At 70.6% G+C, this 55158-nt stretch carries 57 protein-coding genes and 4 tRNA genes (2 of these 61 running past the window's edge); 42 read left to right on the top strand and 19 right to left on the bottom strand.

The features are described from left to right. On the bottom strand, positions 1-566 hold the 5' portion of the coding sequence (locus ACWH95_RS14300) for a DUF3000 domain-containing protein (protein WP_136033060.1). 16 nt of this gene lie to the left of the window's left edge; only the first 566 of its 582 coding nucleotides appear in the window; the start codon lies at positions 564-566; its stop codon lies beyond the left edge, outside the window. 25 nt (positions 567-591) lie between these two features. Between ACWH95_RS14300 and ACWH95_RS14295 the strand changes: the two genes are divergently transcribed. After that, positions 592-1746 (top strand): alpha/beta hydrolase family protein, encoded by a 1155-nt coding sequence (locus tag ACWH95_RS14295; RefSeq protein ID WP_136033062.1) that lies wholly within the window; start codon positions 592-594, stop codon positions 1744-1746. Here ACWH95_RS14295 and ACWH95_RS14290 read toward each other — a convergent pair. Continuing rightward, positions 1730-2161 carry a SufE family protein gene (locus ACWH95_RS14290; RefSeq protein ID WP_136033064.1) on the bottom strand — a complete coding sequence of 144 codons (432 nt, stop codon included), beginning with the start codon at positions 2159-2161 and terminating at the stop codon, positions 1730-1732. The genes ACWH95_RS14295 and ACWH95_RS14290 overlap by 17 nt on opposite strands. Before the next feature lie 19 nt (positions 2162-2180). Continuing rightward, positions 2181-3074, bottom strand: coding sequence for a sulfurtransferase (locus ACWH95_RS14285; RefSeq protein WP_206253368.1), 894 nt, complete (start codon positions 3072-3074; stop codon positions 2181-2183). Positions 3075-3220: 146 nt separating this feature from the next. On the opposite strand from ACWH95_RS14285, the gene zapE reads away from it, so the two are divergent. From zapE to ACWH95_RS14265, 4 genes are all read left to right on the top strand, one after another. Further along, positions 3221-4252 (top strand): cell division protein ZapE, encoded by a 1032-nt coding sequence (gene zapE / locus ACWH95_RS14280; RefSeq protein WP_136036109.1) that lies wholly within the window; start codon positions 3221-3223, stop codon positions 4250-4252. 135 nt (positions 4253-4387) lie between these two features. Further along, positions 4388-5626 carry an ammonium transporter gene (locus ACWH95_RS14275; RefSeq protein ID WP_136033071.1) on the top strand — a complete coding sequence of 413 codons (1239 nt, stop codon included), beginning with the start codon at positions 4388-4390 and terminating at the stop codon, positions 5624-5626. A gap of 19 nt (positions 5627-5645) precedes the next feature. Further along, complete coding sequence (locus ACWH95_RS14270) at positions 5646-6245, top strand: type II toxin-antitoxin system PemK/MazF family toxin (RefSeq protein ID WP_136033073.1); 600 nt, start codon at positions 5646-5648, stop codon at positions 6243-6245. A gap of 94 nt (positions 6246-6339) precedes the next feature. Beyond that, on the top strand, positions 6340-6726 hold the full coding sequence (locus tag ACWH95_RS14265; protein WP_136033075.1) for an SPW repeat domain-containing protein: 387 nt from the start codon (positions 6340-6342) through the stop codon (positions 6724-6726). 74 nt (positions 6727-6800) lie between these two features. Here ACWH95_RS14265 and ACWH95_RS14260 read toward each other — a convergent pair whose 3' ends face one another. The 3 genes from ACWH95_RS14260 to ACWH95_RS14250 all read right to left on the bottom strand — a co-directional run bounded on the left by ACWH95_RS14260 (position 6801) and on the right by ACWH95_RS14250 (position 8079). Beyond that, complete coding sequence (locus ACWH95_RS14260; protein WP_454120850.1) at positions 6801-7358, bottom strand: dihydrofolate reductase family protein; 558 nt, start codon at positions 7356-7358, stop codon at positions 6801-6803. Positions 7359-7375: 17 nt separating this feature from the next. Continuing rightward, positions 7376-7543, bottom strand: coding sequence for a hypothetical protein (locus tag ACWH95_RS14255; RefSeq protein WP_454120849.1), 168 nt, complete (start codon positions 7541-7543; stop codon positions 7376-7378). 110 nt (positions 7544-7653) lie between these two features. Next, a complete protein-coding gene (locus tag ACWH95_RS14250) occupies positions 7654-8079 on the bottom strand; it encodes a GIY-YIG nuclease family protein (RefSeq protein ID WP_136033078.1) in 426 nt (141 codons plus the stop codon). Between the two features lie 141 nt (positions 8080-8220). On the opposite strand from ACWH95_RS14250, the gene ACWH95_RS14245 reads away from it, so the two are divergent. Beyond that, complete coding sequence (locus ACWH95_RS14245) at positions 8221-9186, top strand: TIGR03885 family FMN-dependent LLM class oxidoreductase (protein WP_454120848.1); 966 nt, start codon at positions 8221-8223, stop codon at positions 9184-9186. Further along, on the top strand, positions 9183-10847 hold the full coding sequence (locus ACWH95_RS14240; RefSeq protein ID WP_136036112.1) for an alpha-amylase family protein: 1665 nt from the start codon (positions 9183-9185) through the stop codon (positions 10845-10847). The genes ACWH95_RS14245 and ACWH95_RS14240 overlap by 4 nt, the downstream gene beginning before the upstream one ends. 27 nt (positions 10848-10874) lie before the next feature. On the opposite strand, the gene ACWH95_RS14235 is transcribed toward ACWH95_RS14240, so the two are convergent. After that, positions 10875-10950 (bottom strand) — tRNA-Val (locus ACWH95_RS14235). Between the two features lie 151 nt (positions 10951-11101). Here ACWH95_RS14235 and ACWH95_RS14230 point away from each other — a divergent pair. The 3 genes from ACWH95_RS14230 to ACWH95_RS14220 all read left to right on the top strand — a co-directional run bounded on the left by ACWH95_RS14230 (position 11102) and on the right by ACWH95_RS14220 (position 11398). Beyond that, positions 11102-11174: transfer RNA gene (locus tag ACWH95_RS14230), tRNA-Gly, on the top strand. A 52-nt stretch (positions 11175-11226) separates the two neighbouring features. Further along, a tRNA-Cys gene (locus ACWH95_RS14225) sits at positions 11227-11297 on the top strand. A gap of 26 nt (positions 11298-11323) precedes the next feature. After that, positions 11324-11398, top strand: a tRNA-Val gene (locus ACWH95_RS14220). 60 nt (positions 11399-11458) lie between these two features. Here ACWH95_RS14220 and ACWH95_RS14215 read toward each other — a convergent pair. Genes ACWH95_RS14215 through ACWH95_RS14205 form a run of 3 tightly spaced genes read right to left on the bottom strand, consistent with a single transcriptional unit; the run spans position 11459 to position 13675 of the window. Continuing rightward, on the bottom strand, positions 11459-12025 hold the full coding sequence (locus ACWH95_RS14215; RefSeq protein WP_136036113.1) for a hypothetical protein: 567 nt from the start codon (positions 12023-12025) through the stop codon (positions 11459-11461). A 3-nt stretch (positions 12026-12028) separates the two neighbouring features. After that, positions 12029-13177, bottom strand: a complete 1149-nt coding sequence (locus tag ACWH95_RS14210) for a zinc-dependent alcohol dehydrogenase (RefSeq protein ID WP_247638814.1) — start codon at positions 13175-13177, stop codon at positions 12029-12031. A gap of 24 nt (positions 13178-13201) precedes the next feature. Beyond that, on the bottom strand, positions 13202-13675 hold the full coding sequence (locus ACWH95_RS14205) for a DUF4383 domain-containing protein (RefSeq protein WP_136033603.1): 474 nt from the start codon (positions 13673-13675) through the stop codon (positions 13202-13204). Between the two features lie 175 nt (positions 13676-13850). Here ACWH95_RS14205 and ACWH95_RS14200 point away from each other — a divergent pair, with 175 nt between their 5' ends. Both ACWH95_RS14200 and ACWH95_RS14195 read left to right on the top strand, forming a co-directional pair. After that, the gene (locus ACWH95_RS14200; RefSeq protein WP_206251209.1) at positions 13851-14351 is read left to right on the top strand and encodes a DUF6098 family protein; all 501 of its coding nucleotides are present in this window, start codon (positions 13851-13853) and stop codon (positions 14349-14351) included. After that, on the top strand, positions 14348-15100 hold the full coding sequence (locus tag ACWH95_RS14195) for an MBL fold metallo-hydrolase (protein ID WP_454120847.1): 753 nt from the start codon (positions 14348-14350) through the stop codon (positions 15098-15100). Before ACWH95_RS14200 ends, ACWH95_RS14195 begins: the two co-directional genes overlap by 4 nt. Positions 15101-15217: 117 nt before the next feature. On the opposite strand, the gene ACWH95_RS14190 is transcribed toward ACWH95_RS14195, so the two are convergent. Both ACWH95_RS14190 and ACWH95_RS14185 read right to left on the bottom strand, forming a co-directional pair. Beyond that, positions 15218-16570, bottom strand: a complete 1353-nt coding sequence (locus ACWH95_RS14190) for a cryptochrome/photolyase family protein (RefSeq protein WP_136036289.1) — start codon at positions 16568-16570, stop codon at positions 15218-15220. Continuing rightward, positions 16567-16944 carry a DoxX family protein gene (locus ACWH95_RS14185; RefSeq protein WP_136033611.1) on the bottom strand — a complete coding sequence of 126 codons (378 nt, stop codon included), beginning with the start codon at positions 16942-16944 and terminating at the stop codon, positions 16567-16569. The genes ACWH95_RS14190 and ACWH95_RS14185 overlap by 4 nt, the downstream gene beginning before the upstream one ends. Positions 16945-17028: 84 nt before the next feature. Between ACWH95_RS14185 and ACWH95_RS14180 the strand changes: the two genes are divergently transcribed. From ACWH95_RS14180 to ACWH95_RS14170, 3 genes are all read left to right on the top strand, one after another. Further along, on the top strand, positions 17029-17388 hold the full coding sequence (locus ACWH95_RS14180; RefSeq protein ID WP_247638811.1) for a YnfA family protein: 360 nt from the start codon (positions 17029-17031) through the stop codon (positions 17386-17388). 121 nt (positions 17389-17509) lie between these two features. Further along, complete coding sequence (gene thrS, locus ACWH95_RS14175) at positions 17510-19435, top strand: threonine--tRNA ligase (RefSeq protein WP_240744640.1); 1926 nt, start codon at positions 17510-17512, stop codon at positions 19433-19435. Further along, on the top strand, positions 19432-19977 hold the full coding sequence (locus ACWH95_RS14170) for an HIT family protein (RefSeq protein WP_136033617.1): 546 nt from the start codon (positions 19432-19434) through the stop codon (positions 19975-19977). The genes thrS and ACWH95_RS14170 overlap by 4 nt, the downstream gene beginning before the upstream one ends. A gap of 3 nt (positions 19978-19980) precedes the next feature. Here ACWH95_RS14170 and pdxY read toward each other — a convergent pair whose 3' ends face one another. Next, positions 19981-20832, bottom strand: coding sequence for a pyridoxal kinase PdxY (gene pdxY / locus ACWH95_RS14165; protein WP_454120846.1), 852 nt, complete (start codon positions 20830-20832; stop codon positions 19981-19983). Between the two features lie 45 nt (positions 20833-20877). Next, complete coding sequence (locus ACWH95_RS14160) at positions 20878-22185, bottom strand: aminotransferase class I/II-fold pyridoxal phosphate-dependent enzyme (protein ID WP_454120845.1); 1308 nt, start codon at positions 22183-22185, stop codon at positions 20878-20880. Between the two features lie 90 nt (positions 22186-22275). Between ACWH95_RS14160 and pdxS the strand changes: the two genes are divergently transcribed. Further along, positions 22276-23169, top strand: a complete 894-nt coding sequence (gene pdxS, locus ACWH95_RS14155; RefSeq protein ID WP_136033624.1) for a pyridoxal 5'-phosphate synthase lyase subunit PdxS — start codon at positions 22276-22278, stop codon at positions 23167-23169. Next, positions 23159-23770 carry a pyridoxal 5'-phosphate synthase glutaminase subunit PdxT gene (gene pdxT / locus ACWH95_RS14150; protein WP_136033626.1) on the top strand — a complete coding sequence of 204 codons (612 nt, stop codon included), beginning with the start codon at positions 23159-23161 and terminating at the stop codon, positions 23768-23770. Before pdxS ends, pdxT begins: the two co-directional genes overlap by 11 nt. Before the next feature lie 15 nt (positions 23771-23785). On the opposite strand, the gene ACWH95_RS14145 is transcribed toward pdxT, so the two are convergent. Together ACWH95_RS14145 and ACWH95_RS14140 are read right to left on the bottom strand one after the other, a co-directional pair. Beyond that, on the bottom strand, positions 23786-24709 hold the full coding sequence (locus tag ACWH95_RS14145) for a phosphotransferase (RefSeq protein WP_247981703.1): 924 nt from the start codon (positions 24707-24709) through the stop codon (positions 23786-23788). Between the two features lie 61 nt (positions 24710-24770). Continuing rightward, positions 24771-26132, bottom strand: coding sequence for a pyridoxal phosphate-dependent decarboxylase family protein (locus ACWH95_RS14140; protein WP_454120844.1), 1362 nt, complete (start codon positions 26130-26132; stop codon positions 24771-24773). 125 nt (positions 26133-26257) lie between these two features. Between ACWH95_RS14140 and ACWH95_RS14135 the strand changes: the two genes are divergently transcribed. The 8 genes from ACWH95_RS14135 to ACWH95_RS14100 all read left to right on the top strand — a co-directional run bounded on the left by ACWH95_RS14135 (position 26258) and on the right by ACWH95_RS14100 (position 34866). Then, positions 26258-27019: a YebC/PmpR family DNA-binding transcriptional regulator gene (locus ACWH95_RS14135; RefSeq protein WP_136033632.1), complete on the top strand. Its 762-nt coding sequence runs from the start codon at positions 26258-26260 to the stop codon at positions 27017-27019. 45 nt (positions 27020-27064) lie between these two features. Beyond that, the gene (gene ruvC / locus ACWH95_RS14130) at positions 27065-27649 is read left to right on the top strand and encodes a crossover junction endodeoxyribonuclease RuvC (RefSeq protein WP_136033634.1); all 585 of its coding nucleotides are present in this window, start codon (positions 27065-27067) and stop codon (positions 27647-27649) included. Between the two features lie 9 nt (positions 27650-27658). Next, positions 27659-28279: a Holliday junction branch migration protein RuvA gene (ruvA, locus tag ACWH95_RS14125; RefSeq protein WP_136033636.1), complete on the top strand. Its 621-nt coding sequence runs from the start codon at positions 27659-27661 to the stop codon at positions 28277-28279. Continuing rightward, positions 28272-29297 (top strand): Holliday junction branch migration DNA helicase RuvB, encoded by a 1026-nt coding sequence (gene ruvB / locus ACWH95_RS14120; protein WP_136033639.1) that lies wholly within the window; start codon positions 28272-28274, stop codon positions 29295-29297. Before ruvA ends, ruvB begins: the two co-directional genes overlap by 8 nt. Positions 29298-29375: 78 nt before the next feature. Continuing rightward, positions 29376-29771 (top strand): preprotein translocase subunit YajC, encoded by a 396-nt coding sequence (locus ACWH95_RS14115; RefSeq protein ID WP_136035854.1) that lies wholly within the window; start codon positions 29376-29378, stop codon positions 29769-29771. A 55-nt stretch (positions 29772-29826) separates the two neighbouring features. Further along, positions 29827-31557, top strand: a complete 1731-nt coding sequence (gene secD, locus ACWH95_RS14110) for a protein translocase subunit SecD (RefSeq protein ID WP_136033641.1) — start codon at positions 29827-29829, stop codon at positions 31555-31557. Beyond that, the gene (gene secF / locus ACWH95_RS14105; protein ID WP_136033643.1) at positions 31557-32546 is read left to right on the top strand and encodes a protein translocase subunit SecF; all 990 of its coding nucleotides are present in this window, start codon (positions 31557-31559) and stop codon (positions 32544-32546) included. The genes secD and secF overlap by 1 nt, the downstream gene beginning before the upstream one ends. A gap of 67 nt (positions 32547-32613) precedes the next feature. Then, positions 32614-34866 carry a RelA/SpoT family protein gene (locus tag ACWH95_RS14100; protein ID WP_136033645.1) on the top strand — a complete coding sequence of 751 codons (2253 nt, stop codon included), beginning with the start codon at positions 32614-32616 and terminating at the stop codon, positions 34864-34866. Here the strand turns inward: ACWH95_RS14100 and ACWH95_RS14095 are convergent. Beyond that, the gene (locus tag ACWH95_RS14095; RefSeq protein ID WP_136033647.1) at positions 34853-35404 is read right to left on the bottom strand and encodes a type IV toxin-antitoxin system AbiEi family antitoxin; all 552 of its coding nucleotides are present in this window, start codon (positions 35402-35404) and stop codon (positions 34853-34855) included. The two genes, ACWH95_RS14100 and ACWH95_RS14095, sit on opposite strands and share 14 nt — an antisense overlap. Positions 35405-35465: 61 nt before the next feature. Continuing rightward, positions 35466-36821, bottom strand: a complete 1356-nt coding sequence (locus ACWH95_RS14090) for a DUF349 domain-containing protein (protein WP_366626707.1) — start codon at positions 36819-36821, stop codon at positions 35466-35468. 204 nt (positions 36822-37025) lie between these two features. On the opposite strand from ACWH95_RS14090, the gene ACWH95_RS14085 reads away from it, so the two are divergent. Continuing rightward, entirely contained in the window at positions 37026-38768 is a 1743-nt protein-coding gene (locus ACWH95_RS14085) for an NAD(P)/FAD-dependent oxidoreductase (RefSeq protein WP_454120843.1), read from the top strand. Further along, positions 38765-39526 (top strand): winged helix-turn-helix domain-containing protein, encoded by a 762-nt coding sequence (locus ACWH95_RS14080; protein ID WP_454120842.1) that lies wholly within the window; start codon positions 38765-38767, stop codon positions 39524-39526. The genes ACWH95_RS14085 and ACWH95_RS14080 overlap by 4 nt, the downstream gene beginning before the upstream one ends. Positions 39527-39541: 15 nt before the next feature. Here the strand turns inward: ACWH95_RS14080 and ACWH95_RS14075 are convergent, their stop codons facing one another. Then, positions 39542-39862 carry a hypothetical protein gene (locus tag ACWH95_RS14075; protein ID WP_454120841.1) on the bottom strand — a complete coding sequence of 107 codons (321 nt, stop codon included), beginning with the start codon at positions 39860-39862 and terminating at the stop codon, positions 39542-39544. A 110-nt stretch (positions 39863-39972) separates the two neighbouring features. On the opposite strand from ACWH95_RS14075, the gene ACWH95_RS14070 reads away from it, so the two are divergent. The 15 genes from ACWH95_RS14070 to ACWH95_RS14000 form a co-directional block, all read left to right on the top strand. Then, the gene (locus ACWH95_RS14070; RefSeq protein WP_247981697.1) at positions 39973-41331 is read left to right on the top strand and encodes a replication-associated recombination protein A; all 1359 of its coding nucleotides are present in this window, start codon (positions 39973-39975) and stop codon (positions 41329-41331) included. A gap of 181 nt (positions 41332-41512) precedes the next feature. Beyond that, positions 41513-42142 carry a 30S ribosomal protein S4 gene (gene rpsD / locus ACWH95_RS14065; RefSeq protein ID WP_136033656.1) on the top strand — a complete coding sequence of 210 codons (630 nt, stop codon included), beginning with the start codon at positions 41513-41515 and terminating at the stop codon, positions 42140-42142. A 111-nt stretch (positions 42143-42253) separates the two neighbouring features. Beyond that, positions 42254-42442 (top strand): hypothetical protein, encoded by a 189-nt coding sequence (locus ACWH95_RS14060; RefSeq protein WP_136033658.1) that lies wholly within the window; start codon positions 42254-42256, stop codon positions 42440-42442. A 53-nt stretch (positions 42443-42495) separates the two neighbouring features. After that, positions 42496-45156 (top strand): alanine--tRNA ligase, encoded by a 2661-nt coding sequence (alaS, locus tag ACWH95_RS14055; protein WP_136033659.1) that lies wholly within the window; start codon positions 42496-42498, stop codon positions 45154-45156. Then, positions 45153-45626, top strand: coding sequence for a Holliday junction resolvase RuvX (gene ruvX / locus ACWH95_RS14050; RefSeq protein WP_136033661.1), 474 nt, complete (start codon positions 45153-45155; stop codon positions 45624-45626). The genes alaS and ruvX overlap by 4 nt, the downstream gene beginning before the upstream one ends. A 2-nt stretch (positions 45627-45628) precedes the next feature. Further along, positions 45629-47248, top strand: a complete 1620-nt coding sequence (gene mltG, locus ACWH95_RS14045) for an endolytic transglycosylase MltG (RefSeq protein ID WP_454120840.1) — start codon at positions 45629-45631, stop codon at positions 47246-47248. 4 nt (positions 47249-47252) lie between these two features. Continuing rightward, positions 47253-48080, top strand: a complete 828-nt coding sequence (locus ACWH95_RS14040) for a shikimate dehydrogenase family protein (protein ID WP_247638801.1) — start codon at positions 47253-47255, stop codon at positions 48078-48080. Between the two features lie 52 nt (positions 48081-48132). Then, the gene (gene aroC, locus ACWH95_RS14035; protein ID WP_454120839.1) at positions 48133-49362 is read left to right on the top strand and encodes a chorismate synthase; all 1230 of its coding nucleotides are present in this window, start codon (positions 48133-48135) and stop codon (positions 49360-49362) included. After that, entirely contained in the window at positions 49346-49864 is a 519-nt protein-coding gene (locus ACWH95_RS14030) for a shikimate kinase (RefSeq protein ID WP_136033669.1), read from the top strand. The genes aroC and ACWH95_RS14030 overlap by 17 nt, the downstream gene beginning before the upstream one ends. Next, positions 49861-50949, top strand: coding sequence for a 3-dehydroquinate synthase (aroB, locus tag ACWH95_RS14025; RefSeq protein WP_136033671.1), 1089 nt, complete (start codon positions 49861-49863; stop codon positions 50947-50949). The genes ACWH95_RS14030 and aroB overlap by 4 nt, the downstream gene beginning before the upstream one ends. Next, positions 50946-51470: a GNAT family N-acetyltransferase gene (locus ACWH95_RS14020; RefSeq protein WP_136044807.1), complete on the top strand. Its 525-nt coding sequence runs from the start codon at positions 50946-50948 to the stop codon at positions 51468-51470. Before aroB ends, ACWH95_RS14020 begins: the two co-directional genes overlap by 4 nt. Next, positions 51467-51907 (top strand): type II 3-dehydroquinate dehydratase, encoded by a 441-nt coding sequence (locus ACWH95_RS14015; protein ID WP_136033675.1) that lies wholly within the window; start codon positions 51467-51469, stop codon positions 51905-51907. Before ACWH95_RS14020 ends, ACWH95_RS14015 begins: the two co-directional genes overlap by 4 nt. Positions 51908-52011: 104 nt before the next feature. Then, on the top strand, positions 52012-52572 hold the full coding sequence (gene efp, locus ACWH95_RS14010; RefSeq protein WP_136033676.1) for an elongation factor P: 561 nt from the start codon (positions 52012-52014) through the stop codon (positions 52570-52572). A gap of 3 nt (positions 52573-52575) precedes the next feature. Next, a complete protein-coding gene (gene nusB, locus ACWH95_RS14005; protein WP_136033679.1) occupies positions 52576-52986 on the top strand; it encodes a transcription antitermination factor NusB in 411 nt (136 codons plus the stop codon). 43 nt (positions 52987-53029) lie between these two features. Then, positions 53030-55158, top strand: partial view of a DEAD/DEAH box helicase gene (locus ACWH95_RS14000; RefSeq protein ID WP_454120838.1) — the 5' portion only. 832 nt of this gene lie beyond the right edge of the window; only the first 2129 of its 2961 coding nucleotides appear in the window; the start codon lies at positions 53030-53032; its stop codon lies off the right edge, out of view.

Raw genomic sequence — 55158 nt, 5'->3', positions numbered from 1 at the left:
TTTCGCGCGCCGATCACGGCGATGCCCTCGGAGCCCGGCGGAAGTCCCGCCAGCATGCCGACCAGCTCGGCCCACGCTTCGACGTGCGGTCGGAAGGGGCCATCCGGTGTCCAGGACGCCCGCAATTCTATCTGTGCCCCGTCGCCCTCGTCGGCCAGGCCGCCGAAACCCTTGGACAGCGTCTTGGTCGAGGTGCCCGACGGCGCGCGATAGACCGCGCCGCGCGAGTCGAGCGCGTCCACCAGCCACGACCACGTCACGTCGGCCAGCAGCGGGTCGGTGCCGATCTCCGTCTCCAGCGGCGCCTGCGCGAAGATCACGATGCGCCAGGCGCCGCCCCAGGCATCCGGCTCGTCGGGATCGTGGAGCAGGATGAACCGGCCGGTGCCGTACACGGAGTCGCCGTCCTCGCCGGGCCGCACATCGGCGGAGAGCGCGATCGCGAACGGGGCGAGGCCCTGCGGCGTCGGGATCTCGCGCACCGTGATGTCATCGCGGAACGCGGTCTCACGCAGTTCGGCGACGGCGCTGTCGAAGGGCGTCCCGGCCTCGGGATGTGCGGTCACGGCAACAGGCTAGAGTCGGAAGGCGATGAAGAGTCTCAGGCACGCCGCCCAGTTCATTGTCCCCGCACTCCTCGCGCTGGGAGCCGCCGCCGGATTCCTGGTGCTCGCCGTCGCGCGACGCGTGGTCACCCCGATGCGCAAGGTGCCAGACACGGAGATCCTCGCGATCGACACCGGTGCGCAGACCATCGAGCTCGGTCGCACTCTCGACACCGAGCTGCCGGGGCGCTACGGGCTCTTCACCACGGGGACCTACGGCTACGTGAAGCTGGGGGCCGTGCTGAGCGCGGACAGCACGACGGTGCGTCGCAAGCTGCTCACCAAGATCGAGCCGGGCGCCAGCGTCGACCGCGGCGCCTCCTTCAGCGGTTCCTACTACACCTCTCCCAGCGAGCTGCACCTGCGGTGGGAGAACGTGCTGATCGGCTCGCCCGCCGGGCCGTGCCCCGCCTGGTTCTTCCCGGCGTCGTCCTCCACCTGGGTGATCCAGGTGCACGGCCGCGGCACGACCAGGTCGGAGTGCCTCCGCGCGGTGCCCGTGCTGCACGCCGCCGGGCTGCCGAACCTCGTGGTGTCGTACCGCAACGACGGCGAGGCACCGCGCACGCGGGCCGGCGCCTACGCCCTCGGGGCGTCCGAGTGGCGCGACGTCGACGCCGCCATCGCCTACGCGCTGCGCCACGGCGCCGAGCGTGTCGTGCTGATGGGCTGGTCCATGGGCGGCGCGGTGTCGCTGCAGGCCTCCGTGAGCTCGGGCAACCGGCACCGGATCGCCGGCGTCATCCTCGAGTCCCCGGTGGTCGACTGGCGCACGGTGCTGCGCTTCCAGGCGAAGCTCCTCCGCGTCCGGCCCCCGCTGCCCGACCTGGCGATGAGCGCCCTGCAACTGCCGCTCACGGCGCGGTTGAGCGGCGCCGACGAGCCGATCCTGTTCGACCGGCTCGACATGGTCGCGCGCGCCGACGAGCTCGCCGCACCGATCCTGATCCTGCACAGCGACGACGACGGCTTCGTGCCCGTCGACGCGTCACGGGCGTTGCAGGAGGCGCGACCCGATCTGGTCACCATGCCGCGGTTCACCGTCGCCCGCCACACGAAGCTGTGGAACTACGACGAGCGGGGCTGGGCCACCGCGATCACGTCGTGGCTGGCGGACCAGGGTCTCAGCGCTTCTGCCTGACCTGGTTCTTGGCGCGCATGAGCATTCCCGTCATCCCGCCGATGCGCAGCGGCGACACCGCTCTCGTGAGCCCGATCGACTGCGGGTAGTCCTCGGGGATCGCCAGCACCTGGTCGGACGTGAGGCCCGTGATGCCCTGCACGAGGATGCTCGCGAAGCCGCGCGTGGTCGGCGCCTCCTCCGGTGCGGTCGCGTGCATCGTCACGATGTCGTCGTTCACCTCGACGTAGATGTACACGGGCGACTGGCACTCGGCGACGCGCTCGCACATCTCGGGGTGGTTCGCGACCTCCTCAGACACCGGAGGCAGCTCGTCGGCGAACTCGAGGAGGAGCAGGAGGCGGTCGGCCTCGGGAGTCTCCAGGAACCCGTCGCGGATCTCGGCGAGGGTGTCGGGCAGGTCGGTGGCGCTCATCCCCGCCATTGTCCCACGGTCAGACCGTGCCGGGCTCGGCTCCGGTGACGATCGGAACGCGCACCGCGCTGCCCCACTCGGTCCAGGAACCGTCGTAGTTGCGCACGTTCTCGAAGCCGAGGAGGTGCTTCAGCACGAACCAGGTGTGGCTCGACCGCTCTCCGATCCGGCAGTAGGCCACCACGTCGTCGCCGTCCTTCAGCCCGGCGCCGTCGCGGTAGATCGCCTCGAGCTCGGCGCGGCTCTTGAAGCCGCCGTCCTCCGCGACCGCCTTGGCCCACGGCACGCTCTGCGCGGTCGGGATGTGACCGGCGCGCAGCGTGCCCTCCTCCGGGTAGGCCGGGGCGGTGGTCCGCTCGCCGCTGTACTCCTCGGGGGAGCGGACGTCGATGAGCGGGTTGCCGAGGTGGGCGAGAACGTCCTCCTTGTAGGCGCGGATCACGGAGTCGTCGCGCTCCACCACCGGGTACTCGGTGGTCGGGCGCTCGGTGACCTCGCGGGTCAGCTCGCGACCCTCCGCGATCCAGCGGTCACGGCCTCCGTCGAGCAGTCGCACGTCCTCGTGCCCGAAGAGCGAGAACACCCACAGCGCGTACGCCGCCCACCAGTTGTTCTTGTCGCCGTAGATCACGACCGTGTCGTCGCGGGCGATGCCCTTGCGGCTCAGCAGCGCCGCGAAGCCCTCGCCGTCGACGTAGTCCCTGACCACGGGGTCGTTCAGCTCCGTGTGCCAGTCGACCTTCACGGCACCGGGGATGTGGCCGGTCTCGTAGAGCAGCACATCCTCGTCCGACTCCACCACGACGAGCCCGGGAGTGCCGAGCCGCTCCGCCAGCCACTGCGTCGTCACGAGCCGTCCGGGCTCGGCATACTCGGCGAACTTGGAGGAGGAGGAGTCGAACTCGATGGCCATGGGGTCTCCGTAGCGGGTGAGCGGGCGAGCGGTCGGGTAAGACGGCGTAGTGTTGATCCGTCTCTTTCGACGATAGATGCTCCCCGTGCCCCCGGCACCGGATCCGTAAGACTTCGACACAGGCCGCCGCCTGATTCAGGACCGTGATGACCGACCCGACCACCCGCACCGGCACCGTGCACCTCACCGACCGCACGCCCACCGTCACCGGGCCCGAGATGCTCGCGAGCCTGGTGCCGCCGCCCCAGTTCGACGAGGCCACGTTCGACAGCTACCGCGCCGACCCCGCGTATCCCTCGCAGGAGGAGGCGAAGCAGACGCTGCTGCGCTTTTCGGGCCGCGGCGCCCCGGTCAAGCGCGGGGGACTGTTCAGCAGGGCGAAGAAGGAGCCGGAGCTCAAGCCGGGCGTCTACCTCGACGGTGGCTTCGGTGTCGGCAAGACGCACCTGCTCGCGTCGATCTACCACGCGATGCCCGCCCGCCGGAAGTACTTCGGGTCGTTCATCGAGTACACGGCGCTCGTCGGGGCCCTCGGCTACAAGAACACGGTCGACCTGCTCAAGGGCGCCGATCTGCTGTGCATCGACGAGTTCGAGCTCGACGACCCGGGCGACACCATGGTCATGACGCGGCTGCTGGGCGAGCTGGTGCCCACCGGGACCAAGCTCGCCGCGACGTCGAACACGCCGCCGAACGCGCTGGGGGAGGGGCGCTTCGCCGCGCAGGACTTCCTGCGCGAGATCCACGCGATGTCCGACAGCTTCCAGACGCTGCGCATCGACGGCGTGGACTTCCGTCAGCGGGCGATCGACGGCCACGCGGTCGTCCGGGATGATGCGGCCTACGCGGCAGCGATCGACGGGGCCGTGGGGCCCGCGTCCGACGACGCGTTCGACGACCTGATCCGGCACCTCGCCCAGGTGCACCCCTCGCGGTACATCCGCCTCATCGACGGCCTCGCGCTGGTGGGCCTCCGCGGCGTGCGCCAGCTGACGGATCAGTCCGAGGCGCTGCGCTTCGTGGCGTTCGTCGACCGGGTGTACGACGCGCAGCTCCCCATCGTCGCGACCGGCCTGGGTCTGGACGCGGTGTTCTCCGACGAGATGCTCGCCGGCGGATATCGCAAGAAGTACCTGCGCGCCATCTCCCGCCTCAACGCCCTCACGCATTCTGCGTAAGCCCGAAGGGCCGCGTAACGCGATGTTCACACCGGAGCGCACGCTGTAACAGCGGGGAAACAAACCTCACGCATGGGCGAAACCGTGCGTGGTCACACTGAAGCTCTCAATTACTTCGGATGTGAGGTTTTCCTTATGGATGCTCCCGGCAACATCTCGTGGGCGATCACCGCGACGGCGCTCGTTCTGCTCATGACGCCCGGCGTCGCCTTCTTCTACGGCGGTCTCGTCAAGGCGAAGAGCGTCGTCAGCATGATGATGATGAGCTTCGGCTCCATCGGACTCGTCGCCGTGCTGTGGATTCTCTTCGGCTTCTCGATGAGCGCCGTCGACAGCCCGACCGCGTTCGCGGGCAACCCGTTCGCCGACTTCGGCCTGTCCAACCTGGCATCGGGCGAGGGATCGAACGTCGCGCTCCTGGGCGTCGCCTACGGTGCCACGTTCGCGATCATCACGGTCGCGCTGATCTCCGGCGCCATCGCCGACCGCGCCAAGTTCGGCAGCTGGCTGATCTTCGCGGGCGTGTTCGCCACGGTCGGCTACTTCCCGGTGGCGGCCTGGGTCTGGGGTGGCGGTTGGATCATGAACCTCGGCACGACGCTGTTCGGGGAGGACAGCGGCATCGGCGTCATCGACTACGCCGGTGGGACCGCGGTGCACATCAACGCGGGTGCGGCGGCTCTCGCCCTGGCGCTCGTGCTCGGCAAGCGCATCGGCTTCCAGAAGGGCATCCTCAAGCCGCACAACGTGCCGCTTACGCTGCTGGGCGCCGCGCTGCTGTGGTTCGGCTGGTTCGGATTCAACGCCGGCGCTGAGTGGCTCGCGGAGGACATGGGCGGCGTCGGGCTCATCGGCCTGAACACGCTCGGTGCGACGGCGGCGGCGATCCTCGGCTGGATCCTGATCGAGCGCATCAAGGACGGCAAGGCGACCTCGGTCGGCGCCGCCTCGGGTGCCGTGGCCGGTCTGGTCGCGATCACCCCGGCCTGCGCCAACCTCACGCCCGGCTGGTCGCTGCTGCTGGGCGCGGTCGCCGGTGTGGTGTGCGCGCTGGCCGTCGAGCTGAAGTTCCGCCTGGGCTTCGACGACTCGCTCGACGTCGTGGGCATCCACCTCGTCGGCGGCCTCATCGGCACCGTGTACCTCGGCTTCTTCGCCACCGGCACCGGCCTGTTCGTGGGCGGCGACGCCCGTCAGCTCGCGGTCCAGGTGATCGCCGCGCTCGGCGTGCTGATCTACTCCTTCGTGGTGGCCTTCGTGATCGGCTTCGCGATCCAGAAGACGATCGGCTTCCGTATCACGAGCGAGGACGAGATCGCCGGCGTCGACCAGGTCGTCCACGGCGAGGAGGGCTACGCGCTCGCGGACGCGTGATCGCGGTTAGGGTGACCGTGTGGGCAAGACCAACGGCATCCTGACGACACTCGCGGAGATCCTGCTCAAGGCGGTGAACTCCGGTCGGGCGTCTCGGACCACCTCCGGTCCGAGGCGCCCGACCGCGCGTCTGCGCACACCTGAGGAGCAGGCCGCCCGCCACGGCTCACCGCGACAGGCGGACACGCTCGATGCCGGGCGGACCGCCGGGACCGAGACGATCAGGATCGACCCCGCGCGGATCCGCGCGCTCCGCGTCGCCTACGCCCCGGCACGGGACGGGGCCCCCGACGCCGGCGAGGTCGTGTGGACGTGGGTGCCGTACGAGGAGGGGGACGGGCGGGGGAAGGACCGGCCGGTGCTCGTGATCGGGCGGCAGTCCGACGACCGTGTGTACGCCGTGCGGATGACCAGCCGTCCGCATGACGGCGACCGCGACTACCTCTCGATCGGCTCCGGCGCCTGGGACGCCCAGGGTCGCGAGTCGTGGGTGGACATCGAGCAGTTGTACAGCGTGCACGAGCGCGGGTTGCGGAGGGAGGCGGCTGCGCTCGACCGCCAGCGCTACGCCAGGGTCGCCTCGGCCCTGGCCGCCCGCTACGGGTGGGCGCGGGCCTGACGCGCGCGCGCCGATCCGCGACATCCAATCCGATCGGGTGATGGCTGCGAACCCTTGGTGAGTCGCGCACAGCGGCGCCACACAAGGAGGAATCATGCGTTTCATCCCCACCAAGGTCCACGGAATCCTCGACTACGTCGTCGGGATCGCCCTGATCGCCGCGCCCTGGCTGTTCGGCTTCGCGAGTGTCGGCGGTGCCGCCGTCGTCATCCCGATCGTCCTCGGCGTCGGGCTCATCGTCTACAGCCTGTTCACGAAGTACGAATGGGGTCCGTTCGGGCTCATCCCGATGCCCGTGCACCTGGTGTTCGACATCGTCGCGAGCCTGTTCCTGGCGCTCTCGCCGTGGCTGTTCGGTTTCGCCGACCAGCCCCTGAACGTCTGGCTTCCGCACGTGGTCGTGGGCGCGGCCGTGATCGTGGTCGTGCTGTTCTCGCAGCCGCAGCCGCAGACCACCCGGGGGCGCGCGGCGACCGCGTGACATCCCCGCGGAACGGCGGCGGGTGGTCAGCCAGACAGCGGCCGCCCGCCGTCTCCGTGCGCGCGGGACGCCGGTCAGCTCGCCGGCCGGTACCGGGTGACGACGGCGCCCGAGCGCAGCTCCCGGCGGTCCACGAGCTCGAGGCGCAGCTGCCCCGTGAGCCCGCCGAGCAGCGGGGGCCCGTGTCCGGCGACGACCGGGTGCACCAGGAACTCGTACTCGTCGATGAGGCCGTGCTGGGCGAGGGCGACGGGGAGGGTCACGCCGCCGACCGACAGTCGGGCGTGCTCCGTCTTGAGCCGTGCGACCTGTTCGGCGAGGTCACCGCGGAGGAGTTCGGCGTTCCAGTCGACCGCGTCGAGGCCGCTCGACACCACGTACTTGCGCGCCCGGTCGATGGCCCGGGCGAACGGCACCTCCCACGGCCGCATCCACTCCGGCCACGTGCCGGAGGCGGGGCGGCGCCACGCGGACTCCATGAGCTCGTACGTCACCCGGCCGAACAGCATGGCGTCGGCCTCACGCACCTGCGCGGTCCAGTAGCGCATCGACTCCTCGTCGGGCGGCAGCCCGGCCTCGTGGTGGCACGAGCCGTCGAGCGTCACGTTGATCGAGTAGCGCAGCGTCCCCATGGCTCCTCCGTCCGCGGTCAGGCGTCGTCGTCCGCGGCGTGCTCGGCGACCTGCTCGGTGTCGACCTGCGCGGGCGGCAGATCCTGCAGGAACTCCCGGTCGGTGTTCGGGTCGCCGCTGCCGTCGCCCGCGAGGGGGTCCTGAGCGCTCAGGTCGTCGGCGGGGGTGTTCTCTCGTCCGGTCATGTCGGCTCCTCTCGTGCACGGGTCGCCGGTCGCGCCCCGTTCTGGCATGCTCTCGCGATCGCCGCCCGGCGACCAGGCCCTGGTGCGGGAGCCGAGGCGGTGGTACGGGATCAGGCGCGGAGCGCCGTGCTCAGCCAGCGTGCGTAGAGCAGCCACGGCTCGCCCGCGTCGCGCAGCCCGGCGATGTGTGCGCGCACGCGAGGGGTGAGCGTGAACCACTCTCCGCCCTCGCGTTCCGCGGCGAACTCGCGGTGGCGCTGCTGCTCGAGGGCACGCCCGCCCTGCTCGAAGGCCAGCAGCTCGTGGTGCCGGATGCTCGCCAGGCGCTGCCGTGGCCGGCGGCTGGTGCCGATCTTGACCCGCTCGTCGAAGCGGAGGTAGTAGACGACGTCGATGCGGGGGAACGGGAGGTCGGGGTCAGGCGCATCACCGTAGCGCCATCCGCAGGCCGCGCAGTGCAGGGCCCCGTCGATGCGGACTCCCGTGGGGTGACCGCAGAGGCCGCACGGGGAGGGGAGGGGACCGGGGGTGGGCACAGCGGCATCCTACGGAGGGTGGCCGACACGCGGTCCGCGGTCGCCCTCGGGCGCACCGACCGAGAACGGACTCTCCTGCCATCACCGAGCGTTCATGTCAAGCACGGCGCCCGGCGCGGTCGGAGTTGCCACACTCGCGATATGGCCTTCATCGGATTCCACGCGTCACACGAGCAGATCCCCCCGAGCGCGCTTCTCGACGCCGTCGTCGCCGCGGAAGCCGCAGGGTTCGACGGCGCGATGTGCTCCGACCATCTCGCGCCGTGGCTGCCGGAGCAGGGCGAGTCGGGATTCGCGCTGAGCTGGATCGCGGCGGCGCTGGCGCGCACGAGCTTCTCGATCGGGATGGTGAACGCGCCGGGACAGCGGTATCACCCGGTGGTGATGGCGCAGGCGTTCGCGACGCTGGAGGAGATGTTCCCCTGGCGGTTCTGGGCGGCGCTGGGCAGCGGGGAGGCGATGAACGAGCACGTCACGGGCGACCCGTGGCCGAGCAAGGAGGTCCGCAACCGGCGGCTGCGGGAGAGCGTCGACGTGATCCGCCGGCTTCTGGACGGCGAGGAGGTCACGCACGACGGGCTCGTGCGCGTGCATCGGGCGCGGGTGTGGAGCCGTCCCACGCAGCCGCCGCCCCTGCTCGCAACCGCGGTGAGCGCGGAGACGGCGCGGTGGGCGGCATCGTGGGCTCAGGGCCTGGCGACCGTGGCGCAGGAGCCCGCGGCGCTCGCCCGCGTGGTGGACGCGTACCGGTCGGCGGGCGGAGAGGGGCCGTACGTCCTGCAGGTGCACGTCAGCTGGGCCGATACCGACGCCGAGGCGCTCGACCTCGCCCGCACGCAGTGGCGACAGGGCGTGCTGACGCCGCCGCTCGCGTGGAACATCGAGCAGCCGGAGGACTTCGACGCCGCGGTGGGCGCGGTCGACGAGAAGGCGCTGCGGTCGGCGGTACTGGTCGAGCACGATCCCGTGGCGCTCGCGGAGCGGGTCGCCGCACTCGCCCGGATCGGCTTCGACCGCGTGTACCTCCACCACGTCGGACAGGAGCAGTCCGGCTTTCTGGCAGTCGCGGCCGATGCGGTGCTGCCCCGGATGAAGGAGCTGCTGTGAAGATCACCGACACGAGCGACCTCTGGTGGAAGACCGCCGTCGTCTACTGCCTCGACGTGGAGACGTTCCTGGACACGAGCGGCGACGGGGTGGGCGACCTCCGGGGCCTCGCGCAGCGCATCGACTACCTCGCGCAGTTGGGGGTGACGTGCCTGTGGCTCATGCCGTTCTATCCCACCCCCGACCGCGATGACGGCTACGACGTGAGCGACTTCTACGGCGTCGATCCGCGCCTGGGCACCCACGGCGACCTCGTGGAGGTGATCCGCACGGCGCGCGACCGCGGCATGCGCGTGATCGTCGACCTGGTCATCAACCACACCTCCGATCGGCATCCGTGGTTTCGCGCCGCGATCCGCAGTGTGGACTCGCCGTACCGCGACTACTACGTGTGGCGAGACGACGCACCGCCGAAGGGCCAGAAGAACGCGGTGTTCCCCGGACAGGCCGACGGGATCTGGACGAAGGACGAGAAGTCGGGGCAGTGGTACCAGCACAGCTTCTACGAGCATCAGCCGGATCTGAACGTGGCCAATCCCCGCGTGCGCGACGAGATCGCGAAGGTGATCGGCTTCTGGTTGCAGCTCGGCATCTCCGGGTTCCGGGTCGACGCGGTGCCCTTCTTCCTGGAGATCCCGGCCGGAGCCGACATCCCCGACCCGCACGAACTCCTGCGCGATATGCGCCGCTTCCTCCAGCGACGCTCGAGCGAGGCGATCCTGCTCGGCGAGGTGAACCTGCCGTATGACCAGCAGGTCGAGTACTTCGGCGGCACGGACGGCGACGAACTCACGATGCAGTTCGACTTCGTGGCGATGCAGGCGCTGTACCTGTCGTTGGCGCGGCGCGATCCGGCGCCGCTCATCGAGGCGCTCTCCTCGCGGCCGGCGTTGGGTCCCGAGGTGCAGTGGGCGAACTTCCTGCGCAACCACGACGAGCTCACGCTCGACAAGCTGAGCGACGCCGAGCGCCAGGAGGTGTTCGAGGCGTTCGCCCCGGACGAGCGGCAGCGGGTGTTCGGGCGTGGCATCACCCGCCGTCTGCCCCCGATGCTCGAGGGCGATCCCCGCCGGATCCGCATGGCGTACAGCCTGCTGTTCACGCTCCCCGGGACCCCCGTGCTGTTCTACGGGGAGGAGATCGGGATGGGGGAGAACATCGACATCGCCGGGCGGGAGTCCGTGCGCACCCCCATGCAGTGGTCGGCGGACCGGAACGGCGGGTTCTCGGACGCCGCCCCGTCCCGACTGGTGTCGAAGCCACCCGCAGACGGCTACGCGCCCGAGCACGTGAACGTCGCCGCGCAGCTGGAGGACCGCGGGTCGCTGCTGCACTTCCTCCGCGAGCTCACGTCGCGGTACCGGGTGTCACCGGAGCTGGGCTGGGGCGAGTTCGCGGTGGTCGAGCAGACGGTGGACGCGCTCCTCGTGCACTCGCTGCGGGCCGCCCTCGGCCGGATGATCGCGGTGCACAACTTCGCCGAGCGTCCAGCCACGACGCGGTTCCGCCTCGCGGATGAACCCGCGGGGACGGCGCTGGTCGACCTGTTGGAGGCGCAGCGCATCACGCTCGACGACGATGGAGCCGTGGAGCTCGAGGTGCCGGCTTACGGCTACCGCTGGCTGCGCGTATCGCGACCGGGAGACGGACGAATCCTCTGAGGGGCAGTGAGCCTGCGAAGGAGAATGTGGTGGGCGATACCGGACTCGAACCGATGACCTCTTCCGTGTGAAGGAAGCGCGCTACCAACTGCGCCAATCGCCCATACCCGCGGGGTACGTCAACCGATACTACCGGACGCTCGGAGCCTCCGATGACCACTCCGCGAGACACGCGCGAGATTCGGTCCGGGTTTGGCAGGCGGGGATTCATCGGCTAATGTTTCATGAGTGCCCGGGACAACCGGGAACGAAATGCGGATGTAGCGCAGTTGGTAGCGCACAACCTTGCCAAGGTTGGGGTCGCGAGTTCGAGTCTCGTCATCCGCTCGAGTGCAGTAGGTCTTTTCGAAGATCGGCAGCACGTGGGGTCAATCCACACGGTGGCGTGGCCGAGCGGCTAGGCACCGGCCTGCAAAGCCGTTTACACGGGTTCGAATCCCGTCGCCACCTCACCTGAAACTGAATAGCCCCAACGGGCGCGATTGGCGCAGCGGTAGCGCGCTTCCCTGACACGGAAGAGGTCACTGGTTCGATCCCAGTATCGCGCACCACCAAAAACCCCCGGGATCCCGGGGGTTTTTCGCGTTTCAGGGAAGCGCTCGACCGTCTGGTCAACCGCGGCGGAACACCGTGCGTACGAGGGAGACCGTCATCACGACGGCGACGACCCAGGGCCCTGCCACGATGATCGGGTCGAGCCAGGTGTGCCGGACGTCGACCCGTCCCCGCCCGAACCGCGAGGTGAGCGGACGGTGCCGCGGCTCCGCGAGGATCCCGGTCTGCGTGATCGGGTTGTCGGGCCGCGGCGTTGCCAGGGATCGCACGTGCGCCCCGACGGCCTCGATGCGGTCGCCGATCACGAGCAGCAGCCAGCGCGTGTTCTTCGTCTCGCTGAAGTGGTCGTAGGCGAAGCGACGCACACTTCCGGAGATGCCGTGCAGCGGTTGCGCCGTACCGAACACCGGAGGCACCATCGCGTGCTCGATGGAGTGTTCCCGTCCCTCCCTGCCGGGCTGCGGATCCGGGCGCGTCCAGTGCGCACCCGTGTCGCCGTAGTCCTCGAGCTGCTGCCACGTGCGGCGGTGCTCGGGGGGAAGGTCGGTGCCCCAGCCCGGGATGCGGTCGCGGAGCTCGTCCGCTGTCGGTGCCAGCGTCGGCTTGTGCGCTTCGTACGGCATGGCTCAGTCCTCTCCGATCGTGATGACGGGTTTGATGCAGTCGTCCAGCTTGCTGGAGAACACGTGGTAGGCCTCGGCGATGTGCTCGAGCGGGAAGCGGTGCGTCAGGAGCTCGCTCGGCCGCACGTGACCAGCCTGGATGTGCTCGAGCAGTCGCGGCCACTGCCGCAGGACCGGTGCCTGATTGCCGCGGATCGTGAGGCCCTTGTTCATCGCGTCGCCGAGGCGCACGGCGGACACCAGCGGACCGTACGCGCCGATCAGCGACACCGTTCCGCCCTTGCGCACGGAGTCGATCGCCCAGTTCACGGCGACGGGGGAGCCGCCCTGGAGCTTGAGCTTGGCCGCCGTCACGTGCTGGATGAGGTTGCCGTCGGCCTCCGCACCCACCGCGTCGATCGCCACGTCGGCGCCCAGGTATCCGGTCGCCTTCTTCATGGCGAGCACGGGGTCGCCGACCTCGCCGATGTGCATCGTCTCGGCGAACGCGAAGTCCCTGGCCTTGTCGAGCCGGTAATCCAGGTGGTCGAGGACGATCACCCGGCCTGCGCCGAGGAACCAGGCCGAGCGGGCGGCGGCCAGACCCACGGGTCCGGCACCGAAGACCGCGACGGTGTCGCCCTCCGCGATGTCGCCGAGCTGCGCGCCGAAGTATCCGGTGGAGAACGCGTCGGTGAGCAGTAGCGCATCCTCCGACGAGAGCCAGTCCGGCACGACGGAGGGTCCCACGTCGGCGAAGGGCACGCGCACGAACTCCGCCTGCCCGCCGTCATAGCCACCCGTCGTGTGGGAGTAGCCGTAGATGCCGCCCACGGCCGTGGCATTGGGGTTCACGTTGTGGCAGTTCGAGAAGAGGCCGCGGGTGCAGAAGTAGCAGGACCCGCACGCGATGTTGAACGGCACCATCACCCGGTCTCCGACCGAGAGGCTCTGCACTGAGGATCCGACCTCGTGCACGACGCCCACGATCTCGTGGCCGAACGTGTGCCCGATCCGGGTGTCCGGCATCATGCCGTGGTACAGGTGCAGATCCGACCCGCAGATCGCGGCGTGCGTCACCCGAACGATCGCGTCGTTGGGGTGCTCGATCCGCGGTTCCGGTTTCTCAGCGACCTGGACCTTGTACGGTCCGCGGTACGTCATGGCGCGCATTGTTCTCTCCTCAGCAGTGCTCGGTCAGGCGCGGGCGGTGGGTCGGTCGTCGTGCCGCACACGCGGCTCGCGACTCACGAAGATCCCGAGCAGAACCATGCCGACAGCGAGGCCGAGGTGCAGCCAGTTGTCCGCGTTGTTGACGGGCAGGAAGTTGAGCTGGTCGTTGCCGACCGCGATGAGGCCGTACAGCCAGACGACGAGGTAGGCGAGGCCGCCGATGATCAGGTACATGCGGGAGCCGCGTGCGGACGCGGCGAAGGCGATGCCGGCGACGGCGAAGGCCAGATGCACGAGGTTGTGCAGCACGGAGACCTGGAAGATTCCCAGCAGGAGTGCCTCGGATGCTGCTCCGGCGCCATGCAGATGCTCGGCGGAGTGGGTGACCCCGGGGAGGAAGCCGGCGATCCCCACGAGGAGGAATACGATCCCGACGATGAGAGCCGTCTTCTGAACAGGTGTGCCGGCGTAGCGGGTGGTGCGGGTCGTGTCAGTCATGTTCCCCTCCGAGGTGCGGTGCGGTGGCCCGAAGGTAAGACCGCCGGGTGCGCAACGAGAGCCCGTTGACGGCGAGAGCCAGCCGGAGTAGCTTCACGCGTCCGGGCACGGCAGCCTTTCTCCGAGTGTTGTCAATCCCCGTGCTCCGCCGGTACCTGCTCCGTAACGTCGAGCCATGTCCGAAACGACGTCGGCGCAGACGTGCACTCCCGCGATCGAGGCCGAGCGTGACCCCGCCACCGGCCTTCGCCGCATCACCCGTCTCGCCCAACTCGCCGCGGTGGTGCGCGCCTACCGCGGCCTGCACGTACGGTACTCCGACGGGCCGGAGGACGACCGGCGCCGTTCCAGCCTCGACTCGGAGAGCGGACTGGAGCTCCCGGGCCTGTCCGTGAACCCCCTCGACGCGGAGCGCTGGTGGACCAGGCCGCTGGAGGACTGGCTTGCGCGGCAGCTGTGCCAGTATCAGCACCTCGCGGAGAAAGACCCGACACGCATCGCCTGGATCCTGCGCGGGGAGATCTGCGGGCGCGGTCCGGATTGCGAACCGCTGCTGCGCGACGTCGAGCCGATCGCGGTCCTTGACGCGTCCGTGCTGGTCGAGGCGCGGGATCGGTACGAGCGGAACTTCGACGCGGGGCGCGGCCCCGCGGACGACGCGGGCGGCGATTCATGAGCGAGCGGAGCGGCTGGTCAGAGGTCGCGCCCGGGTTCTTCCGCCTATCCGTGGCCGACGTGAACTGCTATCTGATGCAGTCCGCCGACGGCATCACGCTCTTCGATGCCGGGTTGCCGCGCACCGGGAAGGTGCTGTCGGAACTGCTCGGGCATCTCGGGGCCCGGCGGAGCGACATCGACGCGGTCGTGCTCACCCACGGCCACTTCGACCACGTCGGCACTGCTCGGGCCCTGCAGGGCGACGGCGTGACGGTGGTGGTGCACCCGGGCGACGCGGCACTCGCCCGGCACCCGTACCGCTATCGGCCCGCGACACCACGTCTCCTCTACGTGCTCGGGCACCCCCGGGGCATCCCCGTGATCACTCGCATGGCGGCCGCCGGCGCGCTGACCGTGCGCGGCGTCGACGCGCAGCCGCGGGTGACGCATGGGCACCCTATCGACGTGCCCGGTGCTCCGGTCGCGCTGTGGACGCCGGGTCACACCGACGGGCACTGCGCCTACCTGTTCGAGTCGCAGGGCGTGCTGATCGCCGGCGACGCCCTGGTGACCCTCGATCCCTACACGGGGGAGGAGGGCCCGCAGATCGTCGCGAACGCGGCCACCGCCGATCCTGAGGCAGCCATCGACTCCCTCGAGACGCTGGCGGCGACCGGAGCCAGGGTGGTGCTGACCGGCCACGGAGCGCCGGTGCTCGACGGAGTCGGATCCGCGGCGGCTGCGGCTCGTCGCCGCGGGCCACACTGACCGCCGGCCTCGACCTCGCAGCCTCGCCGGAGGTCGGCGCCCTCCCCGCAGCCGTGCGGGGGTGAACGCGGTGGGCGGCTACCGGCTCGCGCGCGGTCTACCCGCCGGTGTCGGTGGTCAGCGCCGCGCGGAGCCCGCGGCGCGCTTGACCTCGTCGTACGCCGCGAGTGCCGCCTTGCGCGTCTCGGCCAGGTCGACGATCGGCGCGGTCGGGGCATCGGGGGCCCACCGAGCGACGTACTCTCCGTCCCCGTCGAACTTCTTCGCCTGCAGCTCCGGGTTGAAGACGCGGAAGTACGGGGCCGCATCCGCACCCGATCCCGCGACCCACTGCCAGTTGAACGCGTTGTTGGCGCCGTCTGCATCGACCAGCGTGTCCCAGAACCACTCCTCGCCGAGCCGCCAGTCGATCAGCAGGTTCTTGATGAGGAAGGACGCGGTCACCATCCGCACCCGGTTGTGCATGTATCCGGTGTGCCACAGCTCGCGCATCCCCGCGTCGACGAGGGGGATCCCGGTCTCGCCGTGCTGCCAGGCATCCAGCTGCCGCGGGTCGAGTCCCGGCCAGGGGAACGCATCGAACTCGGGCCGGAGGTTCTTCGTCGCCAGATCGGGGAAGTGGTAGAGCGTGTGCCAGGCGAACTCGCGCCAGCCGAGCTCGGACAGGAACCGTGCCGAGCCCTCGACCCGGGTCGCCTCGGCCCACACGGTGAACGGGCTCAGCTCGCCCCAGCGCAGCCGGGGGGAGAGCAGGGAGGTCGCACCGGCGGCCGGCGCGTCCCTGGCCGCGTCGTACGCCGGGAGATCGTGGTCGAGGAAGTGTCGCAGCCGCCGTCGTGCTGCCGGCTCGCCCGGCTCCCAGGTGTCACGGAGCCCGCCCGCCCAATCCGGTGTCGTGGGCAGCAGCTCCCAGTCACCCGGGGCATCGGAGCGCGGCGGTCGCGCCACCCCGTCGAGTTCGCGCGGCTCCGGCAGGGGAGCACGGGGCGCGGGCAGTGCGCGGCAGGCGCGCCAGAACGGGGTGAAGACGGAGTAGTGCGTGCCGCTGCCCGTGGTGACGGTCCACGGCTCGTGCAGCAGGGAGCCCGCGAACGACTCCACCGTCAGGCCCTGATCGCGCAGCGAGCTCTTCAGCGCCGCGTCGATCTCCCGCTCCGGTCGCCCGTATCGACGGTTCCAGTAGACGGCGCCCGCCCCGCTCTCCGCGACGACCTCGCGCACCACGCGCTCGGCCGGGCCGCGCCGCAGCACGAGCCGGGCGCCCTTCTCGCGCAGCCGCTCGTCGAGGGAGACCAGCGAGTGATGCAGCCACCACTTCGCCGCACCTCCGAGCGGGCGGATCCCCGGCGACTCCTCGTCGAGCACGAACAGCGCGATCACGGGCGCGTCCCGATCCATCGCGGCACGCAGCGCCGGGTGGTCGGCGAGGCGGAGGTCGTCGCGGAACCAGACGATCGAGGGGGAGGTCATCGCGTCGCCCACAGCGCCCAGGCGATCAGGGCCGGTTGCAGGAAGAGACGGCCGAACCGACGCGCGTCCGTGTCGAGCCCCGGAGTGGAGCGTCCGGTGCGCCACTGATGCCAGTTGCCGGGGAAGACCGCGGCGAAGAACCCCGCCGTCGCCCAGCCGATCCGGCGGCGCTCCCGCGGCAGCGCGATGAGTCCCGCGGCGAGCGCGACCTCGACGGCGCCCGACGCGATCACGATGGCATCCTTGTCCATCCGCGTCGCCTCGGTCGCCCAGTCGGGCACCACCACCCGGAAGCCGCGCGTCTGCGTGAAGTGCAGCACGCCGACGGCGCCGAGGGCGAGAGCGAGGATCCAGCGGGCGATCGTCCGGGTCATGGGGCCACGCTACCGTCCGGTCCGGCGGTTGCGGCGCCCCGTCGTTCGCGAAGCCGTCCTCGTGTGTCCTGACACACTGAGGTGGTGACCGTCTTCCGCATCGTCGTGCTGTTCGTCCTCGCCGCCGTCGCCGAGATCGGCGGTGCCTGGCTCATCTGGCAGGCCATCAAGGAGGACCGCGGTTGGCTCTTCGCGGTCCTGGGGGTCATGGCGCTGGGGGCGTACGGCTTCGTCGCGGCGCTCCAGCCCGACGCGAACTTCGGCAGGGTGCTCGCCGCGTACGGCGGGATCTTCATCGCCGGATCCCTCGCCTGGGGCATCATCGTCGACGGTTTCCGTCCCACGGTCTGGGACTGGGTCGGGTCGGCGGTCGCGCTCGTGGGCGCGGCGATCATCATCCTCGCCCCGGCGGCCGCGCCCTCCTCGGCCGAGCCGGTGGCCTGACGGTCGGCGGCCCCCGGCCATACGAGTAGCCTAGATCCAGACCCAGATGGAGTGATCAGTGCCTGAAAACGCCCAGCCGACCGACGGCTTCGCCCTGTTCTCTGACCGAAACGTCGTCGCGATGCGCGTCAACGGCGAGCTCAAGGACCTCGCCACGACCCTGACCGGCACCGAGCAGGTCGAGCCGGTCACGATCGACAGCCCCGACGGCCTGAACATCCTGCGCCACTCGGCCGCGCACGTGCTCGCGCAGGCCGTGCAGCGCATCAACCCGCAGGCGAACCTCGGCATCGGCCCGCCCATCACCGACGGGTTCTACTACGACTTCGGCGTCGACACCCCGTTCACGCCGGAGGACATCAAGGCCATCACGAAGGAGATGCAGCGCATCGTCCGCGAGGGCCAGCGCTTCGTGCGTCGTGTCGTGACCGATGACGAGGCGCGCGCGGAGCTCGCCGACGAGCCGTTCAAGCTCGAGCTGATCGGGCTCAAGGGCGGCAAGGAGGCGGCCGAGGGCGCGTCGGTCGAGGTGGGCGAGGGCGAGCTCACGATCTACGACAACACGACCCGCGACGGCGAGGTCGTCTGGAAGGACCTCTGCCGCGGGCCGCATCTGCCCAACACGCGCATGATCGGCAACGGCTGGGACCTCACGCGCATCGCCGCCGCGTACTGGCGCGGCAGCGAGAAGAACCCGCAGCTGCAGCGCATCTACGGCACCGCCTGGCCCACGAAGGACGAGCTGCGCGCGTACCAGCACCGGCTGGAGGAGGCCGCCAAGCGCGACCACCGGCGACTCGGCAAGGAGCTCGACCTGTTCTCCTTCCCCGAGGAGATCGGGTCGGGCCTGAGCGTCTGGCATCCGCGCGGCGGCGTGGTGCGCGGCGAGATGGAGCAGCACGCGCGCAAGCGGCACATCGAGGGCGGCTACACCTACGTGTACACGCCGCACATCTCCAAGGAAGACCTCTTCCTCACCTCGAACCACCTCGTCACCTACAAGGACGGCATGTTCCCGCCCATCGTCATGGACGAGGAGCGCGACGAGAACGGCGAGATCACCAAGCAGGGCCAGGACTACTACCTGAAGCCCATGAACTGCCCGATGCACATCCTCATCTACAAGGAGCGCGCGCGCAGCTATCGCGACCTCCCGCTGCGGTTCGCGGAGAACGGCACGGTCTACCGCAACGAACTCTCCGGGGCCCTGCACGGCCTCACGCGGGTGCGCGGCTTCACGCAGGACGACTCGCACCTGTTCGTCACACCCGAGCAGCTGGAGGAGGAGGTCGGCAAGGTCCTCGAGTTCATCCTCTCGATGCTCCGCGACTTCGGCCTCACCGACTTCGAGCTCGAGCTGTCGATGAAGGACGACGAGAAGTCGAAGTGGATCGGTTCGGACGAGTTCTGGGAGTCGTCCACCGACGCCCTGCGCCGCGTGGCCGTGGCCTCCGGTCTCAAGCTCACCGAGGTGCCGGGCGAGGCGGCGTTCTACGGGCCCAAGATCGACCTGAAGACGCGCGATGCGATCGGCCGTACGTGGCAGCTGTCCACGGTGCAGGTCGACCCCAACCTGCCCGAGCGCTTCGACCTCGAGTTCATGGACAAGGACGGCCAGAAGAAGCGTCCGATCATGATCCACCGGGCGCTGTTCGGCTCGATCGAGCGGTTCTTCGCGATCCTCCTCGAGCACTATGCGGGCGACTTCCCGGTGTGGCTCTCGCCGGTACAGGTCGTGGGGATCCCGGTCGCGGACGACTTCGCCGACTATCTGGGTGAGGTGATCGACACGCTCCGCTCCCGCGGTGTGCGTGCCGAGCTCGACACCTCCGACGACCGCATGCAGAAGAAGATCCGCACGCACACGACCGGCAAGGTCCCGCTGCTGCTGATCGCCGGGGAGCAGGACCGGGCCGCCGGCACCGTCTCCTTCCGCTACCGCGACGGCTCGCAGGAGAACGGCGTGCCGATCGCGCAGGCGGTCGACCGCATCCGCGCTGCCATCGACAGCCACGCCCTGGTGCAGACGGCCGGGGACCTGGCATGACCGAGGGGGAGCAGTCGCTGGAGGATGCAGGTCGCCTCGCCGGCGTGCCCGACGAGTTCCAGCGGCTGTGGACCCCCCACCGGATGGCCTACATCCAGGCGGGACCGGAGCCCCTGCGCGAGGAGTGCCCGTTCTGCGAGGCGCCGAAGTACCCCGACGCCGAGCGGCTCATCGTGGCACGGGGCACGACCGCGTACGTGCTGCTGAACCTGTTCCCGTACAACTCGGGGCACCTGCTGGTGTGCCCGTACCGTCACATCGCGACGTACGACCAGGCGAGTCCGGAAGAGGTGGCCGAGATCGGCGCGCTCACCCAGACGGCCATGCGGGTGCTGCGCGAGGTCTCCGGATGCGACGGCTTCAACCTGGGCATGAACCAGGGGGCGGTGGCGGGAGCCGGCGTGGACGCGCATCTGCATCAGCACGTGGTGCCGCGGTGGCGCTCCGACGCGAACTTCTTCCCGATCATCGCGAAGACGAAGGCGCTCCCGCAGCTCCTCGGCGAAGTGCGGGAGGCCGTCGCCCACGCGTGGCCGGAGTGACCGTCAGCGCACCTGCCGTGCGGTGAACTGCATGCGCGGGTGCGCGTAGAACTCCTGCGCCTCGATGAGCTGCAGCTCGCGCTCGCCCGAGTCGAGCGTCGCCTGCAGCAGGTCGTACACGCTGGAGGCGGTGCGCTCGAGCGCGGTCTTGGCGCTGCCGGTCTCGACGTAGTGCGCCGTGAACAGGGCGGCGGTCACGTCACCGGAGCCGTTCGCCTTCATGGGGAGGTGCGGCGTCTGGACGAGCCAGGCACCGTCGCCGTCGACCGCGAGCATCTCGATGGTCCCCTCCTCGCGGTCGGGCCGCTCGACGCTCGTCACGAGCACCGTGCGGGGGCCCATGGCGCGGGCGAGGTCGACCGAGGCGAGCGTGGACTCGAGCGTGTCGGGTTCGGTCTCGGTGAGGAACCCGAGCTCGAACTGGTTGGGGGTGATGATGTCCGCCACCGGGACGACGCGCTCGCGCAGCAGGATCGGGATCGCGGGGGCGACGAAGCAGCCCGACTTCGCGTTGCCCATGACCGGGTCGCACGCGTAGACCGCGTCGGGGTTGGCGGCCCTGACGCGCGCGACCGCATCGATGATCACGTCACCGATGCCCTCGCCTCCCTGGTAGCCGCTCAGGACGGCGTCGATCTGCCCGAACACTCCGCGGTCCTCGATGCCGGTGATGACCTCGCGCACGTCGGCGGGGTCGATCAGCGGTCCGCGCCACGCGCCGTAGCCGGTGTGGTTGGAGAAGTTCACGGTGTAGACGGGCAGCACCTCGACGCCGATGCGCTGCAGCGGGAACACCGCGGCAGAGTTGCCCACGTGCCCGTATGCCACGGCGGACTGGATGGAGAGAATCTTCATGAGCGAGCGCTTTCGGTCAGGGCGGGCAGGTGCCCGCGACGGTGGTCATCGCGCGGCCGCGACGAGGTCGGCGACGAGCGTGTCGGCTTCCGCGTCGGTGAGGTCGTGGACGGTGAGACGGAGGTGGTGGGACGGATCGGCGCGGTCGTCGAGGGAGAACTCGTCACCCGTGCGCGCGAGCCACCCCCGCCGCATCAGGTGCTCGGCGACCTCGCGCGCGGGCCGGGGGAGTCGCACCCAGAGGCTCAGCCCGTCTGGCGCGGCGGCGGCGATGCCGTGCGCGCGCAGGCGCGCCGCGAACGCGGCGTTGCGCTCCGCGTAGTGCGCACCGGCGGTCGCGACGGTGGTCATCGCATCCTCGTCGGTCAGCTGTGCCAGGGCGAGGCGCTGCAGCAGGTGGCTCACCCAGGTGGTGCCCGGGCTGAGTCGCATCGCGAGACGTTCCGCGGTGTCGGGGTCGGTCGCCGCGATCGCGAGGCACATGTCGGGTCCGAGGAACTTCGACACCGAGCGCACGAGGGCGAAGCGCCGATGGTCCTCGCTGATCAAGGACTCGTACGGGCGCTGCGACAGCAGCGAGAAGTGGTCGTCCTCGATGATCAGGACGTACGGGTGATCGGCGAGGACACCGCGCAGCTCGGCGGCGCGCTGGGCCGTGAGACCCACGCCGGTGGGGTTCTGCGCCCGCGGTGTGCAGATCACGGCCCGCACGCCGGCGTCGAGAGCCGCCCGTAGTCCGTCGACCGTCATGCCCTGGTCGTCGACGGGGACCGGGACGGCCCGATAGCCGCCGAGCCGCACCGTGTGGATGCTGGCGAGGAAGCACGGATCCTCGAGCGCCACGGCGTCGTCGCGCATGAGCGCTTGGGCGAGCAGGCGCTCCACCGCATCGACCGCTCCGCTCGTCACGGTGATCCGGAAGTCCGCGTCCGGGAGGTCGGCCGCCATCCACCGGCGCGCCCACTCCTCCAGCCCCGGGTCGATCACGGGTTCGCCGTAGAGCACGGGACGGCTCGCGATCGTCATCAGCGCGGCCGACGGGTCGGGGATGCGTGCGGGGTCGGGGTTGCCGGTGCCGATGTCGCGGAGCACGGTGTCGGCCGCGTAGCCCTCCTGTGCCACGGCCTCGATCCCCGCGACCGTGGTGCCGGCGCGTCCGCGCGACAGGACGAGTCCCGCCTGGGCGAGCTGGCGGTACGCGGCGACGGCGGTGTTGCGGTTGACGCCCAGGGTGGCGGCGAGCTCGCGCACCGGCGGGAGGAGGGCTCCGGGAAGCAGGATCCCGCGGTCGCGCAGGGCGCGCACGCTGTCGGCGATCTCCGCCGCGGTGCTGCCTGTGATCCGGTCGCTCATGATCCTCCTCCGCGATTCTAGGTGGGATCGGACAGTGCTACGTTTGATCTAGATCAAACCCGATTACGGATCATCCGACAGGAGCTCCCCATGTCCGAGCAGAACACCACCGGATCGTCGCGCGTCAAGCGCGGTCTCGCCGAGATGCTCAAGGGCGGCGTCATCATGGACGTCGTGACCGCCGAGCAGGCGAAGATCGCCGAGGACGCGGGCGCCGTCGCCGTCATGGCGCTCGAGCGCGTGCCGGCCGACATCCGCGCGCAGGGCGGCGTCTCGCGCATGAGCGACCCGGACATGATCGACAGCATCATCGATGCCGTGTCGATCCCGGTGATGGCGAAGGCGCGCATCGGTCACTTCGTCGAGGCGCAGGTGCTGCAGGAGCTCGGTGTCGACTACATCGACGAGTCCGAGGTGCTCTCGCCGGCCGACTACGTGAACCACATCGACAAGTTCGGCTTCACGGTGCCCTTCGTGTGCGGCGCCACGAACCTCGGCGAAGCGCTGCGACGCATCAACGAGGGGGCGGCGATGATCCGCTCGAAGGGCGAGGCCGGAACGGGCGACGTGTCCGAGGCGATGAAGCACATCCGCAAGATCCGCGGGGAGATCGCTGCGCTCACGGCTCTCCCGAAGGACGAGCTGTTCGTCGCCGCGAAGGAGCTGCAGGCGCCGTACGAGCTGGTCGCCGAGATCGCCGAGACGGGCACGCTCCCCGTCGTGCTGTTCGTGGCCGGCGGCGTCGCGACCCCCGCGGACGCCGCGATGATGATGCAGCTCGGGGCGGACGGCGTGTTCGTCGGCTCCGGCATCTTCAAGTCGGGCAACCCCGCCGAGCGCGCGAAGGCGATCGTGAAGGCCACGACGTTCTTCGACGACCCGAAGGTGATCGCCGAGGTGTCCCGCGGGCTCGGCGAGGCGATGGTCGGCATCAACGTCAGCGACCTGCCGGCGCCGCACCGGCTCGCCGAGCGTGGCTGGTAGCCCGCGGGTCGGCGTGCTCGCGCTGCAGGGCGATGTGCGCGAGCACGCCGCCCTGCTCACCCGTCTCGGCGCCCAGGTGGAGCTCGTCCGGCGCCCGGAGGAGCTGGCCGCCGTGAACGGCCTGGTGATCCCGGGTGGCGAGTCCACCGTGATCGACAAGCTGTCGCGCACGTTCGGGATGCAGGAGCCGATCCGCGACGCGATCGCCGCCGGGCTCCCGGTGCTCGGCACGTGCGCGGGGCTGATCATGCTGGCCGACACGGTCGTCGACGCGATCGAGGGCCAGCAGTCGTTCGGAGGGCTCGACGCGGTGGTCAGGCGGAACGCGTTCGGCCGTCAGGTGGAGTCGTTCGAGGCGCAGCTCGACGTGGCGGCCTTCGGTGCACCGCCGGTGTCGGCGGCGTTCATCCGCGGACCGGTCGTCGAGTCGATCGGTCCTCGTGCGACCCCGCTCGCGGCGCTACCGGACGGCCGCGTGGTGGCGGTGGAGCAGGGAGCGCTGCTGGGCCTGAGCTTCCACCCGGAGATCTCCGGCGAGACCCGCTTCCACGAGCGCTTCCTCGCCCGCGTCGAAGGCGGCCACTCCGTCGCCGCCGCCTGACCGCCGGAGGCGTCGTCACACCAGGGCGGCCAGCCACCGCAGCGCGGGACCGGCTTGCGCCCGCTGGAAGGCGCGCAAGCCGGGGAGCTGCGGAATCTCCGGCCTGCTCTGTTCGGCCCAGAGGTACGAGGCGAAGCCCGCGATGACCGGCAGCAGGTCCCTCGGAGGGGGAGCGCCGTGCTCCTCGAACACCGGGTAGGCCTGCGTGCAGGTCGGTCCGCCGCTCGCCTCGATGCTCGGCAGCACGCAGGGGAGGTCGACCCATGCGGCCCCGCGGCGCGCATGCGGCCAGTCGAGCAGGTGGGCGCGACCGTCGGCGATGAGGATGTTGTCGGCCCGGACGTCGTCGTGGACGAGGACATCTCCGCGCACGGCCCCCGCGAACTCCGCCTCCAGTTCACGCAGTCGGGGCAGCGAATCCCGGACCGACGGGGGCAGAGCGCCGCGGAGGTCGGGGGTGGCGGCGATCTCCTGCCAGCGCGTGAAACCCGGGACCATGCTCTCATCCGCGGCCGTCAGGGTTCTCGGTGCCGGCGTGGTGCCGACGACGGCGAGGGCGTCCGCCACCGCGTGCAGGTCATCCGCTGTCCACGGGCGCCCCGGATGGCGGCCGTCGATCGCCTCGACGACCAGCACGGCACCGATGTCGTCCTGCACCGTCCCCAGCACTCGGGGCGCGACGCCGGAGGGGAGGGTCGACAGGGTGACGATCTCCTGGCGGAGCAGGCGCACCGAGTCGGCGTGCCAGTCCGCGCCCGCGGCCTTCACGAAAGCCCGACCGCCGGTCGTGACCACGGTGCCCGCGTACGTGGCGCTGAAGCCGCCGTGCGCGGGGGCGTCGGAGATGTACTCTCCGCCGATCACGTCCAGCGCCGCGGCGCGGAGGCTCTCGGGCAGGGAGGTCCACGCGGGGCGGAGGCGGTCGGCTCCTGCGGTCACACCCTGCTCCTCTCGCGCGCGATCAACGGCGGCCTCGACCGTAGCAGGCGGGCGAGTCGGGTCAGGGGAGAAGGGCACGGATGGCGTGCACCGTGCGGTCGATGTCGTCCGCGGTCGTCGCCCACGACGACATCGAGCAGCGCAGCGCGGCTCGCCCCCGCCATTCCGCTCCGGTGACGACGGCCGTGCCGTCGACCAGGATCGCGGCACCGAGCTCGCGGGTCGCCTCGTCCGTGCCGAGCCGGAACATCACCTGGGTGTAGTCGACGTCGTTGATCACCTCGATCGCGTCGAGCCCGCGCAGGCCGGAGGCCATGCGTACGGCGTTGTCGTGGAGGCGGTCGACGAGATCGGCGACCCCGGAACGCCCGAGGCTGCGCAGCGCCGCGTACGCCGGCACCCCGCGGGCGCGGCGCGACAGCTCCGGCGTCACATCCCACGGGTCGAGGCCGGAGTAGACGAGGTAGTCGCCGCCGGTGCGGAACGCCGCGATCGAATCGGCGGGATCGCGGACGATCGCCATGCCGCAGTCGTACGGCACGTTCAGCGTCTTGTGTGCGTCGGTCGCCCAGGAGTCCGCGTCCTCCATGCCGGCGGTCAGATGTCGCAGCGCGGGGGAGGCGGCCGCCCACAGACCGAAGGCGCCGTCCACGTGCACCCAGGCGCCGTGTCGGCGTGCGATCGCGATCAGCGCGCGGAAATCGTCGAACGCTCCGGTATGGACCTCTCCCGCCTGCAGGCACACGATGAGCGGGCCGGATCCGCCGTCGAGGACGCACTCGAGCTCGGCGGGGTGCATCCTGCCCTGCGCGTCGGCATCCACCACGTCGACCTCGGCGCGGCCGATCCCGAGGAACCGTGCCGCGCGGTCGATCGATCCATGACGATCGGCACCCACCACGAACCGCACCGGCGGCGCGGAGCGCAGCCCCCGTTCGGCGAGGTCCCACCCCGCCCGCGCGAGCACGGCGTTCCGTGCGGACGCGAGGCACGTGAAGTTCGCGAGCTGACCGCCCGTGACGAAGCCGACGCTGCTCGCGGACGGGAGGCCGAGCAGCTCGAGCAGCCACTGTCCTGCCACCCGCTCCATCGCGACGGTCGCCGGGGTGAGCAGGGAGGAGCCGGAGTTCTGATCCCACGCGGACACGAGCCAGTCCGCGGCGAGAGCGGCCGGATGAGTGCCGCCGATCACGAATCCGAAGAACCGTCCCCCGGGGATGGCCACGAGTCCGGGCTCGGCCTTCGCCGCGATGTCCTCGACAACGGCCGCGGGGTCCTCCGCCCGTTCCGGGAGAGGCGTGCCGAACACCTGCAGCATCTCGTCGAGGCTCGCGCGCGGCCACACCGGTCGATCGTCGAGGGTGCCCAGGAACGCCTCGGCTCGACGGTGAGCGGCGTCGAGAGCACGCTCCCGGTCGCCCATGCGGTCAGTCTCCCACCGCCGCAGCGCCCCGACAAGGCACTGTGCCGCCGGGTGTTCCGCGGTGTTCCTTTAGAATGGACGACGCCCTGGACACGCGCCGGGGCCCTGACGACGAGCGGAGACTTATGTCCGGGCATTCCAAGTGGGCCACGACCAAGCACAAGAAGGCCGTCATCGACGCGCGCCGTGCCAAGTCCTGGGCCAAGCTCATCAAGAACATCGAGGTCGCGGCCAAGCTCGGCGGCGCCGACCTGCAGGGCAACCCGACCCTGTTCGACGCGGTCCTCAAGGCCAAGAAGACGTCCGTCCCGAAGGACAACATCGACCGGGCCATCAAGCGCGGTGCGGGCATCGGCGGCGAGGCCGTCGAATACACCTCGATCATGTACGAGGGCTACGGCCCCAACGGTGTGGCGCTCATGATCGAGTGTCTGACCGACAACAAGAACCGTGCCGCCGCCGAGGTGCGCACCGCGCTGAGCCGCAACGGGGGCACGCTCGCCGACCCTGGCAGCGTCGCGTACAACTTCAGTCGCAAGGGCGTCATCGTGGTCGGGTCGGAGGGCACGACCGAGGACGACGTGATGATGGCCGCGCTCGAGGCGGGGGCCGAGGAGATCGAGCCGCACGCCGAGGGCTTCGAGGTCATCACCGAGGCGAGCGACCTGGTCGCCGTGCGCAGTGCGCTGCAGGAGGCGGGCATCGAGTACGAGTCGGCCGACGTCGAGTTCGTGCCGAACCTCAAGGTCGAGATCGACGCCGACACGGCCCGCAAGGTGTTCCGACTGATCGACGCGCTGGAGGACAGCGAGGACGTGCAGAACGTCTTCAGCAACTTCGACCTGTCGGCCGAGGTCCAGGCGGAGCTCGAGAACGACGACGCGTAGGCGCGGCTGACCTCGATCGGCACGTTCCGCGCCTAGCCTGGGACGGTGACGTCGACCATCCGCGTGCTGGGCATCGACCCGGGACTCACCCGCTGCGGTGTCGGGATCGTCGACGTCGATCGGGCCCGCCGGGGCACCCTCGTGCACGTCGGTGTGATCCGCTCGGCGATCGATGCGCCGATCGGTGAGCGACTCGCGGTCGTCGCCGCCGGGATCCGCGAGGCGATCGCCCAGCACCGCCCTGACGCGGTCGCGGTCGAGCGCGTCTTCGCGCAACAGAACAGCCACACGGTGATGGGCACGGCGCAGGCGAGCGGGGTCGCGCTCCTCATCGCCGCCGAGTCAGGGCTTCCCGCGGCGACCCACACGCCGAGCGAGGTCAAGGCGGCCGTCACGGGCTACGGCTCCGCCGACAAGAGGCAGGTGCAGGCGATGATCGCCCGCATCCTGCGTCTGGATGCGCCGCCGCAGCCGGCGGACGCCGCGGACGCTCTCGCGATCGCCCTGTGTCACGCCTGGCGCCGGGGGGCGCCCCGGGCCGGCGGTGCGGCGGGCGGACTGACCCCCGCGCAGCGGGCCTGGGCGGACGCGGAGCGTGTCGCTCGAACATATGTGCGAGCGACCTCCTAGGCTGGGAGGATGATCTCCTCTCTGCACGGCACCGTGCTGCACACGACGCCGGACCAGGTCGTCATCGACGTGGGTGGCGTGGGCTTCGCGGTCGCCGTCCCCGCCGATGTCGCGCACACGGCGACGGTGGGGGAGAAGCTGCGCCTGCACACGAGCCTGATCGTGCGCGAGGACGCCCTCTCGCTCTTCGGCTTCGCCGATCGGGCGGAGCTGGAGATCTTCACGCTGCTGCTCAGCGTGACGGGCGTGGGGCCGAAGTCGGCGCTGGGCGTGCTGTCGCACCTGACGACGGACCAGATCGCCGAGGCCGTCACCGCCGAGGACGACGCCCCGTTCCGGCGTGTGTCCGGCATCGGGCCCAAGACGGCCAAGCTCATCGTGGTGCAGCTCGCGGGGAAGGTGCACGCCGTTGCCGCCCCGGCCGCGACGCAGGCCTCGGGGGGGAGTGACATCGTGTCGCAGGTCGCCGCCGCGCTCGTGGGTCTCGGGTGGTCGGAGAAGGTGGCCGCCGAGGCGGCGACCGAGACCGCTGCCGCGGCGACCGAAGCCGAGCGGGCGTCGGTCGCGTCGCTGCTGCGGCGCACGCTCGCCCTGCTCGGCCCGGCGCAGGGAGGATCGGCACGTGTCTGACCCGCTCGACCCGACCGAGCCCACCGACGAGTCGGAGCTCGCGATCGAGGGCGCGCTGCGCCCCTCCAGCCTCGGCGACTTCGTGGGCCAGCAGAAGGTGCGCGGCCAACTCCAGTTGCTGCTCGAGGCCGCGCGCCTGCAGTCCCGACCCGCCGATCACATCCTGCTCGCGGGTCCTCCGGGACTCGGCAAGACCACGCTCGCGATGATCGTCGCCCACGAGAGCGAGCGTCCGCTCCGTATGTCCAGCGGCCCCGCGATCCAGCACGCGGGAGATCTCGCGGCTCTGCTGTCGAGCCTGATGCCGGGCGAGGTGCTGTTCATCGACGAGATCCATCGCATGGCCCGCTCCGCGGAGGAGATGCTCTACCTCGCGATGGAGGACTACCGAATCGACATCATGGTGGGCAAGGGTGCGGGCGCCACGAGCATCCCCCTGGAGCTGTCGCCGTTCACCCTGGTCGGGGCAACGACGCGCTCGGGCCTGCTGCCCAACCCGCTCCGCGACCGCTTCGGGTTCACCGGCCACCTCGAGTTCTACGAGGAGGGCGAGCTCGAGCAGGTCATCGCGCGTTCCGCGTCGGTGCTGGGGGTCGGGCTCCCGACCGACGCCCTCTCCGAGATCGCGCGCCGATCTCGAGGGACACCCCGAATCGCCAACCGCCTGCTGCGCCGCGTGCGCGACTACGCGCTGGTGCACGGCGACGGTGCGGCGACGCTGCACGACGTGCGGGCGGCGCTGGAGCTCTATGACGTCGACGCGATCGGTCTCGACCGGCTGGACCGCGCGGTGCTCGACGCGCTCGTCCGGCGTTTCCGCGGGGGACCGGTGGGTCTCAGCACCCTCGCGGTCGCGGTGGGCGAGGAGGCCGAGACCGTGGAGAGCGTGGTCGAGCCGTACCTCGTCCGCATCGGATTCCTGGGGCGCACGCCGCGCGGACGGGTCGCGACACCCGAGGCGTATGCGCACCTCGGGGTGGCGCACCCCGACGGGATGCTCACGCTGGATGACCTATAATCGCTGAAGGCTTCCCCCGATACCTCTGTGCGCCCAATGGCTGGTGCGTGCACCTGAGAAAGGCGCTTCCCCATGCCCATGGAATTCGTGCTCTTCGGCCTTCTGGCCGTGCTCCTGATCTTCATGATCTTCAACACGCGCAAGCGGACGAGGCAGATGAAGGCCGAGCAGGAGGAGAAGGCCACCAAGACGGTTCCCGGCGCGAAGGTCCTCCTGCAGGGCGGCATCTACGGCACCATCGTGGCGTTCGACCCGGACGACCTGGACGCGCCGGCCCTCGTGGAGATCGCTCCGGGCACCGTCATCGAGGTGCACAGCCAGGCGATCCTGCGCATCGTCGAGCCGAAGGACGCTATCGTGGAGGCGCCCGTCGACGGCGTGGATGACCACATCGTCGACGAGCCCGCCGCCCCCACGGCGGAGACGCCGGAGGAGACCCGCGCCCGTCTCGAGCGGGACGCCGACGACAAGTAAGACAGCGGCCCTCGTGGTCGCTCGGATCATCGTCCTCCCAGAAAGCTGAACACACGTGGCTTCATCTTCACCTGTCCGTCATGCCTGGCGGGTCCTCCTCGGCCTGCTCCTCGTGACGGGCGTGCTCTTCGGCATCAACGCGCTGGGTGTGTACGTCTTCAAGCAGAGTTCGTGGGCGCCGGAACTGGCGCTCGACCTGCAGGGCGGCACGCAGATCATCCTCAGCGCCGAGACCGAGGACGGCGCAGCGCCGTCGCAGGAGCAGCTCGACCAGGCCGCGGCGATCATCCGCCAGCGCGTGGATGCCTCGGGTGTCGCCGAGGCCGACATCACCACGGAGGGCGGCCGCAACATCGTCGTCCAGATCCCGGGTGAGGCCGACGAGCAGACCAGGGAGCGCATCCAGTCCAGCGCGCAGCTCGAGTTCCGTCCGGTCCTGTACACGACCGCGGCGAGCACCGAGTTCGTGGGCGACGACGGCAACTCCACGCCGTTCCCGAGCCCCGACCCGGGCCTGAACGCCACTCCGACGGCGGAGCCGACCGACGCGAGCGATCTGTCGTGGGTGACCGAGAAGCTGGCAGCGGAGTTCCAGGCCTACGACTGCGCCAACCCCGACAACGATCCGTCGCGTGCGCCGAAGGACGAGCCGGTCATCGCCTGCTCCCCGGACGACACCCAGAAGTTCCTCCTCGGCCCGATGGAGCTCGACGGACGCGCGATCACCGACGCGTCGGCAGGCCGCGACCCCAAGAGCGGCGCCTGGATCGTGCAGCTCACGATGAACGGCGATGGCGCGGACGCGTTCGGCAAGGTCAGCACGCGCCTCAACCAGAACCGCATCGACGGTCTGTCGCCGCGCGACCAGTTCGCGTTCGTGCTCGACGGCGACGTGATCAGTGCGCCGCGGATGAACGGCGTGATCCTCGACGGCCGTCCCAGCATCTCCGGCAGCTTCACTCAGGAGAGCGCGACGACGCTCGCGGATCAGCTCAAGTTCGGTGCGCTGCCGTTGAGCTTTGAGGTGCAGAGCTCCGACACGATCTCCGCGACTCTCGGCACCCAGCAGCTCCAGATCGGGCTCATCGCGGGTCTGATCGGTCTGGCGCTGGTCGCGGTCTACTCCTTGCTGTCGTACCGCGCTCTCGGGACGGTGATCATCGCGTCGATCGCGGTGATGGCGGTGCTGACGTACATCGTGATCTGCATCCTCGCGTGGCGCATCGGGTTCCGCCTGTCGCTCGCGGGCGTCGCGGGTCTGATCGTGTCGATCGGTTTCACGGCCGACTCGTTCATCGTCTACTTCGAGCGGATCCGAGACGAGCTGCGCGACGGCAAGTCGATCACGGCGGCGGTCGAGGACGGATGGGGTCGCGCGAAGCGCACGATCTACATCTCGAAGTCGATCAACATCCTCGCGGCCGTCGTGCTCTACATCCTCGCGGACTCCACGGTGAAGGGCTTCGCGTTCACGCTCGGCCTGACCACCGTCATCGACGTGATGATCTTCGTCATCTTCACTCACCCGGTGATGCAGCTCCTCGCGCGGACGCGCTTCTTCGGCGGCGGCCACAAGCTCTCCGGGCTCGACCCGGCGGCACTCGGCGCCGTGTACCGGAGCCGGTCGCAGTACCGCGAGGTGGCGACGGCATCGGCAGGTCGCGGCGCGAAGAACGCGCGCTCACGCGGTGAGGCGGACCGCCGTCAGACCATCGCAGAGCGCAAGCGTGCCGAGGCCCTCGCCGCGGAGAAACAGACCAAGGGCGGAAGCGAGGGAGACGCCTGATGGCTTCCATGAACGAGTTCGGTAACAACCTCTACACGGGAAAGACCTCCTTCCCGTTCGTCGGACGCCGTCGGCTGTGGTTCATCATCGCGATCGCGCTGGTCGTGGGGTCCGCGCTCGTGCCGCTGTTCCGTCCCATCCAGTTCTCGATCGAGTTCACGGGCGGGTCGCAGTTCACGGTGAACGCCCCGGCCACGCTGAATCAGGACACCGCGAGCGAGGCCGTGCAGTCCGTGGTGCCCGGCGCCGCGACCAAGGTCGTCATCGTGAACGATCAGGACATCCGGGTCCAGACCGACCAGATGACGGCGGCGGAGACGCAGCAGGTCGCCGGCGCTCTCGCCGACGCGTACGAGGTGGAGCCCGACGCGGTGACCTCCTCGTTCATCGGTCCCGCGTGGGGTGAGAGCGTGACGCGGCAGTCCCTGTGGGGTCTGGCGATCTTCCTCGCGCTGACTTTCCTGATCCTGGCGATCTACTTCCGCACCTGGAAGATGTCGGCCGCAGCGATCATCGGGCTGCTCGACGTGCTTGTGATCACGGTGGGCGTGTACGCCCTGGCCGGTTTTGAGATCTCCCCGGCGGCGGTGATCGGGTTCCTCACGATCCTGGCGTACTCGCTCTACGACACCACCGTGGTGTTCGACAAGATCCGGGAGAACACGACGGAGGACGGGGAGAAGACCGCGCGCCTGTTCGGCGAGTCGGTCAACCTCGCGGTGAACCAGACGCTGATCCGATCGATCAACACCTCGGTCGTGGCGGCGCTCCCGGTGGGCGCGATCCTGTTCATCGGTGCGTTCTGGCTGGGTGCGGAGACGCTGACCGACATCTCGCTCTCGATCTTCGTCGGCATCCTCGTGGCGACCTACTCGACGCTGTTCGTCGCGGCACCCCTCTACTCGCTGTTCCGCGAGAACGAGCCGCAGATCAAGGAGCGCGACGCCCGCATCCGTGCGGCGCGCGAGAAGGCGGCCGTCGAGGCCTGACGCCCCCGCTGCGCGGGGCTCGCCCCCTCTCAGCACGCGTAGGATTGTCTGATTCGGAGGTGAGTGGATGGCGGAGCCGCAGACGGCGTCGCAGGGTTCGAGTCTGCGACGGCTCGTGCCCCGCATCTTCTCTCGCGCGTCCCGCATCAACGATCTCGACAACCTGATTCGCACGGTCAGGGCGAATCATCCCAAGGGCGACTTCTCCGTCATCTCCCGGGCCTACGCGGTCGCGAAGGAGAAGCACGAGGGGCAGAAGCGGCAGAGCGGCGAGCCGTACATCACGCACCCGCTGGCGGTCGCGCAGATCCTCGCCGAGCTCGGCCTGGGCCCGCGCGCGATCGCCGCGGCCCTCCTGCACGACACCGTCGAGGACACCGGCTACGCGCTGACCGACCTGACCGCTGAATTCGGCGACGAGGTCGCGATGCTGGTCGACGGCGTCACCAAGCTCGACAAGGTCAAGTACGGCGAGAGTGCACAGGCGGAGACGGTCCGCAAGATGATCGTGGCGATGTCGAAGGACATCCGCGTGCTGCTGATCAAGCTCGCCGACCGCCTGCACAACGCCCGCACGTGGGGCTTCGTACCGCCCGAGAAGGCGGCGAAGAAGGCGAAGGAGACGCTGGAGATCTATGCGCCTCTGGCCAACCGCCTCGGTATCCAGGCCATCAAGTCGGAGCTGGAAGACCTCTCGTTCGCGGTGCTGCACCCGAAGATCTACAACGAGATCCACAGCCTGATCGCCCAGCGCACACCGCAGCGGGAGAAGTACCTCGGCCAGGTGATCGAGGAGATCGACGAGGACCTGCGGGATCTGCGGATCCGTGGCAAGGTCGTCGGCCGGCCGAAGCAGCTCTACTCCGTGTACCAGAAGATGGTGATCCGGGGGCGCGAGTTCGACGACATCTACGACCTCATCGGCATCCGCGTGCTGGTGTCGTCCGTGCGCGACTGCTATGCCGTGCTCGGCGCGATCCACGCGCGCTGGACGCCGTTGCCCGGCCGCTTCAAGGACTACATCGCCACCCCGAAGTTCAACCTCTATCAGTCCCTGCACACGACCGTGATCGGCCCGGCCGGTCGCACGGTGGAGATCCAGATCCGCACGCACGAGATGCACCAGCAGGCGGAGTACGGCGTCGCGGCGCACTGGATGTACAAGGAGCGGATGAACGGCGGCGGCAAGGCCGAGGTCCGCGCCTCCGACACCGACATGGCGTGGCTCGCGCACATCTCCGACTGGCAGGCCGAGACCGCGGACCCCGGCGAGTTCCTCGACTCGCTGCGCTTCGAGATCGGAGCCAAGGAGGTCTACGTCTTCACGCCGAAGGGACGGGTCATCGGCCTTCCCGCCGGCGCGACGCCCGTCGACTTCGCCTACGCCGTGCACACCGAGATCGGCCATCGCACGATGGGCGCCAAGGTCAACGGCCGCCTCGTGCCGCTCGAGTCGGAGCTCAAGAGCGGCGACGTCGTCGAGGTGTTCACGTCGAAGAACCCCGACGCCGGCCCCAGCCAGGACTGGCTCGGCTTCGTCAAGAGCACGCGGGCGCGGAACAAGATCCGCGGCTGGTTCACGAAGGAGCGTCGCGAGGAGGCGATCGAGCAGGGCAAGGAGGCGATCGCCCGGGCGATGCGCCGACAGAACCTGCCGCTGCAGCGCCTGATGAATCAGGACTCGTTCACCGAGGTCGCGCATCAGCTGCACTACGAAGACGTGTCCGGGCTCTACGCGGCTGTCGGCGAGGGACACGTGTCCACGCAGTCCGTGCTCGAGAAGGTCACCGCCCTGGTGGCGGCGAACGACACGACGACCGGGGCGATCGATCTGCCGGGCAGCGTGCAGACCAGGGAGCCGCGCGGCGGCGACTCCGGGGTGCTCGTGCGCGGTGCGAACGACATCCTCGTCAAGCTCGCCAAGTGCTGCACCCCCGTGCCGGGCGACCCGATCGTGGGCTTCGTCACGCGGGGGAGCGGCGTCTCGGTCCACCGTGCTGACTGCGTCAACGTCAAGGCGCTGAGCGGCGAGCAGGACCGCTTCGTCGAGGTCTCCTGGGCACCGACCACCAAGAGCGTCTTCCGCGTGCAGATCCAGGTCGAGGCGCTCGACCGGTCCGGGCTCCTGTCGGATGTCACTCGAGTGCTGAGCGAGCACCACGTCAACATCCTGTCCGCCACGGTCAGCACGACCGATGAGCGCCTGGCGCTGAGCCGCTTCGTGTTCGAGATGGGCGACGCCGTGCACCTGGACCGCGTGCTGAACGCCGTGCGCCGCATCGACGCGGTGTACGACGTCTACCGCGTCACCTCGTCCTGAGCGCGACCCGCTCGAGGGCGGCGATGCCGACGCGGCTTCCCGGCACACGGCTGGTCCCGCGCAGCTCGACGAGGGCTTGTGCGGTCACCGCCGGGCAGGCGACGGCGAGGGCATCCATCCAGGGAAGCACGCGGGGGTCGCGATGCAGGCTCGTCGCCAGGTCGACCATCGTCCGCGCGGGCGTCGACACGGCGACGCCACCGATCACGACGACGTCCGCGGCGGCGAGCACGGTGTCGTGGAAGACCAGGCGGGCACTCGTACGCGGGCGCACGCGACGCTCGACGCACCGCTTCACGTGATGCACGGGCGGCGGTGCGTCTCCGGCGCCGTGGATCCATGCGGCGGTCGGGCCGCAGGCGGCGGCGCCGTCCTGCACGAGAGGCCCGATCGACGCGGCACGCACGTCCGCACCCTCGATGAGGTCGGCCGGGATGTACGCCTCGCCGAGGTCGACGACGTGGCCGTCGAGTCGAGCGGCGGCGAGCTCCGGCAGACTCAGCCGCGCGCCGGGCAGATACAGAAGAGCGGGATGCATCACGCCAGTGTGGCGCAGCGCATCCCGCTCCTGTGGCGGTCGTCGCGGATTGTGGAAAGCGTCAGCCGCCCAGGGCGTTGAGCCAGGCGCGGCGGGCTTCGAGCGCGTCAGCCGCGGTCTTGGCGGCCTTGGTGTCGCCAGACTTCTCCGCGGCCGCCAGCTCGGCCTCGAGCTTCTCGATGGCCTCGTGCAGCTGCGAGCTCATGTCGTTCGCGCGCGCCTTGGTCTCGGGGTTGTTCTTCTTCCAGTCGACGTCCTCGCGGGCCTTGAGCGCCTGCTCGATCACCCGGAGCTTGTCGTCGAGAGCGCGCTCCTTCTCGCGCGGGAAGATGCGGCCCACCTCGTCCCACTCGCGCTGGATGCGGGTGAGCAGTGCCCGCGCACGCTTGATGTTCGACTCGTCGGCCACGGCCTTCGCCTGCTCCAGAAGAGCCTGCCGTGCCTCGATCCGGGGCGCGGAGTCTGCCTCTTCCGCGGCGGCCTGCTCAGCCCGCGCGGCGTACAGCGCATCGCCGGCCGCCTTGAACCGCGCCCAGAGCGCGTCGTCGGCCTTGCGCCCGGCACGGCCGGCGGCCTTCCACTCGTCGAGCAGGGTGCGGTACGCGGGGATGCCGTCGACGCCGCGGGGAGCGAGAGCCTCGGCGCGCTCGACCAGCCGCGACTTGGCGTCGCGTGCAGCCTTGTGCGTCTCGTCGAGCTCGGAGTAGAAGGCGCGCCGGTGCTTGTCGACCACCGAGCGGGCGTCACGGAACCGCTTCCAGAGCTGCTGCGACACGCTCTTCGACAGGCGCGGACCGTTCTGCTGCTGTGCCTGCCACGACTCGAACAGCTCGTTGAGCTCGGCCGTTACCTGCTTCCACTGCACCTTGCTGAGGTCGCGGGCGGCGATGGCCTCGGCGCGCTCCACCAGGGCCGTGCGCTCCGCGACCGCCTGCTCCACGAGCGCCCTGGCCTGCTGAGCCTCCTGCTCCGTCGCCTCCGAGAGCGAGGCGGTCAGGGCGTTCAGCCGGTCGCGCAGTCCCGCGAGGTCGCCGACCGCTGCGGCATCCGTCGCCTCGGCGATGAGGTGCGAGGCCTGCTTCGCGAGGTCGCTCGCCGAGGCGCCGCCGGCCTGATGGCGCTGCTCGAGCGCGTGCACCTTGAAGGCGATGTCGTCGTACTTGCGCACGAAGTAGGCGAGGGCCTCTTCCGGGGTGCCGTCGGGGTACTGGCCGACCACCCGCCACGACTCGCCCTCGCGGACCTCGACCGTGCCATCGTCGGAGACGCGACCCCATTCGAGCGCCGAGGCGGAGGGCGCGGGCGTCGCCGGTGCGGCGGGCGCGACCGCGGCGGGCGTCGGGGCCTTCCGGGGCATGGGCACGGCGGGCGGTGCGGGGATGGGCGGGGTCGGCTTCGAGGGCTCGGTGGCAGACACGGTGATTCTCCTTGCGCGGTCGGGCCGCGGGAGGCGGAAAGGACGAGGCTCAGCCTAGTACGACCCGCGCTGCGGGGTGAGGCCGAAGGCGCGTTATCGATTTGTGAGGAGAACGTTCGACGCGCGAAACACGCGACGTCATCTCCGGGTAACACGGCGCTCCTATCGTCGTCCCACGACGGTCCGCAGGTCGACAGGAGGTCCATGGACGACAGCGCATCCCGGAGGACGGAGGTCCTGATCGTCGGCGCGGGGCCCGCGGCGCACGCGTTCGTGGCGCACCTCCTGGGCGATCCCTGCGACGACATTCGGGTCACGGTGATCGGCGACGAGGGGCGCCTGCCGTACGACCGCACCCGGTTGTACCGACTGGTCCGGGGGGACGACCCCGCTGACCTGGACCTCGACCGAGGGGTGTTCCGCGACGACCGCGTGCGCCTGATCCGGGATGATCGGGTGCGGAAGATCGACCGGAAGCTCCGCCGCGTCCGCACCCGCTCCGGGCGCGTGTACATGTACGACGTGCTCGTCCTCGCGACCGGGCGGCACCCGGTTCGTCCGACGCTTGACGGGGCCGGACTGCCCGGGTGCTTCACGTTCCAGTCCGCCGCGGATGCGTCGGCGCTGCGGGCCCATGTGCACGCGCCGCGCGGCGAGCAGTGGCGGCGTCCGCGCGCGACGGTCGTCGGTGACGGGCCGGGCGGGTTCGCCGCCGCGCTCGCGCTCGCGGAGAGCGGAGTCGAGGTCGCGGTCGTGCACGAACGAGGGGACCACGCGGATCCGGGTCGTCGCGCCTCGGCGGCAGTCGACGCACTCCTGCGGGATCGCGGGATCGCGGTGCGGAGGTCGACGCGCATCACCCGCATCGATGCGGACGAGTCCGGCGCGGTCGCGAGCATCGAATTCCACGACGGTTCCTTCGCCCGGACGGATGCGGTCGTGTTCGCGCCCGCGGTGCGCCCGCGTGACGAGCTCGCGCGGAACGCGGGGCTCACCGTGGTGCCGGGCGGCGGCGTGCTCGTCGACGCCGACGGTCGCACGAGTGATCCGCACATCCTGGCCGTGGGGAGCGTCGCTGTCGCGGCGGACGACGAGCCGGGCCAGCGGGCACCGGGCGGTGGCGGGCGCGTGGCGGACAGGATGCGGGAGGCCGTGGCGACGACACGGACGCGGTGGCTGACGACGATCGTGCGTGCGGGAGGCGTCGAGTTCACGGATCTCCGGTCGTCGCCGGACGGCGAAACCGTCGGAGTCGTCGTCCCCCTGGCGGACGCGCCGGGACGGATCGCGGGCGACCTCCTCCTCTCCGAGGACGGACGAGTCCTGCTCGGTGCGACGGTGCTCGGCGACGAGGACAGGCTCGCGGCCCTCCGCGCGGCCGCGGATGACGGCGCGAGGGCGCGGGCGGTGTCCGAGCTGCTTCGCGAGCACGAGAGCGCTGTGACCTGCGGTCATGCGTTGCTCACGGGGCCATCCCCGGTCACGGCGGTGACGGAGCGACGAGAGCACGGCCTGAGCGGCCTTGCGGAGTTCCCCGAAAGCGCGGAGTGCGCGTTCTGCGCACGGGCGGTCGCGCGGCGCCTCATCGCGCGCGCCGGAGCCGTTGCGATCGGCTCAGGGCGACGGGGTGTCCCCGAGCGGGGCCCGGTCGGACGCCCCCGTACCAGGGAGACCGTGCTCGGCGTGACCCTCGCTGTCGCGGGGGAGCTGTCCGGCGCCCAGCTCGTCCTCATCGGACGGCTGGCGGACGAGCACGGGCTGCGGGTGCGGCCCTCCGATGGCGGAGTGCTGGAACTGCGTGGCGCATCCGCCGCAGAAGTCCCCGCCGTGTTGGGCAGGTTGCGTGCCGCCGGACTGGAGGCTGCGACGCGCGACGGGGGTGGACGGTTCGTCGAGGCGCGGACCACGGGATCCGTCACGCGGCGACGCGAGGAGAGTCCGGCATGAGCGTTCCGACGAGCGTGGGCCGGCCGCTGACCGGGTGCCGGATAGCGATCGCCGATGACCCGTCCGCGGGTACTGCGCACGGAGCGGTGGCGGCGCCGACGCCGGTCGACGTCGGTGCGCTTCTCGCCGCGGCGGGAGCCGAGGTCGTCCGCGTGCCGTCGGTACGTGCGGATCATTCCGTGCCGGCCGGTGTTCGACGGTCGGTGCACCGCGTCGCGACCGGGCGCATCGACGGCGTGCTGCTCTTCTCGGTCGAGGGCGCGCGTTCCTGGTGGGGCACCGTCGAGCGCCTCGGTCTGGGGGACGCGATCCGAGCCAGGGCGCGGGCGTCGCGTCTGCTGCTCGTCGCCTCGGGTGCGGAGGCGGCCCGGTCACTCGCCGATGCGGACATCCCCGCCACGACGGTCGACGGGGCGCTCCCGGACGACCTCGCACGCGCCGTCGTCGGGTTCTTCTCGGAGCAGGCGCCGATGCAGCGGACGGACGCCGGAGAGCTCGTCGTGCGCAGCGGCGGGGTGCTGCTCGATGAGCGCTTCCTCCCGCTCTCGGCGGGCGCCGCAGAAGTCCTGGAGGCACTGTTCCTCGCGGAGGGGCGGGTGCTCTCCCGGGAGGAGCTCGGGCGGATGCTCGCCGGACGACGACGCAGTGCACGGGCCGTGGAGGTGGCGGTCGCACGGTTGCGCGAGGCTCTGGGCGACGCGGAGCTGGTGCAGACGGTGGTGAAGCGCGGCTACCGTCTCGCTGTCGCCGATCGCTGAGCCGGTGCCGCGGGGTCAGCCCGCCGGTGTGTCCGTCGGAACGGGCGACGGGGAGGGAACGGGAGCGTCGGAGGGAAGGGGGGACTCGGACGGAAGAGGGGACTCGGACGGGGAGATCGTGGGACTCGGCGTCGGTTCGGGGGCGGTCACCTGCGCGTGCACGACCTGGCTCCCGATCGCGGCGACGACGATGAGACCGCCGACGATCACCGCGACGGTGTTGTCGCGGCGACGGCGGCGGATCTGGTCCTCGTGCCAGCGCGTGCGCGCGGCATGCAGTCGTGCGCGCTCCGCCTCGGTGCGCGACTGTGCCTTCTTGGAACCGCGTGCCGCCATGCCCAATATCTCCATCCCGACGCCCGTCCGCGGCGTCGCCTGAGAGCCTACCGTCGCCCACGGGCGGCTTCCGTCGCCACGGTGTCGGCGCCCGCCGTTAGCCTGGAGGGGTGACTTCTCCTGCCGCGCTGCTCTCCGGGCAGACGCCTCTCGCCGTGCGCATGCGCCCGGTCTCGCTCGACGAGGTCGCGGGACAGCGTCACCTGCTGCGGGCGGGATCCCCGATCGTGGCTCTCGCCGATCCGGAGGCGGCAGCGCCCGGGGCCGTGTCGATCATCCTGTGGGGGCCTCCCGGCACGGGGAAGACCACGCTGGCGCAGGCCATCGCGCGCTCCTCCGGTCGACGGTTCGTCGAACTGTCGGCGATCACGGCCGGGGTGAAGGACGTGCGCGAGGTGATGCAGGAGGCGATCACGCAGCGTGACCTGTACGGCCAGACGACCATCCTCTTCCTCGACGAGATCCACCGCTTCACGAAGGCGCAGCAGGATGCGCTGCTGCCCGGCGTGGAGAACGGCTGGGTCATCCTGATCGCGGCGACCACCGAGAATCCGTCGTTCTCCGTGATCTCCCCGCTGCTGTCGCGGTCGCTGCTGCTCACGCTGCAGCCGCTGACGGACGACGACATCGGTCTGCTCGTCGACCGCGCCGTGACGGATGCGCGCGGGCTCAAGGGTGCCGTGGTGCTCGACGACGAGGCGCGCACGGCTCTCGTGCGACTGGCGTCGGGTGATGCGCGGCGCGCGCTCACGGGGCTCGAGGCCGCGGCCGCGGTCGCGCTGTCCCATGCCGCCGCGGTCGAGGACGACGGCGACAGCGCATCGGACGGCGTCCCCGCGGTGACGGCGGACGATGTGGCGCAGGCGGTGGACAAGGCGCTGCTCCGCTACGACCGTCAGGGCGACGAGCACTACGACGTGATCAGCGCGTTCATCAAGTCGATCCGCGGATCCGATCCCGACGCCGCACTCCACTACCTGGCGCGCATGATCGAGGCGGGGGAGGACCCGCGTTTCATCGCTCGGCGCCTGGTGATCTCGGCGTCGGAGGACGTGGGTCTCGCCGATCCCCAGGCGCTCGGCATCGCAGTCGCTGCTGCGGACGCCGTCGCCTTCATCGGCATGCCGGAGGGGCGCATCCCGCTCGCCGAGGCCACGGTGTACCTCGCCACGACGGCGAAGTCCAATGCCGCGTACGTCGGCATCGACGCCGCGATCGCCGACATCCGCGCGGGCGGCTTCGGCCGGGTGCCGCTCCACCTGCGCGACGCTCACTACCCGGGGGCGAAGAGGCTCGGCCACGGCCGCGGTTACATCTACTCGCACGACAGCGAATACGGGATCGTGCCGCAGCAGTACCTGCCGGACGAGTTGGACGGACGTCACTACTACGAGCCGAAGAACCTCGGTGCGGAACGCGACATCGGTGCGCGGCTGGAGCGCATTCGACGCATCCTCGGCGACCGCTGACAGACCGGTCGGTCGGCGCGGCGCCGTCTGTTAGACTTGAGCGGCTCGAAACCGAGTTTTCGGGCATCTCCGCGTTCACACCACACCTCGACGGCGCCCCGGCGTGCGCTCCGAGGCAGAGCGCGGACGATACGTCCGTCGGACGTGAAATCCACGTCCACGTCATCGGAAGGAACACTTCGTGACCACGAAGTCCCAGGACCGCCGCAAGGTGCGTCTCAGCCGTGCCCTCGGCATCCCGCTCACCCCGAAGGCCGCCCGCTACCTCGAGAAGCGTCCCTACGCTCCGGGCGAGCACGGCCGCACCAAGCGCAAGGCCGACAGCGACTACGCCGTCCGTCTGCGCGAGAAGCAGCGTCTGCGCGAGCAGTACGGCATCCGCGAGAAGCAGATGCGCAACACGTTCAACGAGGCTCGTCGTCAGGACGGCCTGACCGGTGAGAACCTGGTCGAGCTCCTCGAGATGCGTCTCGACGCTCTCGTGCTGCGGTCGGGTTTCGCCCGCACCACGGCTCAGGCTCGCCAGCTCGTCGTGCACCGTCACATCCTCGTCGACGGGCAGCTCGTCGACCGCCCGTCGTTCCGCGTGAAGCCGGGTCAGCTCATCCACGTCAAGGCCAAGAGCGAGGGCACCGAGCCCTTCCAGGTGGCGGCAGCCGGCGGTCACGCCGAGGTGCTTCCTCCCGTTCCCGGCTACCTCGAGGTCGAGCTCGACAAGCTCCAGGCCCGCCTGGTCCGTCGCCCGAAGCGCGCCGAGGTCCCCGTGACCTGTGAAGTGCAGCTCGTCGTCGAGTACTACGCGGCTCGCTGATCCAGCGATCGAGCATCAGGCAGGAGGCGTCGGGGATTCCCGACGCCTCCTGTCGTTTCCGCCTACGATGGAGAGACCGCGCCTTCGCGGCTCTCAGGCAAGGATGACGACATGAAGACTGTGCTGTGGTTCCTCATCGGCGTGATCGGCGGCTTCGTCGCGGCTCACTTCATGAACAAGGACCCGCGCGGCCATGACATCCTCGCCGACGTCGACGCCCGCATCAACGGCTTCACCGCCGCGCTCGGCGATGCGTATCGCGCCCAGGAGGCGCGGCTCACCGAGCCGGGCGAGAACTGAACCACCGCAGCCGCGCATCGACGCGCTCCCTCACACAAGGACAACCGGGACCTATGAACACTGCGGAAATCGCGCAGCGCTATCTCTCCTACTTCGAGAAGAACGATCACCTCATCGTCCCCTCGGCCTCCCTCGTCAGCGACGACCCGTCGCTGCTGTTCACGGTCGCCGGCATGGTCCCGATGATCCCGTACCTCACGGGCGTGGTCCCCGCTCCGCATCCGCGCATCGCCGATGTGCAGAAGTGCATCCGCACCAACGACATCGAGGAGGTCGGACGCACGGCGCGTCACGGCACGTTCTTCCAGATGCTCGGCAACTGGTCGTTCGGTGACTACTTCAAAGAGGGCGCGATCCGCTACGCGTGGGAGCTGCTCACGACCTCCGAATCCGACGGCGGGCTGGGCTTCGACGAGAAGGACCTGTGGGTCACGGTCTACGAGACCGACGATGAGGCGGAGGCCATCTGGCGCGACATCATCGGGCTGAAGCCAGAGCGCATCCAGCGCCTCGGCCGCGCGGACAACTACTGGAACACCGGGCAGCCCGGCCCCGGCGGACCCGACTCCGAGATCTTCTTCGACCGTGGCCCGTCCTACGGCAAGGACGGCGGTCCGGCGGCGGACGACAACCGGTTCATGGAGCTGTGGAACCTCGTGTTCATGCAGGACTTCCTCGAGAACATCCGGAGCAAGACCGAGTTCGACATCGTGGGCGAGCTGCCGATGAAGAACATCGACACCGGCATGGGTCTCGAGCGCGTCGCCTTCCTCAAGCAGGGCGTCGAGAACATGTACGAGATCGACCAGGTGCGGCCCGTGCTGGACCGCGCCGTCGAGCTCTCCGGACGCCGCTACGGAGCCGTGCACGAGGACGATGTGCGCTTCCGCGTGATCGCCGATCACGTGCGCTCCTCGCTGATGCTGCTGTCCGACGGTGTGCGTCCGTCGAACGAGGGTCGCGGGTACATCCTGCGCCGCCTGATGCGGCGGACCGTGCGGGCGATGCGTCTGCTGGGCGTCGACGAGCCGGCTTTCCCCGAGCTCTTCTCCGCGTCGCGGGACGCCATGAAGTCGGCCTATCCCGAGCTCGAGCGCGACTGGTCGGTGCTGTCCTCGGCCGCCTTCGCCGAGGAGGAGACCTTCCGGCGCACCCTCGCCCAGGGCTCGACCATTCTCGACCTCGCCGTGGACGACACGAAGAAGAGCGGCGGGACGACCCTGAGCGGCTCAGAGGCCTTCCTGCTGCACGACACATACGGCTTCCCGATCGACCTCACCCTCGAGGTCGCCGAGGAGGCCGGGCTCGACGTCGACCGTGCCGCGTTCGACGCGCTCATGCAGGAGCAGCGTCAGCGCGCCAAGGACGACGCGCGCAACCGCAAGCGGCAGCTCGCCGACGTGTCGGTCTACCGCGACCTGCGGGCGCTCGGCGAGACCGGTTTCGACGGCTATACGGCCCTCGAGGTCGACTCGCGGGTGCTCGGCATCCTGGTCGACGGTGCCTCCGTGCGCAGCGCCGCGGAGGGACAGATCGCCGAGGTCGTGCTGGCGGAGACGACGCTGTATGCGGAGTCCGGCGGCCAGGTCGCCGACAAGGGCACGATCGTGGGCCCTGGCTACGAGCTCGAGGTGCTCGATGTGCAGCGCCCCGTCCCCGGGCTGATCAGTCACACCGTCGAGGTGACGCGGGGGAGCGTGGCGGTGGATGACGCGGCCACGACCATCGTCGACGCGGCCAACCGTCGTGCGGCGCGGCAGGCGCACTCGGCGACCCACCTGGTGCACGCCGCTCTGCGCGACACGCTGGGCCCGACCGCGACCCAGTCGGGCTCGCTGAACCGTGCGGGCTATATGCGATTCGACTTCGCGTGGTCGCAGGCGCTGTCGGGAGAGACGCGCTCGGAGATCGAGGAGATCACGAACCGCGCCGTGCAGGACGCCCTCGAGGTGACGACGCGCATCGTGACGCTCGACGAGGCCAAGGAGGCCGGGGCGATGGCTCTGTTCGGCGAGAAGTACGGCGACGTCGTGCGCATGGTCGACATCGGCGGCCCCTGGTCGCGTGAGCTCTGCGCGGGCACGCACGTGTCGACGAGCGCCGAGATCGGGCTGGTCAGCGTGGTCGGCGAGTCGTCCGTCGGGGCATCGAACCGCCGTATCGAGGCTCTCGTCGGTGCCGACGCGTTCCGCGAGCTGGCCGCCGAGCGCGCGCTGGTCTCGCAGCTGACCGCGTCGCTCAAGACTCCGCGCGAGCAGCTGCCGGAGCGGATCGCCGATCTCGCCGCGAGCCTCAAGGCCGCCGAGAAGCGCATCGCTCAGTTCGAGGCCAAGGAGCGGGCGGGGCAGATCCCCGCGATCGCGGAGGCCGCGTCCCGCATCGGCGCGTTCCGGGTGGCCGCACAGTCGCTCGGTGAGGTGGCCTCGGCGGACGACGTGCGCGATCTGGTCAACGGCGTCCGTGAGCGGCTGGGGTCGGAGGCGGCAGTGGTCGCCCTCGGCGCGATCGTCAATGGCCGGCCGGTCGTGGTCGTCGCCACGAACGAGGCGGCGCGTTCGGCGGGCGCGAAGGCGGGTGCGCTCGCGAAGCGCGCAGCCGGCGTGCTCGGCGGTGGCGGCGGCGGGCGCGACGACCTCGCCCAGGGTGGCGGCACCGACGGTGCGGCGCTTCCGGCAGCGCTGGAGGCCATCGCACAGGAGCTCCGCGGAGCGTGACCGGCTTCCGTCGCGGAGTGCGGCTCGGCGTCGACGTGGGACGCGCCAGGGTGGGCGTGGCACGGTGCGATCCGGACGGCATGCTGGCCGTCCCGGTCGAGACCGTGCCGCGCGACGACGCGGCGATCACGCGACTCGTGGCGATCGCCGCGGAGTACGAACCGCTGGAGTTCGTGGTCGGGCTGCCGGTGAATCTGCAGGGCGCGGACACCCCGTCCACCACGGATGCGCGGGAGTTCGCAGCGCTGTTGCAGCGCGAGAGCGGTGTGCCGGTGCGGCTCATCGACGAGCGTCTGAGCACGGTGTCCGCACACGCGGCATTGCGGAGTTCCGGGCGTTCCCAGAAGAACTCTCGTAGCATTGTGGATCAGGTCGCCGCGGTGGTTCTGCTGCAGCAGGCGATCGACACGGAGAAGAGCACCGGAAACCCGGCCGGTGCACCGGTCCCCGTCGATGAGGAGCCCGCCTGATCATGTCCGAACGCGATAGCGCTTCGCCACCGCACGACACCGACGCGCGCTTGGGCGACCTCTTCGAGAACCTGCCGGCGCCGGCGCCGCAGGTCCCGACGGCCGACACGAGCGGCCCCGTGCCAGGCTCGCGCCGCGCCGCTCGTGAGGCCGCGCGGCGAGCCGCTCGTCAGCAGCAGGCAGGGGAGCCGTCGCTCGACCAGTCCGGTACCGCGCCCGCGCCCGCTGCGTCAGGGTCCGCTGACTCCGCGTCGGACGCGCGCCCCGCACGGGTCGCGCCGCGCGCGGAGGATCGGGCATCGGCCGCCGCCGAACCCGTGTCCGCGGCAGAGCCGTCCCGTGCTCCGGAGACGACGGCCGTCCCCATCGCCCGTGGCTCGCGTGAGACGTTCATCGAGCACGACGCGGATGCGACGCGGCCGCTGCCCCGTGTCTCCGCACCGACAGCCGCCTCGACCGCGCGGACCTCTCCCGACGAGCCCGCCGTCGGCGGCGGGCTCGACGACCTGTTCGTGTCGGGTGACGACGACCACCGCGGGCCGGGCGCGCCGAAGAAGAAGCGCCGCAAGGGCTGCCTGATCGCCCTCATCGTCGTCCTCGCGATTATCGGCGGCATCGTGGCCGGCGGCGCCTGGGCGTGGAGCACCTACGGTGATCGGATCAGCGACGCCATGGGCTGGGGAGACGCGAAGGACTGGGAGCCGGGGCTCGCGACCGGCGAGGTGTATGTCACCATCAAGTCGGGCGACACCGGCCAGCCGGTCTCGGCAGCGCTCCACGAGGCGGGCGTGACCAAGACCGCCGATGTCTTCTACGACTACCTCATCGACGAGGGCATCGCCGTCACGTTCTATCCCGGCGTCTACCGCCTGCAGAAGAAGATGACGGCCGAGGCCGCCCTCGCCGCCCTCCAGGACAAGGAGAACAAGCTCGAGAACACCGTCTCGGTGTCGGAGGGCGGCACGATCAAGTCCTCGCTCCCGGCGATGGCGGAGACGCTCGGGCTGCCGCTCGCGGACTTCGAGGCCGCGGTCGCCGATCCGTCCGTCTACCGCGTCCAGGCGCAGAGCCTGGAGGGGTGGCTGTTCCCCGCCGTGTACACGTTCGATCCCGGCGTCACGGCGACGCAGGCCATCCAGCAGATGGTGGATCGTACGCGGGAGGCGCTCGACGCGGCCGGCGTGCCCGCGGACGACGCGCAGCGCGTGCTCACGATCGCCTCGATCATCCAGCGCGAGGGTCGCACGGACGACTTCGCCAAGGTGTCGCGTGTGATCGAGAACCGCCTGGCGATCGACATGAAGCTGCAGATGGACTCGACCGCGCAGTACGGCTACGGCTCGCTGCACGAGGGCGTGGTGTCGAGCTCCGCAGAAGCGCTCGAGGACCCGAACCCCTGGAACACCTACGTGAACACCGGGCTGCCGGTCACACCGATCGCGAGTCCGAGCGAGGCGGCCATCAAGGCGGCCATGCAGCCCGCCGACGGTCCATGGCTGTACTTCGTCACGGTGAACCTCTCCACCGGGGAGACGCAGTTCTCGGAGACGCTCGCCGAACACGAGCAGGGCGTGGAGAAGTGGCGCGAGTGGTGCAGGGCGAACCCCGACGGGGGCTGCTGAGGCCGTGACGTCGACCCGACTCGCGGTCTGGGGCGACCCGATCGCGCACTCCCGGTCGCCCCAGCTGCATGCCGCGGCCTACCGCGTGCTGGGCCTGGACTGGGAGTACGGACGCCGGCGGGTCGCGGCCGACGAATTCGCGGCTGCCGTGCGTGGTCTCGACCCCTCGTGGCGTGGGCTGTCGCTCACGATGCCCCTGAAGGAGGAGGCGTACCGGTTCGCCGCGGCGCGCGACGCGCACGCGGAACTCACGGGCGCGGTCAACACCCTCCTCCTCGGCTCCACCCCGGCGGGCTTCAACACGGATGTGGGGGGCATCGTCGACGCGCTGGCGGAGGCGGGGATCACCACCGCGGACACCGCGCGGCTCCTGGGAGCAGGAGCCACGGCAGCCTCGGCCCTCGTGGCCCTCGCCGACATGGGGGTGTCGCGCGTGGACGTCCGGGCTCGTCGACCCGAGCGGGCATCGGGTCTGGTGGCGCTGGGGGAGCGTCTCTCGGTGGTCGTCTCGGCGCACCCGCTCGCGGACGCCGATGCCGGGTCGCGGCCGGGCCGGGTGGACCTGACCGTGGCGACGCTGCCGTCCGGCACGATCCTGCCCTCCGCGGCGACAGAGCCCCTGGCCGCTCGGGGCGGTGCGCTGTTCGATGCCGCGTACGCGCCGTGGCCATCGTCGCTCGCCGCGGCGTGGGGCGACGGCACGGTCGTGTCGGGGCTGGGGATGCTGCTGCACCAGGCTGTGCGACAGATCCGCATCTTCCACCACGGCGATCCGGCCGCGCCCCTCCCGGCCGAGACGGACGTGATCGCCGCCATGCGCGCAGCGCTCTGACCCGCGACGACACGCGGCGCGGCGGACGCGAAACGCATGGGAGACTGGAGCAATGCTCCGCGTGCTCACGGCCGGCGAATCACACGGCCCAGAACTCATCGCCGTCATTGAGGGACTGCCTTCCGGCGTCCCGGTGTCGTCCGAGGCCATCCAGGCCGATCTCGCGCGTCGCAAGCTGGGCTACGGCCGCGGCTCGCGCATGAAGTTCGAGCAGGACGAGCTCACGATCTCGGGCGGGGTCCGGCACGGCAAGACGCTCGGCAGCCCCATCGCGCTCCGCATCGGCAACACGGAGTGGCCGAAGTGGATCGAGGTCATGAACCCGGAGCCCGTCGAGCTCACCGACCGGTCCCGCGGTCGCGGTGCACCTCTGACCCGCCCGCGGCCCGGCCACGCGGATCTGGTCGGGATGCAGAAGTACGACTTCGACGAGGCTCGCCCGATCCTCGAGCGCGCGAGCGCGCGGGAGACCGCGGCACGGGTCGCGCTCGGCGCGATCGCGCGGTCGTTCCTGTCCGAACTGGGTATCCGCCTGGTCAGCCACACGCTGTCGATCGGCCCGGTCCGGGTGCCGGACGGGGCACCGCTTCCCACCCCGGATGACGTCGCCGCACTCGACGCCGATCCGCTGCGCTGCTTCGACCGGGCGACGTCCGCACTGATGGTCGCCGAGGTCGACGATGCGAAGAAGGACGGCGACACCCTGGGCGGCATCGTCGAGGTGCTCGCGTACGGCCTTCCGCCCGGGCTCGGGTCCCACGTGCACTGGGACCGGCGCCTCGACGCCCGTCTCGCGCAGGCGCTCATGAGCATCCAGGCCATCAAGGGGGTCGAGGTCGGCGACGGCTTCGAGACCACTCGGCGTCGCGGGTCGGCAGCCCACGACGAGCTCTTCGCCGCCGCCGGGGGCATCACCCGCGGTTCGGACCGCGCGGGCGGCACTGAGGGCGGGATGTCCACGGGCACGGTGCTGCGCGTCAGGGCCGGCATGAAGCCGATCGCGACCGTCCCGCATGCGCTCCGCACGATCGACGTGGCGACGGGGGAGGACGCGACAGCGCACCACCAGCGCTCCGACGTGTGCGCCGTGCCGGCCGCCGGTGTGGTGGCCGAGGCGATGGTCGCGATCGAGCTCGCCCGGGCCGTGCTGGAGAAGTTCGGCGGAGACAGCATCCGCGAGACACAGCGCAACCTGGCGGGATACCTCGACGGCATCCCCGAGGAGCTGCGCACGGCACCCGCGTCCGAGGCGGCGCTCATCGCGCATGACGAACGCGGCTGATCCGCTGTCGGTGGTACTGGTCGGCCCGATGGCGTCGGGCAAGACCAGCGTCGGTCGACGGGTCGCTCGACGACTCGGGGTGGGTTTCATCGACACCGACAAGCGGATCGTCGCGGCGCACGGCCCCATCCCCGCCCTGTTCGCCGAGCACGGGGAGGCGCACTTCCGCGACCTCGAGCGGGCGGCGGTCGCGCAGGCGCTGAGCGAGGGCGGCGTGATCTCCCTCGGCGGCGGCGCCGTGACGGACGCCGACACCCGGCACCTGCTGCACGGCCACCCGGTGGTGTTCCTCACGGTGAGCGAGGACGCGGTGGCCGACCGGCTCCGCGGCGGCACGAGGCCGCTGCTGGCCGGCGACGACCCCGTCGAGCGGTGGAAGCGGATCTTCGCGGAGCGGCGCGAGTGGTACGAGGAGGTCGCGTCGATCTCGTTCGACACCTCGCGACGGCCGATGCAGCGCATCGCGGACGAGATCGTGGCATGGAGGAGAGAACAGAGATGAGCACGACCACCATCGGCGTCACCGGCGCCGACCCCTACGACATCGCGATCGGGCGCGGCATCCTCGACAGCGTCTCGGCAGCCCTCGCCCCCGGCGTGCGGAAGGTGCTCGTGGTGCACCCGCCGACCCTCGCGAACCGTGCGGCGGAGCTTCGTGACCGCCTCCTCGCCGACACCGCCGACGGCCCGCGCGAGGTGCTGCTGGCCGAGATCCCCGATGCCGAGCAGGGCAAGCGCATCGAGGTGGCCGCCTTCTGCTGGCAGATCATGGGCCAGGCCGACTTCACCAGGACCGACGCGGTCGTCGGCTACGGCGGAGGGGCCGTGACGGACCTCGCCGGGTTCGTGGCGGCGACCTGGCTGCGCGGCGTGCAGGTGGTGCACGTGCCCACGACGGTCCTCGGGCTCGTGGATGCCGCGGTGGGAGGCAAGACCGGCGTGAACACGGCCGAGGGCAAGAACCTCGTCGGCGCGTTCTGGGCGCCCCGTGCGGTGATCGGAGACCTCGACGAGCTCGGCAGCCTGAGCCCGAACGAGGCGACGGCCGGTTTCGCCGAGGTCGTGAAGGCCGGCTTCATCTGGGCGCCGGAGATCCTGGACATCGTGGAGGCGGATCCGGCGCGGGCGGTCGACACGACCACGGAGGAGTTCCGCCGGGCCGTGGAGCTCGCGGTCGGCATGAAGGCGCAGGTCGTGTCGGACGACTTCCGTGAGTCGGGTCTGCGGGAGATCCTCAACTACGGGCACACGCTGGGCCACGCGATCGAGCACGCCGAGCGCTACCGCTGGCGGCACGGCGCGGCGATCTCGGTGGGCATGCTGTACGCCGCGGAGCTGTCGCGGCTGGCCGGCAGGCTCTCGGATGCGGCTGCCGAGAGGCACCGGTCGATCCTGGAGTCCCTGGGCCTTCCCACGTCGTATCGCGCCGGCGCGTGGCCGCAGCTGCTGGCGACGATGCAGCGCGACAAGAAGAGCCGCGGCGGGATGCTGCGCTTCATCCTGCTCGACGACATCGCGAAGCCCACCGTGCTGCAGGCACCCGACGAGTCGCTGCTGTTCGCCGCCTACCAGGAGGTGGGCGAGTGAGTGTCCACGTGCGTCGCGTCGAAGCCGGGGAATGGTCGCAGGTGAAGGCGCTGCGGTTGCGCGCCCTGGCCGATCCGGCCGCCCCGATCGCGTTCCTCGACACCGTGGAGCATGCGAGCGGCCAACCCGACCGTTTCTGGCAGGAGCGCACCGTGAACGCGGCCGAGCCGTCGGCGGCTGCGCAGTTCGTCGCGGTGACCGATGCGGGGGAGTGGGTGGGCACCGCCACCGTGCTGCCGCACCGCGAGCGACCCGAGGCCGGACTCGTCGTCGGCGTCTACGTCGCGGACGAGCACCGCGGCTCCGGCGTGATCGACGCTCTGCTCGACACGGCGGCGGCCTGGGCCCTCGAGCAGGGTCTGGCCGCGCTCGAGCTGGAGGTGCACGTCGACAACGACCGGGCGCAGGCCGTGTACGCGCGCGCCGGGTTCGCACGGACCGGGGAGATCGAGACGACGGGCTTCGGTCGGGAGTGGGTTCTGCGGCGTGAGCTCGCCGGGTCGGAGGGCGTGAGGGCATGAGCATCGAGCGTCGGCTGCTGCTGGTCAACGGCCCCAACCTCAACCTCCTCGGGACGCGGGAGCCCGACATCTACGGCACCGCGACCCTCGCGGACGTCGAGCGGATCACGACCGAGACCGCGGCCGAGGCCGGTTTCGCGGTGCGGGCGGTGCAGAGCAACCACGAGGGCGTGCTCATCGACGCCATCCAGGCCGCACGCGCCGACTGCATCGGGATCATCATCAACCCGGGCGGCCTGACGCACACCTCGGTCGTGCTGCGCGATGCGCTGACCGGGGTGGGCCTGCCATTCGCGGAGGTGCACATCTCCGACGTGTACGCGCGGGAGGAGTTCCGCCATCACTCGTTCCTGCACGATGTCGCCGCGGTGCGCGTGATCGGGCGCGGTGTCGACGGCTATGCCGACGCGGTGCGGGAGCTGGCCGCGCTTCTCTGACCCCCGGCCAGAGGCGGGCGCACGCGGGGCGTGCGTGATCATCCCGTAGAATCGACTGTCGGCCGACTCCGGCCCCACGGACTCACGAACGGAACCTTCAGCGCATGGCATCCACCGCAGACATCAAGAACGGCGTCGTCCTCAGCATCGACGGGCAGCTCTGGAGCGTCATCGAGTTCCAGCACGTGAAGCCCGGCAAGGGTGGCGCGTTCGTCCGCACCAAGCTGAAGAACGTCGTGTCGGGCAAGGTCGTCGACCGCACGTACAACGCGGGCGCGAAGATCGAGATCGAGAACGTCGACCGCCGTGACTACACCTACCTGTACACCGACGGCGACGGCTTCGTGTTCATGGACCAGACCGACTTCGACCAGATCACGCTTCCGGCGGCGACGGTCGGCGACGCGAAGAACTTCCTGCTCGAGAACCAGCAGGTCACGATCGCCCTCAACAACGGCAACCCTCTCTACATCGATCTGCCGGCGTCCGTGATCCTCGAGGTCACCTACACCGAGCCCGGCCTGCAGGGCGACCGCTCGTCGGCCGGCACCAAGCCCGCGACCCTCGAGACCGGGTACGAGATCCAGGTGCCTCTGTTCCTGGAGACCGGCACGAAGGTCAAGGTCGACACCCGCACGGGTGACTACCTCGGCCGCGAGAAGTAAGGCGTGAGCGCCCGCACGAAGGCGCGCAAGCGCGCTCTCGACATCCTGTTCTCCGCCGACGTCCGCGGCGATGACCTCGCGATCGCGCTGGCGGCCGAGGCCAAGCGCGCGGCGAGCGAGCCCGCTCGCGAGGCCTCCTGGCTGTACGCCAGGGAGATCGTCGACGGCATCATCGACCAGCGCGACGAGATCGACGAGCAGATCACCACGCACAGCCGCGACTGGAAGCTCGAGCGGATGCCTGCGGTCGACCGGGCGCTGCTGCGCATCGGCGTCTGGGAGATCCTGTACAACGACGAGGTGCCCACCGCCGTCGCGATCGACGAGGCCGTGGAGCTGGCGAAGGAGTTCTCGACCGACGACTCCGGTCCGTTCGTGCACGGCGTGCTCGCCCGGGTGGCTCGCGCCGCCTGAGCGCACCGGCGCCGGTGTCCGTGGCCTCGGAGAGGATCGGGGTATGACCGTTCCCTCCGATGCCGCGCGCGACGACGGCGCGCCGTCCGACTGGCGGTCGATCCTCGGTGCGGCGGTCCCCGCCGAGCCGCGGACCGCGCTCGCGCTGGGGGTCGAGCTCCGGGTGCGCGATTCCCGCGGCGCGAACCCCTGGGCCGCGCGACCCCAGCGCACCGCGACGCCGCGCGACGTGGCGAAGGGGACCGGTGAGCTGCTGCTCGGCATCCGTCCCCTGGAGCGCAGCGCCGCGACCGGCGCGTGGGTGCTCGGAGCCGCCACCTGGGACGCGGTTCGTCGCGCGCCGGACGAATACGGACGTGAGCGCTCTCGATGGTTCGCCGATCTGCTCAGCATCGCCAGAGACAGTCTGCTGTCCGGCACGGCGGGCGACTGGCTGGTCGCGGACCTGATCGAGTCGAGCCTGCTGTGGGGACACCTCAGGGTGGCCGGCGCACTCGGCATCCCCCTGGTCGCGACGCAGAAGTCCACGACCGTGGCGATCGCGGAGTCCGCGTCGGTCGAGGCCACCGTGGCTCGGGCCGACGACGGGACGCTGGTGGTGCGTCCTGCCATCACGCTCGACGGACGCGCGGTCGAGCCCGACTCCGTGCATCCGATCGGTCGAACGGGGCTCTACGCGGTCGACCAGTCGGGGGCGCGGCTGCACGTGACGCTCGCGGAGTCTCCGGTGGCCGAACCGCTGCGACCCCTCCTCCTCGCGCCGGGCGGCCTCACCGTGGCGGCGGCCGACGAGGAGGTGTTCCTCCGCGACGCCTACCCGGTGCTGGCACGGCGGGTACCGACCCGTGGGCTCGGACGGGTGCGGCTTCCGGAGCTGCCCGCGCCGCAGCCCGTGCTGCGCCTCTCGTTCCGCCGCGGGGACACGGTGGCCTATGCGTTCGAGTGGGACTACCGCGGCTTCGGGCGCGTGCCGTTCGCCCCCGGGCCGCAGGCGGTGCGGGATCTGCGGGCGGAGAGTGCGGCGGGGCACGACCTCGCCGCGCGGTGGGCCGAGCTGATCGGGGAGCCGTTCGCCGCGGAGGGGGCCTTCCACGACGTCGAGGCGGCGGAGTTCGTCACCAGGGCTGTGCCGGCGCTGGAGGCGGAGGGCGTGACCGTGGTCGTCGACGGTCGCCGGAAGACGTATCGCGAACTGTCGGGCGAGCCCGAGATCACCGTGAGCACGGTCGAGTCCACCGATCCGGACTGGTTCGACCTGGGCGTCCTGGTGCGCATCGACGGGCGCACGATCCCGTTCGAGCCGCTGTTCACCGCGATGAGCAGGGGTCGCAGGAAGCTCCTGCTCGTCGACGGCACCTACTTCTCGCTGAACCATCCGGCGCTCGATCGACTCCGTGAGCTGATCGACGAGGCGGGCGACCTCGACGAATGGGAGACGGGGCCGCGCCTCAGCCGCCACCAGATCGACCTGTGGGAGGAGTTCGAGGACCTCGCGGACGAGGCCGTGCCCGCCGTGAGCTGGCGCGCGACGGCCCACGGCCTGCGCGGGGCGGCGGGGGTGCCCCCGGTCCCGGTGCCGTCCGGCGTCCGGGCGCAGTTGCGGCCGTATCAGCAGCAGGGGCTCGACTGGCTGGCGTTCCTCTGGGGGCACCGGCTGGGCGGCATCCTCGCCGACGACATGGGCCTCGGCAAGACGCTGCAGCTGCTCGCGCTCGTCGCTCACACCCGCGAGGCGGGAGAGACGCGCCCCTTCCTCGTGGTCGTCCCGACCTCGGTGCTGCCGACGTGGCTGAGCGAGGCCGCGAAGTTCACCCCGGGGCTCCGCGTCGCCGCCAGGTCCACCTCGTCCGGGCCGTCGCTGTCGACGGTCGCCGCGGGCGCGGACCTGGTGGTCACGACGTACGCGGTCGCGCGGATCGACGCGGACGCCTTCGCCGGGGTGACCTGGGCCGGCCTGATCCTCGACGAGGCGCAGTTCGTGAAGAACCCGGCCACGAAGCTGCACCGCGCCGTCGCGAGCTTTCCCGCCGATGTGACGTTCGCGGTGACGGGCACCCCGCTCGAGAACAGTCTCAGCGAGCTGTGGGCGCTGCTGAAGCTCACCGCTCCCGGGCTCTTCGCGTCGGCGCGGAAGTTCCGGGAGCAGTACATCCAGCCGATCGAGCAGGGCAA

The organism is Microbacterium sp. NPDC055502 (assembly GCF_053643635.1).
This window is presented reverse-complemented; position numbering and strand designations above follow the sequence as displayed.

Excerpts from the sequence above, each read along its gene's own strand:
- ACWH95_RS14085 (WP_454120843.1), top strand. The coding sequence starts at position 37,026 with ATGGACGACAGCGCATCCCGGAGGACGGAGGTCCTGATCGTCGGCGCG.
- ACWH95_RS14275 (WP_136033071.1), top strand. The coding sequence starts at position 4,388 with ATGGATGCTCCCGGCAACATCTCGTGGGCGATCACCGCGACGGCGCTC.
- alaS (WP_136033659.1), top strand. The coding sequence starts at position 42,496 with ATGAACACTGCGGAAATCGCGCAGCGCTATCTCTCCTACTTCGAGAAG.
- ACWH95_RS14295 (WP_136033062.1), top strand. The coding sequence starts at position 592 with ATGAAGAGTCTCAGGCACGCCGCCCAGTTCATTGTCCCCGCACTCCTC.
- ACWH95_RS14115 (WP_136035854.1), top strand. The coding sequence starts at position 29,376 with ATGGAATTCGTGCTCTTCGGCCTTCTGGCCGTGCTCCTGATCTTCATG.
- pdxY (WP_454120846.1), bottom strand. The coding sequence starts at position 20,832 with ATGAAGATTCTCTCCATCCAGTCCGCCGTGGCATACGGGCACGTGGGC.
- ACWH95_RS14135 (WP_136033632.1), top strand. The coding sequence starts at position 26,258 with ATGTCCGGGCATTCCAAGTGGGCCACGACCAAGCACAAGAAGGCCGTC.
- ACWH95_RS14245 (WP_454120848.1), top strand. The coding sequence starts at position 8,221 with ATGGCCTTCATCGGATTCCACGCGTCACACGAGCAGATCCCCCCGAGC.
- ACWH95_RS14060 (WP_136033658.1), top strand. The coding sequence starts at position 42,254 with ATGAAGACTGTGCTGTGGTTCCTCATCGGCGTGATCGGCGGCTTCGTC.
- aroB (WP_136033671.1), top strand. The coding sequence starts at position 49,861 with ATGAGCACGACCACCATCGGCGTCACCGGCGCCGACCCCTACGACATC.
- ACWH95_RS14215 (WP_136036113.1), bottom strand. The coding sequence starts at position 12,025 with ATGCCGTACGAAGCGCACAAGCCGACGCTGGCACCGACAGCGGACGAG.
- ACWH95_RS14015 (WP_136033675.1), top strand. The coding sequence starts at position 51,467 with ATGAGCATCGAGCGTCGGCTGCTGCTGGTCAACGGCCCCAACCTCAAC.
- ACWH95_RS14290 (WP_136033064.1), bottom strand. The coding sequence starts at position 2,161 with ATGAGCGCCACCGACCTGCCCGACACCCTCGCCGAGATCCGCGACGGG.
- pdxS (WP_136033624.1), top strand. The coding sequence starts at position 22,276 with ATGTCCGAGCAGAACACCACCGGATCGTCGCGCGTCAAGCGCGGTCTC.
- ACWH95_RS14075 (WP_454120841.1), bottom strand. The coding sequence starts at position 39,862 with ATGGCGGCACGCGGTTCCAAGAAGGCACAGTCGCGCACCGAGGCGGAG.
- ACWH95_RS14030 (WP_136033669.1), top strand. The coding sequence starts at position 49,346 with ATGACGAACGCGGCTGATCCGCTGTCGGTGGTACTGGTCGGCCCGATG.
- mltG (WP_454120840.1), top strand. The coding sequence starts at position 45,629 with ATGTCCGAACGCGATAGCGCTTCGCCACCGCACGACACCGACGCGCGC.
- ACWH95_RS14210 (WP_247638814.1), bottom strand. The coding sequence starts at position 13,177 with ATGCGCGCCATGACGTACCGCGGACCGTACAAGGTCCAGGTCGCTGAG.
- ACWH95_RS14195 (WP_454120847.1), top strand. The coding sequence starts at position 14,348 with ATGAGCGAGCGGAGCGGCTGGTCAGAGGTCGCGCCCGGGTTCTTCCGC.
- ACWH95_RS14140 (WP_454120844.1), bottom strand. The coding sequence starts at position 26,132 with ATGGGCGACCGGGAGCGTGCTCTCGACGCCGCTCACCGTCGAGCCGAG.
- zapE (WP_136036109.1), top strand. The coding sequence starts at position 3,221 with ATGACCGACCCGACCACCCGCACCGGCACCGTGCACCTCACCGACCGC.
- ACWH95_RS14285 (WP_206253368.1), bottom strand. The coding sequence starts at position 3,074 with ATGGCCATCGAGTTCGACTCCTCCTCCTCCAAGTTCGCCGAGTATGCC.
- ACWH95_RS14095 (WP_136033647.1), bottom strand. The coding sequence starts at position 35,404 with ATGCATCCCGCTCTTCTGTATCTGCCCGGCGCGCGGCTGAGTCTGCCG.
- ACWH95_RS14260 (WP_454120850.1), bottom strand. The coding sequence starts at position 7,358 with ATGGGGACGCTGCGCTACTCGATCAACGTGACGCTCGACGGCTCGTGC.
- ACWH95_RS14100 (WP_136033645.1), top strand. The coding sequence starts at position 32,614 with ATGGCGGAGCCGCAGACGGCGTCGCAGGGTTCGAGTCTGCGACGGCTC.
- efp (WP_136033676.1), top strand. The coding sequence starts at position 52,012 with ATGGCATCCACCGCAGACATCAAGAACGGCGTCGTCCTCAGCATCGAC.
- ruvA (WP_136033636.1), top strand. The coding sequence starts at position 27,659 with ATGATCTCCTCTCTGCACGGCACCGTGCTGCACACGACGCCGGACCAG.
- ACWH95_RS14255 (WP_454120849.1), bottom strand. The coding sequence starts at position 7,543 with ATGACCGGACGAGAGAACACCCCCGCCGACGACCTGAGCGCTCAGGAC.
- ACWH95_RS14160 (WP_454120845.1), bottom strand. The coding sequence starts at position 22,185 with ATGAGCGACCGGATCACAGGCAGCACCGCGGCGGAGATCGCCGACAGC.
- aroC (WP_454120839.1), top strand. The coding sequence starts at position 48,133 with ATGCTCCGCGTGCTCACGGCCGGCGAATCACACGGCCCAGAACTCATC.
- ACWH95_RS14080 (WP_454120842.1), top strand. The coding sequence starts at position 38,765 with ATGAGCGTTCCGACGAGCGTGGGCCGGCCGCTGACCGGGTGCCGGATA.
- ACWH95_RS14205 (WP_136033603.1), bottom strand. The coding sequence starts at position 13,675 with ATGACTGACACGACCCGCACCACCCGCTACGCCGGCACACCTGTTCAG.
- ACWH95_RS14265 (WP_136033075.1), top strand. The coding sequence starts at position 6,340 with ATGCGTTTCATCCCCACCAAGGTCCACGGAATCCTCGACTACGTCGTC.
- ACWH95_RS14170 (WP_136033617.1), top strand. The coding sequence starts at position 19,432 with ATGACCGAGGGGGAGCAGTCGCTGGAGGATGCAGGTCGCCTCGCCGGC.
- ACWH95_RS14190 (WP_136036289.1), bottom strand. The coding sequence starts at position 16,570 with ATGACCTCCCCCTCGATCGTCTGGTTCCGCGACGACCTCCGCCTCGCC.
- ACWH95_RS14185 (WP_136033611.1), bottom strand. The coding sequence starts at position 16,944 with ATGACCCGGACGATCGCCCGCTGGATCCTCGCTCTCGCCCTCGGCGCC.
- ACWH95_RS14200 (WP_206251209.1), top strand. The coding sequence starts at position 13,851 with ATGTCCGAAACGACGTCGGCGCAGACGTGCACTCCCGCGATCGAGGCC.
- thrS (WP_240744640.1), top strand. The coding sequence starts at position 17,510 with ATGCGCGTCAACGGCGAGCTCAAGGACCTCGCCACGACCCTGACCGGC.
- secF (WP_136033643.1), top strand. The coding sequence starts at position 31,557 with ATGGCTTCCATGAACGAGTTCGGTAACAACCTCTACACGGGAAAGACC.